General features: G+C 34.8%; 36 protein-coding genes, 3 tRNA genes and 1 other annotated feature (1 of these 40 running past the window's edge). Of the genes, 12 read left to right on the top strand and 27 right to left on the bottom strand.

Annotation, left to right across the window (positions count from 1 at the left end; genetic code table 11):
- Window positions 1-326, bottom strand: the 5' portion of a protein-coding gene (locus tag HMPREF1864_RS07900; RefSeq protein ID WP_062572241.1) for a DUF5317 domain-containing protein. It extends 235 nt beyond the left edge of the window; the window shows 326 of its 561 coding nt (coding positions 1-326); the start codon lies at window positions 324-326; its stop codon lies beyond the left edge, outside the window.
- A gap of 272 nt (window positions 327-598) precedes the next feature.
- On the opposite strand from HMPREF1864_RS07900, the gene HMPREF1864_RS07895 reads away from it, so the two are divergent.
- The gene (locus HMPREF1864_RS07895) at window positions 599-1,171 is read left to right on the top strand and encodes a xanthine phosphoribosyltransferase (RefSeq protein ID WP_062572240.1); all 573 of its coding nucleotides are present in this window, start codon (window positions 599-601) and stop codon (window positions 1,169-1,171) included.
- A gap of 203 nt (window positions 1,172-1,374) precedes the next feature.
- Here the strand turns inward: HMPREF1864_RS07895 and HMPREF1864_RS07890 are convergent, their stop codons facing one another.
- Genes HMPREF1864_RS07890 through HMPREF1864_RS07870 form a run of 5 tightly spaced genes read right to left on the bottom strand, consistent with a single transcriptional unit; the run spans window position 1,375 to window position 7,159 of the window.
- Entirely contained in the window at window positions 1,375-2,496 is a 1,122-nt protein-coding gene (locus tag HMPREF1864_RS07890) for a toxic anion resistance protein (RefSeq protein ID WP_062572239.1), read from the bottom strand.
- Window positions 2,497-2,499: 3 nt separating this feature from the next.
- Complete coding sequence (locus HMPREF1864_RS07885; RefSeq protein WP_062572238.1) at window positions 2,500-3,618, bottom strand: 5-bromo-4-chloroindolyl phosphate hydrolysis family protein; 1,119 nt, start codon at window positions 3,616-3,618, stop codon at window positions 2,500-2,502.
- Between the two features lie 27 nt (window positions 3,619-3,645).
- On the bottom strand, window positions 3,646-4,479 hold the full coding sequence (locus HMPREF1864_RS07880; RefSeq protein ID WP_062572237.1) for a DegV family protein: 834 nt from the start codon (window positions 4,477-4,479) through the stop codon (window positions 3,646-3,648).
- 9 nt (window positions 4,480-4,488) lie between these two features.
- Entirely contained in the window at window positions 4,489-5,832 is a 1,344-nt protein-coding gene (gene glmM, locus HMPREF1864_RS07875) for a phosphoglucosamine mutase (RefSeq protein ID WP_062572236.1), read from the bottom strand.
- A 4-nt stretch (window positions 5,833-5,836) separates the two neighbouring features.
- The gene (locus HMPREF1864_RS07870; protein WP_062572235.1) at window positions 5,837-7,159 is read right to left on the bottom strand and encodes a CCA tRNA nucleotidyltransferase; all 1,323 of its coding nucleotides are present in this window, start codon (window positions 7,157-7,159) and stop codon (window positions 5,837-5,839) included.
- A 99-nt stretch (window positions 7,160-7,258) separates the two neighbouring features.
- Between HMPREF1864_RS07870 and HMPREF1864_RS07865 the strand changes: the two genes are divergently transcribed.
- The gene (locus tag HMPREF1864_RS07865) at window positions 7,259-7,747 is read left to right on the top strand and encodes a hypothetical protein (RefSeq protein WP_062572234.1); all 489 of its coding nucleotides are present in this window, start codon (window positions 7,259-7,261) and stop codon (window positions 7,745-7,747) included.
- A gap of 14 nt (window positions 7,748-7,761) precedes the next feature.
- Window positions 7,762-8,712 carry a copper amine oxidase N-terminal domain-containing protein gene (locus HMPREF1864_RS07860; RefSeq protein WP_062572233.1) on the top strand — a complete coding sequence of 317 codons (951 nt, stop codon included), beginning with the start codon at window positions 7,762-7,764 and terminating at the stop codon, window positions 8,710-8,712.
- 87 nt (window positions 8,713-8,799) lie between these two features.
- Here the strand turns inward: HMPREF1864_RS07860 and HMPREF1864_RS07855 are convergent, their stop codons facing one another.
- The 7 genes from HMPREF1864_RS07855 to HMPREF1864_RS07825 form a co-directional block, all read right to left on the bottom strand.
- On the bottom strand, window positions 8,800-13,077 hold the full coding sequence (locus HMPREF1864_RS07855; protein WP_062572232.1) for a 2-hydroxyacyl-CoA dehydratase: 4,278 nt from the start codon (window positions 13,075-13,077) through the stop codon (window positions 8,800-8,802).
- 330 nt (window positions 13,078-13,407) lie between these two features.
- Window positions 13,408-16,239, bottom strand: coding sequence for a stalk domain-containing protein (locus HMPREF1864_RS08670; protein WP_062572231.1), 2,832 nt, complete (start codon window positions 16,237-16,239; stop codon window positions 13,408-13,410).
- A gap of 539 nt (window positions 16,240-16,778) precedes the next feature.
- Window positions 16,779-17,633, bottom strand: coding sequence for a copper amine oxidase N-terminal domain-containing protein (locus HMPREF1864_RS07845; RefSeq protein WP_062572230.1), 855 nt, complete (start codon window positions 17,631-17,633; stop codon window positions 16,779-16,781).
- 112 nt (window positions 17,634-17,745) lie between these two features.
- A complete protein-coding gene (locus HMPREF1864_RS08460) occupies window positions 17,746-20,121 on the bottom strand; it encodes an S-layer homology domain-containing protein (RefSeq protein WP_082718934.1) in 2,376 nt (791 codons plus the stop codon).
- 57 nt (window positions 20,122-20,178) lie between these two features.
- Window positions 20,179-24,030: a hypothetical protein gene (locus HMPREF1864_RS07835; protein WP_062572229.1), complete on the bottom strand. Its 3,852-nt coding sequence runs from the start codon at window positions 24,028-24,030 to the stop codon at window positions 20,179-20,181.
- A 48-nt stretch (window positions 24,031-24,078) separates the two neighbouring features.
- On the bottom strand, window positions 24,079-28,311 hold the full coding sequence (locus HMPREF1864_RS07830) for a hypothetical protein (protein WP_062572228.1): 4,233 nt from the start codon (window positions 28,309-28,311) through the stop codon (window positions 24,079-24,081).
- A gap of 11 nt (window positions 28,312-28,322) precedes the next feature.
- The gene (locus HMPREF1864_RS07825) at window positions 28,323-32,441 is read right to left on the bottom strand and encodes a hypothetical protein (protein WP_062572227.1); all 4,119 of its coding nucleotides are present in this window, start codon (window positions 32,439-32,441) and stop codon (window positions 28,323-28,325) included.
- Between the two features lie 390 nt (window positions 32,442-32,831).
- On the opposite strand from HMPREF1864_RS07825, the gene HMPREF1864_RS07820 reads away from it, so the two are divergent.
- Window positions 32,832-34,289 (top strand): hypothetical protein, encoded by a 1,458-nt coding sequence (locus HMPREF1864_RS07820; protein ID WP_062572226.1) that lies wholly within the window; start codon window positions 32,832-32,834, stop codon window positions 34,287-34,289.
- 513 nt (window positions 34,290-34,802) lie between these two features.
- Here the strand turns inward: HMPREF1864_RS07820 and HMPREF1864_RS07815 are convergent.
- Window positions 34,803-34,973: a DUF362 domain-containing protein gene (locus HMPREF1864_RS07815; protein WP_062572225.1), complete on the bottom strand. Its 171-nt coding sequence runs from the start codon at window positions 34,971-34,973 to the stop codon at window positions 34,803-34,805.
- Between the two features lie 272 nt (window positions 34,974-35,245).
- Window positions 35,246-37,303, bottom strand: a complete 2,058-nt coding sequence (locus HMPREF1864_RS07810; RefSeq protein WP_062572224.1) for a heavy metal translocating P-type ATPase — start codon at window positions 37,301-37,303, stop codon at window positions 35,246-35,248.
- A gap of 265 nt (window positions 37,304-37,568) precedes the next feature.
- Here HMPREF1864_RS07810 and HMPREF1864_RS07805 point away from each other — a divergent pair.
- From HMPREF1864_RS07805 to HMPREF1864_RS07795, 3 genes are all read left to right on the top strand, one after another.
- Window positions 37,569-37,660: transfer RNA gene (locus tag HMPREF1864_RS07805), tRNA-Ser, on the top strand.
- 7 nt (window positions 37,661-37,667) lie between these two features.
- Window positions 37,668-37,744: transfer RNA gene (locus HMPREF1864_RS07800), tRNA-Ile, on the top strand.
- 7 nt (window positions 37,745-37,751) lie between these two features.
- Window positions 37,752-37,827: transfer RNA gene (locus HMPREF1864_RS07795), tRNA-Phe, on the top strand.
- A 213-nt stretch (window positions 37,828-38,040) separates the two neighbouring features.
- Here HMPREF1864_RS07795 and HMPREF1864_RS07790 read toward each other — a convergent pair.
- Window positions 38,041-38,565 carry a cysteine hydrolase family protein gene (locus tag HMPREF1864_RS07790; RefSeq protein ID WP_062572223.1) on the bottom strand — a complete coding sequence of 175 codons (525 nt, stop codon included), beginning with the start codon at window positions 38,563-38,565 and terminating at the stop codon, window positions 38,041-38,043.
- A gap of 78 nt (window positions 38,566-38,643) precedes the next feature.
- On the opposite strand from HMPREF1864_RS07790, the gene sfsA reads away from it, so the two are divergent.
- Genes sfsA through HMPREF1864_RS07775 form a run of 3 tightly spaced genes read left to right on the top strand, consistent with a single transcriptional unit; the run spans window position 38,644 to window position 40,060 of the window.
- Complete coding sequence (sfsA, locus tag HMPREF1864_RS07785; RefSeq protein WP_062572222.1) at window positions 38,644-39,342, top strand: DNA/RNA nuclease SfsA; 699 nt, start codon at window positions 38,644-38,646, stop codon at window positions 39,340-39,342.
- Window positions 39,333-39,836, top strand: coding sequence for a GNAT family N-acetyltransferase (locus HMPREF1864_RS07780; protein WP_062572221.1), 504 nt, complete (start codon window positions 39,333-39,335; stop codon window positions 39,834-39,836). Before sfsA ends, HMPREF1864_RS07780 begins: the two co-directional genes overlap by 10 nt.
- An 8-nt stretch (window positions 39,837-39,844) precedes the next feature.
- Entirely contained in the window at window positions 39,845-40,060 is a 216-nt protein-coding gene (locus tag HMPREF1864_RS07775) for a DUF6440 family protein (RefSeq protein ID WP_062572220.1), read from the top strand.
- A 53-nt stretch (window positions 40,061-40,113) separates the two neighbouring features.
- Here HMPREF1864_RS07775 and mgtE read toward each other — a convergent pair whose 3' ends face one another.
- Together mgtE and HMPREF1864_RS07765 are read right to left on the bottom strand one after the other, a co-directional pair.
- Window positions 40,114-41,475, bottom strand: a complete 1,362-nt coding sequence (gene mgtE, locus HMPREF1864_RS07770; RefSeq protein ID WP_231723521.1) for a magnesium transporter — start codon at window positions 41,473-41,475, stop codon at window positions 40,114-40,116.
- Window positions 41,459-43,318 carry an ATP-dependent helicase gene (locus tag HMPREF1864_RS07765; protein WP_062572219.1) on the bottom strand — a complete coding sequence of 620 codons (1,860 nt, stop codon included), beginning with the start codon at window positions 43,316-43,318 and terminating at the stop codon, window positions 41,459-41,461. Before HMPREF1864_RS07765 ends, mgtE begins: the two co-directional genes overlap by 17 nt.
- Window positions 43,319-43,427: 109 nt before the next feature.
- Here HMPREF1864_RS07765 and HMPREF1864_RS07760 point away from each other — a divergent pair, with 109 nt between their 5' ends.
- Window positions 43,428-44,222 (top strand): nitroreductase family protein, encoded by a 795-nt coding sequence (locus tag HMPREF1864_RS07760; protein WP_062572218.1) that lies wholly within the window; start codon window positions 43,428-43,430, stop codon window positions 44,220-44,222.
- A 21-nt stretch (window positions 44,223-44,243) separates the two neighbouring features.
- Here the strand turns inward: HMPREF1864_RS07760 and HMPREF1864_RS07755 are convergent, their stop codons facing one another.
- The 9 genes from HMPREF1864_RS07755 to HMPREF1864_RS07715 all read right to left on the bottom strand — a co-directional run bounded on the left by HMPREF1864_RS07755 (window position 44,244) and on the right by HMPREF1864_RS07715 (window position 57,363).
- A complete protein-coding gene (locus tag HMPREF1864_RS07755; RefSeq protein ID WP_062572217.1) occupies window positions 44,244-45,176 on the bottom strand; it encodes a helix-turn-helix domain-containing protein in 933 nt (310 codons plus the stop codon).
- On the bottom strand, window positions 45,166-46,572 hold the full coding sequence (locus tag HMPREF1864_RS07750; RefSeq protein WP_062572216.1) for an ATP-binding cassette domain-containing protein: 1,407 nt from the start codon (window positions 46,570-46,572) through the stop codon (window positions 45,166-45,168). Before HMPREF1864_RS07750 ends, HMPREF1864_RS07755 begins: the two co-directional genes overlap by 11 nt.
- Entirely contained in the window at window positions 46,566-47,261 is a 696-nt protein-coding gene (locus HMPREF1864_RS07745) for an energy-coupling factor transporter transmembrane component T family protein (protein WP_062572215.1), read from the bottom strand. Before HMPREF1864_RS07745 ends, HMPREF1864_RS07750 begins: the two co-directional genes overlap by 7 nt.
- On the bottom strand, window positions 47,261-47,842 hold the full coding sequence (locus HMPREF1864_RS07740) for an MptD family putative ECF transporter S component (RefSeq protein WP_062572214.1): 582 nt from the start codon (window positions 47,840-47,842) through the stop codon (window positions 47,261-47,263). The genes HMPREF1864_RS07745 and HMPREF1864_RS07740 overlap by 1 nt, the downstream gene beginning before the upstream one ends.
- Before the next feature lie 11 nt (window positions 47,843-47,853).
- Window positions 47,854-49,575 (bottom strand): ABC transporter ATP-binding protein, encoded by a 1,722-nt coding sequence (locus HMPREF1864_RS07735; RefSeq protein WP_062572213.1) that lies wholly within the window; start codon window positions 49,573-49,575, stop codon window positions 47,854-47,856.
- Complete coding sequence (locus HMPREF1864_RS07730; protein ID WP_062572212.1) at window positions 49,575-51,320, bottom strand: ABC transporter ATP-binding protein; 1,746 nt, start codon at window positions 51,318-51,320, stop codon at window positions 49,575-49,577. Before HMPREF1864_RS07730 ends, HMPREF1864_RS07735 begins: the two co-directional genes overlap by 1 nt.
- A gap of 261 nt (window positions 51,321-51,581) precedes the next feature.
- On the bottom strand, window positions 51,582-52,925 hold the full coding sequence (gene brnQ, locus HMPREF1864_RS07725; protein ID WP_062572211.1) for a branched-chain amino acid transport system II carrier protein: 1,344 nt from the start codon (window positions 52,923-52,925) through the stop codon (window positions 51,582-51,584).
- Between the two features lie 56 nt (window positions 52,926-52,981).
- Window positions 52,982-53,214 (bottom strand) — a binding site (T-box leader).
- 189 nt (window positions 53,215-53,403) lie between these two features.
- Window positions 53,404-56,424: a type I restriction endonuclease subunit R gene (locus HMPREF1864_RS07720; protein ID WP_062572210.1), complete on the bottom strand. Its 3,021-nt coding sequence runs from the start codon at window positions 56,422-56,424 to the stop codon at window positions 53,404-53,406.
- Between the two features lie 12 nt (window positions 56,425-56,436).
- Window positions 56,437-57,363, bottom strand: coding sequence for a restriction endonuclease subunit S (locus tag HMPREF1864_RS07715; RefSeq protein WP_082718933.1), 927 nt, complete (start codon window positions 57,361-57,363; stop codon window positions 56,437-56,439).
- 121 nt (window positions 57,364-57,484) lie between these two features.
- Here HMPREF1864_RS07715 and HMPREF1864_RS07710 point away from each other — a divergent pair.
- Window positions 57,485-57,671: helix-turn-helix domain-containing protein (locus HMPREF1864_RS07710; RefSeq protein ID WP_156435967.1), on the top strand; the 187-nt coding region annotated here is incomplete at its 3' end.

Raw genomic sequence — 57,671 nt, 5'->3', positions numbered from 1 at the left:
GGCATCTTTCCATTTGCCATTACTGGTAGGGCGTTTAAAAAAGTTCCAAGTCCACAAATCAAAAGTCCCTTGTTCTCATAATTCGAAAAAAATGAAAGACTAATGAGCAAGAGAGATAGGATGTGAAAGACTTTAAAGTTTTTTACATAGAATTCAGTAAGACTTCCAAAATCTCTTCCCGTTATAAAGTTTATTAAAATCATTAAAACTATTCCATAAATGGCAAGGTAAACTCTTTTGAATTTAAAATTTATTAAATTATTAAAGTCCTTGTCCCTAATAAAAACCATACTTACTAGGGCAATAATCAATGCTTCCAAAATCATTTTATCACCTTGTTTTATGATATCACAAATAATTTATAATGACATATATTAGAAAAATTTTCTCTACTTAAATAATAAAATTTTTTAACCTCTGTGTTTTAATATTTTTTGTAGAAAATATTAATTTTATATAAGTTCTAAATTGCAACAATATCTTAGCTACTTAGTAAAGGTCTATCAAAAATCTTAAAATTTTTAATTTATTTTTATAAAAGCTTGCCCTCAACTTGCTAACTTCTTCCTTTTGCCTTAAAATATTCTAGAGGTGTAAAATGAAATTATTAGAAGAAAGAATTATAAATGATGGAAGAATTTTAGATGGAAATATTGTTAAGGTAGATTCATTTTTAAACCACCAACTTGATATAAAGTTCTTGGACAAGCTTGCTGAAGAGATGGCAAATTATTTCAAGGACAAAAAAATAAACAAGATACTTACTATTGAAGCAAGTGGGATTGCCCTAGCAACTGTTGCTTCAAAACACTTTGACGATGCCATGGTGGTCTTTTGCAAGAAGCAAAAAACTTTAAACATTGGCAAGGATGTTTACGAGTCAAAGGTTGAGTCCTACACTACAAAGAAAAATTATACTATTACTGTTTCCAAGAGATTTTTATCTCCTGAGGACAACTTACTTATTATTGACGACTTCCTAGCAGAAGGAAATGCCCTAAAGGGTTTGATCGACGTTTCAAAGCAAGCAGGTGCTAAAGTCTCTGGAGTTTCTGTTGCCATTGAAAAGGGCTTCCAAGATGGCGGCAAGATTATTAGGGACATGGGTTACGACCTTCTCTCTCTTGCAATTATTGATTCCATTGACGATGGAAAGATTACTTTTAGATAAGTTGTTATTAGTTAACTCATAAGCTCCCTATGTTAAAAAACATTGGGAGCTTTTTTATTTTTCCTAAGAGGTATTCGTTAATTTTTATCTCATTCCCAATAATTTTTTCTTAACTCCTAACAACCTATGAGCCTTCACAAAAAATTTTAAAATAAAAAAACCGAGATTTCTCTCGGCTCTTATCATCCTATTAACTTTTAAATTTATTTGTTTGCAATTTCGACTAAAGATGATTTCAAATTTTCTTCTATTCTTCTAAGCTCTTGTGAAGCTTCTTCACGTCTCTTGTGACCTTCAATTTGAATTTCACGCACTTCGTTTAAGGCTGAGATAAGTTGATCATTTGTGTACCTAATTGTTTCCATGTCAACTATTCCCCTCTCAGATAATTTTGCAGTTTCAACAGTAGTTTGTTTTAAAGTTTCTGCGTTTTTCTTCAAGAGCTTGTTAGTTAGATCAGTCACTTCTTTAGTCGCCTTAGCTGCTTCCTTAGAATGATTTGCTCCAAGGGCAATAACCATTTGGGACTTCCAAAGAGGGATTGTGTTCACAATTGTAGATTGAATTTTCTCAACCATAACTGTGTTAGAAGATTGGACCATCCTAATTTGTGGTGCCATTTGAATTGAAACCATCCTAGTAAGGTCTAGGTCGTGAAGTTTCTTCTCAAACCTCGAAATCATATTTACATAATCATTGGCACGCTGTGCATCCACTGGTAGGTTAGTCTCTTCTGCCCTTTCCTTTAATCTTGGCAATTCAATATTTTTTGCCTCTTCAAGTTTTTTGTTCCCAGCAAGTATGTACATGCTGAGTTCCTTGTAATAGGACTCATTTAAGTCATACATTTGGTCCAACATAGCAATATCTTTCATAAGAGTAACTTGATGGTCCTCAAGAGTCTTTATAATGTTGTTTACATTTTTTTCTGCTGAGTCGTACTTAGTCTTAATTGAAGTCATCTTGTTGGCTTGCTTTTTGAAAAATCCAAGTAATTTATTGTCTTCTTCATCAAGGTCAAAAGACTTAAGTTCATTTACAACTCCAGATAAGAGGTCGCCAACTTCTCCAAGGTCCTTAGTCTTAACAGACTCTAGAGTCTTCTCAGAAAAATTTGAAATCTTCCTTTGGGCACCAACTCCATATTGAAGGACAATGTTTGAATTTGTTATGTCGATTTCTTTTGCAAAATCATTTACTTGTTTTTCTTCTTCTGGGCTTAGTTTAATTTCCTTATCAGCTTCAACTTCTTTCAAGCTGTTTTTTTCTTCTTCTTGAATTACATCAAAGTCATCTGATAGTGATAATTTTATTTCTCTATCCACTTTTTACCTCCCAATTTTAAATTCATCCTTATCTAAGAGTCCTTCTTGCTTTAGCATGGATTTTAATACGCTCATGTCTGATGATAAATCCATAATTTTTTCTTGGTAAATATTGTCAAGAATTTTCATAAAGGCATCTATTACAATGTCCATTGTGTCTTCAATATCCTTTAGAGATCCTTTAACAGATTCTGTTGGCTTCTCCTTCATCTCTAAGTAAGAGTTGGAAAGCTTAAGAGTTGTTGGCAGATAATAATTTATAGCCTTGTTTAAGTCTCCAGCTGTGCTTGGATTTTCTTTTAAGAGTTCAAAAATCTTTCCTACTATTTTCAAAAGCTCTCTGATTTTTTCATCCATTGGAGATGAAATCTTTCCTTCAATTTGTGTAAGTTCAGTCACATAGGACCTTGCCCTTAGGATAAGTTCTTCTGCCATCTCACTATTTTCTTGATTTTCAAGTTCCTCCATCTTTTCATGAGGATCTCTTAGGGCTTCTTCCTTATAAAGTTTATAGGTCTTTGAATCTAAGATAAACAATTTTCCCTCTTCAACAATCCTTGCCTGCCTATAATAATCTCTTTCAATCATATTTAGGAGATCATTGATAGTAAAATCAAGAGGCTTAGCAGTTATTGCTGCAAGGTCTGCTGTTGGTATAACAGTGTTGTTTCCAATTTCACGATTGTATTTTCTAAATCTAATAATTTGGTCCTTAGTCTTTTTTATTCTGTAGTTTGCATAAAAAGAAATAATAAGGGCAGGAATTACCCAAAAAATTAAGGCTGGCAAATCTTCTCTTATTGATCCATAAGTATCAAACATATCCATGAGAAAACCAAACAAAGCAAAAAGATGACCCACAATTGAAACTTTTGCGACAAATCCCCATGTCTTTACCCTGTTTACAGTCTTTGGATTTTGATTTATTATTCTGTCATCATTTTGAATACTATAAGGTAATTTTCTCTTATTTTTATTCACAAAGCTACTTATAGATCTTTTTGTCACATCAATAGCTGTGTCTATTCCTTCGCCAATTATTTCTCCAATTTCCTTAAAATCTTCTTGTCTAAAGGCGTCGTTTATCTTGTCTTGAAAATTTTTTTCCCTATCTTTTCTCATTCTTCACCTCAAAAAGCCAGCTTCTGTTTAAAAAGCTATGACGATTCCTCCAATGTCAGCATATCCAGAGGATAGTCCATTAGTATGTCTAAGGTGGACCTTTGCACCCTCATAAAGTTCTTCAATTCTTTCCTTTAGCTTTTTAGCCCTGTCCTCATCTTCCACATAAGAAATTGTAATAAGATCTGGCTTTTCTCTCTTGCACTTGCTTTCTATTGCCTTAACCATTTTATCAAGAGATTTTTTCATTCCACGATTGACTTCATAGAGTTCAATTTCTCCATCATCGGAAATCATAATTGGTCTAATATTTAGGACATTGGCAATAAGGCCTGTTGTCTTTTTTATTCTTCCATTCTTGATTAGGTTCTTCATAGATTCTAGGACAAACATAGTTGTCTCTAAGTCTGTTTCCCTTTCAATTTCTTCTACAACTTCATCAAAGTCCTTTTCCTTTACAAGGTCAAGTAACTTTAAGGCAATTCTAGTTGTACCTGCTGATGCTGCCTTGGAGTCTATAACGTGAATATTTATTCCCTCAAACTTTTCTCTTGCTTCTGCTTCTGCTACCTTTGCAGAGTTGTAAGAACCAGAAAGTTTTGATCCAATTGTCAAAATATAAATATCCTTGTCCTTATTTTCCTCAATTATTTTAAAATAATCATAAGGAGATGGACAGGCTGTGTGAATTGGATTTTCAGTTTTTTTCATGACTTCTAAGAATTCATCTAAGTTTAAATTTTCATCGTCTGTGTAATCTTTTCCATCAATAGAGATCTTAAAGGGAACATACTCTATCCCCAAATCCCTTACTTCATCTTTTCTTAAGTCACAACTTGTGTCTGATATAATCTTGTACATTGCTTGCTCCTAATTCAATTTATCTTCAATAAGCTTTACTAATTTGTCAGCATCACTTGAAAGTTTATCTTGGTCTTCTCCCTCAATCATTACACGAACAAGGGCCTCTGTACCTGATGGTCTTATTACAACCCTACCAGATCCATTATAGTTTTCTTCAACTTCTCTTATGGCATCCATAATTTCTGGGAAGTCTTGATATTTATTTTTCAAATCATCACGGACTCTTGCGTTTTTAAGAACTTGTGGATAATTCTTCATTAGTTTATTTAATTCAGATAATTTTTTCCCAGTCTTCTTCATAATTTCTAAGAGGTGGATACCTGTTGCAAGCCCATCTCCCGTTGTATTGTAGTCAAGGAAGATTACGTGACCAGATTGTTCTGCTCCAATTACATAATCATCGGAAAGCATCTTTTCTAGGATGTACCTGTCCCCAACCTTAGTCTCAACAAAGTCCACGTCAATTTTTTCAAGATACTTCTTTAGACCCATATTAGACATTATTGTTCCCACTGCTGCATTGTTTTTTAGTCTGCCATTCTTCTTTAAGTAAGTTGCAACAATGGCAAGTATGTGGTCGCCATCTACAATATTGCCTTCTTCATCAACAGCAATAATTCTGTCAGCATCTCCATCAAAGGACATACCAATGTCGGCTCCCTCTTTTTTTACAAGCTCTTGAATTAGATCAGGATTTGTTGAACCACAAGAGTCGTTTATATTCATTCCATTAGGTTCATTGTTGATAATTTTAACCTTGGCACCATAGGACTTTAGGACTTCTTCGGCTATGTGAGATTGGGCACCGTTGCCTGCATCTACTGCAACTTCAAAGTCTGAGAAATCAAGATCAACTAAATTCTTTAAGTAGTCCACGTATTTTTGAGTAAATTCAGGGGACCTATTTAGCCTTCCAATTTCTTCTCCTGTTACGTCCTTGTATATTTTTGTAGTTGAAAGAATTTTTTCTTCTATTTCATCTTCTACTTCATCATCTAACTTTAGTCCCTCTGATGAGAAAAATTTAATTCCATTGTGTTCATAAGGGTTGTGAGATGCAGAAATAGATACTCCACATAGGTAGTCGCCAGTCCTTGTTAAGTAAGCAACACCTGGAGTTGGTATCACTCCTGCCAAGTCCACATCAAGTCCTATACTCATAAAACCTGCCACAAGAGAAGACTCAACTAGGTCTCCTGAAAGTCTTGTGTCTCTTCCAACTAGGACCTTGCCCTTCTTGCCCTTGGCAAGTACATAGGCTGCTGCCCTTCCAATATCATAGCAAAGCTTTGGAGTTAGTTTCTTGTTAGCAATTCCACGAACTCCATCTGTTCCAAATAATCTTGTCATTTCATCACCTGTAATTTTTATCTATATAATCTATTAAGTAAGTTTTCTTATTTTTTTCGGGATCATCTAAGACCATTTCTTCAAGGTCCCTTAAAATCCTTCCAATAATTTTGCCCTGAGAGAAACCCATGGCCTTAATATCATTTCCATTAATTTCCAAAAACCTTTCAGTTTTCATTTCTTTTTCGTCTAATAAGACTTTTACCCCTTTTTTTCTATTTATAATAAAGGAAGCGTCCCTATCTGCCCTTGTGCACATACAATCTGCAATTAATAAGTCATAAAGGTCTAGGACCTTATCTCTTCCCACTCTTTTTATTTGTCTTCTTAGGGCCTTGTCCGTCATCTCTGCATGGACCTTCATATGGTCTAAGATTAAAATTTTTACCTTCTCAATTGTTTTGTTGGGAAGTCTATATCTTTTTAAAATTTCCTCAACCTTTTCTGCACCAAGGACTTCGTGTCCATAAAAGTGTCCCCTGCCATCTTCTCCAATTGATAGGGTGTCAACCTTTGAAATGTCATGGAAAAGTGCCGCAAGCCTTAGACTTAGGTCTGGCTTCACATTATCCATCACGCAAATAAGATGGTCAAAGAGGGTCTTGTCATGATAGGGAGAAAATTGAACAAAGCCAACTGTCCTCTTTAGCTCTGGGAAAATCACATCAAGTATCCCAGTCTCCTCCATCAATAATAAATAATGAGATGGGTTTTCTCCTGTAATCATCTTGGAAAACTCATCAAAAATTCTCTCTGGAGCGATTTTCTTTAAGAGTCCTGCATTTAAGGATAGGGCATCAAAAAGTTCTTCCTCAATAAAAAATCCAAACCTTCCAGCAAATCTAATTGCCCTCATCATCCTAAGAGCATCTTCTCTTATCCTTTCATTTGGATCACCCACAGCCCTAATGATTTTATTTTTTATATCATCTTGACCATGAAAGGGGTCGTAAAGATTTCCATCTCCATCCATTGCCATGGCGTTAAGGGTAAAGTCCCTTCTCTTTAAGTCCTCTGTGAGATTCTTAGAGAAAGTAACCTTCTCTGGCTTCCTGTTGTTTATATAAGCTCCGTCAATCCTAAAAGTTGTAACTTCATAGAGAGTATTGTTTAATAAAATGCCAACTGTTCCAAAGTCTTCTCCAACTAAGACAGTCTTATAGTCTTGAAAGACTTTTTTAATTTCCTCTGGCCTTGCAGAAGTTGTTATGTCGTAATCATGTGGCTCAATACCCATTAGCTTGTCTCTCACAGACCCACCAACTATGTAGGCCTCAAAGCCACTTTCTCTTAGTTTGTTTAAAATAAATAGGACATCCTTTGGCATTCAATCACCCTTTTAATTATAACATTCTTGTTCTTAATTTAAAATTATATAATTAAGCCATTGTCTTGTGATATAATGAACTAAAATTGGAGGTAGAATATGAAAAAAATTTTTATTATTTCAATGTCATTACTCCTAAGTCTTAGTCTTGCTGCCTGTGGCAAAAAAGATCAAGCTAAGGCTGGAGCTAGTGATGCAAAAGTTGCATCAGATGTTACTAACAAAGAAACTGATGAAGAGCAAGTTGCAACTTCAAACTTTGACAAAGAAGCTGTTAACGAACTCATCAAAAACTCTGATTATATTTCAAGAATTAGAATTTCAACATCTACTGCTGAGGGAATGTCAACAGCCTTCTTAAAGGATTACAAGGGCGACCTTTCTCAAATACAAGTAGATATTCCAAAGAACTTAAGTCCTAACAAAGAATATTTAGTTTTTTACAAGGATGACGAAAAGGGAGAAGTTTCTCCAACTGATAGAGATGGAGCCTTCATTGAGTTGCAAGGAGACAAGGACTCAAACTTAATTTATATTGAAAAGCAATTTGATCCAAACTCTCACACTTCATCAATTAAGAGTAAATAAGGAGGAAGATAAAAATGAAAAAATTTAAGTCTGTATTGTTTTCACTTGTTCTCATGATTTTTGTGACTTCAAATGTTTTTGCAGGAAGAAGTCCTCTTATTGAGTACAATGGAAAAATTATAAAATCCGATGTGGCACCCTACATCAAAAATGAAAGGACTATGGTTCCCATAAGATTTATTTCAGAAACTCTTGGCTACAAGGTTACTTGGGATAAGGACAAGAGAGAAGTTGGCATTAGTGGCAAGGACACAGAAATAAGTCTTAAGATTGATTCCACTAAGGCTAAGGTTAATGGCAAGGAATTAAAGCTTGATGCTCCTGCATCAATTAAGAAGGATCGTACTTTCGTTCCCCTAAGATTTGTTGCTGAAAATCTAAAGGCTGAAGTTAAGTGGGACAACAAAAACTTCAAGGTTATTATTAATGACAATAAGGGACAAGCATCTTCTATTATTGACCTTACAACAGAAGAAGATAAGTATGTAAAAGAACTTACTTCTCTTCAAGGAGATTTGAGTAAGTCTATGAAGGATTTAAAGTCATCCTTCTTTGAAAATGCTGCAAAGCTAAGTGATGCTGACCTAACTAATGCTTACGAAAGAGCAGATAGAGAAATCAGGGCAACACTAGATAAGCTTAAGGCCCTTGATGTGCCAGAAAAATTTAAAGCTTCTCACCAATACACTTTAAAGGCAAGTGAAAAGGCCCTAGAAATTCTTCCAGGTCTAAAAAATTCTATCCTATCCAAGGACCAGAAAGCTGCAAAGGCTTTTATAATGGAATTAAATGACTTCCAAGTTAAACTACAAGAAGCTACAGATTCCTTTAAGGCTGCTCTTAAGGGAGAGGACTACAAGGTACAAAAAGACATAGAAGTTTACAAGGACCAAAAGGAAAAACAAAATTCAACTACTAACTTGTTACAAGACAAGACTTTCAAAAATATTATTAAAAATCTTTAATTTATAATTTTTAAATTTAACAATTAAATTTCCGCATATGAAAAACCCCTCAAGTTAATTTGAGGGGTTTTGTCTATGTCAAACTTTTTAATTTTTCAAACTTGCCTTTTTCTTTAGGTAGCCTCTGTTGTATTTGTCTTCGCCTTCTTCCATATTCTTCTTGGCTTGTGAAAGCATAAGCTTGATCCTGTTAAATTGATTTACTTCAGAAGCTGATGCGTCGTAGTCAATTGGAATTATATTTGCCTTTTCATAGGAAGACCTTATAGCCTTTATGACACCCTTACCTGTGATGTGGTTTGGAAGACATCCAAAGGGTTGAACACAAATAATATTTTCAACACCTGACTCAATTAACTCAACCATTTCACCAGTTAAGAGCCAACCTTCTCCATATTGGTTACCAAGGTCAACATACTTTTCTGCGTACTTGATTATATCTTCAATTTTTTCTGGAGAAGTAAATCTTGTACCCTTAAGAGCTTCTCTCACAAATTTTCTGTAGGATTCAATGTAAGAAATTCCCATTTCGCAAATAAAGGCAGATAATTTTGATTTTGAAAGTTCGTCAGCCTTTGCCCTTGCATTTTTAAAGGAGTACATCATAAAGTCAGTCAAGTCTGGAATGACAACTTCTGCCCCTTCCCTTTCAAGTAGGTCTGCAAGGTGATTGTTAGCAGCTGGATGGTACTTAACTAAGATCTCCCCAACTATTCCAACCTTCGGTTTTTTATCTTTTGTAATTTCAAGTCTGTCAAACTCACTCACCATTTGATTTACATTTTTCTTAAAAGTTGTCTTGTTGTAAATCAAATTTTCTGAACTTGTAAGATCAACCCACCTGTCACGTAAGATATTTGTTGAACCCTTTATGACTTCATAAGGCCTTGTAGCTTGAGTAAGTCTCATTATTAAGTCAGCGTAAAGCAAGCCCTGAATTAATTTTCGACCTATCCTAACCATTTGTCTCTTGTCAAATTGGAAGCCAGGATGTTCTTCTATCCCTTGAAAGGAGAGCCCTATTACAGGAACGTGACCGTAGCCTGCATCCTTAAGGGCCTTCCTAATAAAGCCAACATAATTTGATGCCCTGCAGGCTCCACCAGTTTGACTCATCAAGAGTGCCAACCTATCTGTGTCATATTGACCAGACTTAACAGCATCAATAAATTGTCCCACTACGAAAATTGATGGATAACAAGCGTCGTTGTTTACATATTTCAAACCTTCATTGACAACCTTGTGACCTGTGTCGTGAAGAACTTCTATGTTTATTCCCTCTTGTCTTAGGATTGGTTCAAAGATGCTAAAGTGAAGAGGCGCCATTTGTGGCATCAAAATAGTGTAGTCCTTTTTCATTTCCTTTGTAAAGATAACTGGTTTATCATCTAGTAGACCTTCAAGCTCTGCATCAATTTTTTCAAATTCTCTCTTTTCAGCTGCTTCTATAAGGGACCTAATCCTAATTTTTACTGCACCAAGATTTGAAACTTCATCAATCTTTAGGGCTGTGTAAATTTTATTGTAGGACTCCAAAATCTCTTGGACTTGGTCAGTTGTTACTGCGTCAATACCACAACCAAAGGAGTTAAGTTGTACAAGCTCCAAGTTTTCGTGCTCTCCAACAAATTTTGCCGCCCTGTATAGTCTTGAATGGTAGTTCCATTGGTCAAGAACCCTAAGTCTAGAATCAATTTCTACATTCCTTGCAATACCATCTTCAGAAATAACTGCAAGACCAAGACTTGTAATGAGTTCAGGTATGCCGTGATTTATTTCTGGGTCTATGTGATAAGGTCTACCTGAAAGAACAATGGCTCTTTGATTTTTAGAATTCACTTCTTCCAAGATCCTGTTGCCTTCATTTAAGACATCAAGCCTATACCTATCTTGTTCTTCATATCCAGCTCTTACTGCTTTCTTAACTTCATTCTTAGGTATAAAGTCAAAGACTTCTGCCAATCTCTTTCCCAATTTTTTTCTATCGTCAAAGGAGATAAAAGGATTCATAAATTTCACTTTGCCATCAACTATGTCATCCACATTATTTTTTATAACTTCAGAATATCCTGCAACTACAGGACAGTTTAATGTGTTGTCTGCATTTTTAAATTGTCTTTCTTCATAAAAGACTGCTGGATAAAATATAAATTTTATTCCCTTTTCTATTAAATCCTCTATGTGTCCGTGAGAAATTTTTGCAGGATAGCAAGCAGTCTCACTTGTTATTGTTTCGATTCCCTTTTCGTAAATCTCTCTTGATGACTTAGAAGATAAGACTACTGAATAGCCAAGCTCTGTAAAGAAGCTATGCCAGAAGGGATAATTTTCATAAATATTTAAAACTCTAGGGATTCCGACAATGCCCCTTGGTGCCTCTTCTTCTGGAAGAGACTTGTAGTCAAAGACTCTCTTGTACTTGTAGGCGAACATATTTGGAAGTTGGTCTTCCTTGCTCCTAACCTGACCTGCTCCCTTTTCGCACCTATTTCCTGTGATATATCTCTTTCCATTAGGAAATATATTTACAGAGAGGGCACATTGGTTAGTACATTGTCTACAATTGGTTGAGATTGATTTATATTTAAAGGCATCCAAGTCTTCTTTGGAAATTATATTTGATTTGCCTGTGGATTTTTCCTTTGCAATAAGAGCCATGCCAAGAGCTCCCATAAGACCAGCTATCTCTGGTCTTGTAACTTCAACTCCAGTTAAGTTTTCAAAGGCTCTAAGCACTGCATCAGATAAGAAGGTACCACCTTGAACGACTATGTGTTGACCTAGGTCTTTAGGGTCCCTAACCTTGATAACCTTTTGGATAGCATTTCTTATTACTGAGTAAGCAAGTCCAGCAGAAATATCTGGGACAGATGCCCCTTCCTTTTGAGCTTGTTTAACATTGGAATTCATAAAAACTGTACAACGTGAGCCAAGGTCAACTGGCTCCCTAGACCTTGTAGCTTCATTGGCAAATTCTTCTGCAGTCATATTTACTGAGTGGGCGAAAGTTTCCAAGAAGGAACCACATCCTGCTGAGCAAGCCTCATTCAAGAGGATGGACTCAATTACTCCATCCCTTATCTTCATAGACTTCATATCTTGTCCACCAATGTCTAAGATGAAATCAACATCCGGATCAAAATACTTTGCCGCAGTGAAGTGGGCTATGGTTTCAACTTCTCCAAGGTCTAGGTTTAGGGCAGCCTTTAAAAATTCTTCCCCATAACCAGTTGTGCCACAACCAGCAAAATAAGCCTTGCCATTTTTTTCCTTATAAATTACTTTTAAGTTTTCTATAGCTATGTCAAGTGGGTTCCCCTTGTTGGAACCATAGAAAGTGTAGAGGATTTCATTTTTGTCAGAAATTGCTACTAGCTTCGAAGTTGTTGAACCTGAATCTATTCCAAGATAAATTGGTCCCTCATAAGTTTTTAGGTCAACTTTTTTAAGGGATTTTGTCTTGTGTCTTTCCCTAAAGTCCTTAACTTCTTCATCACTTGTAAAGAGGGCTGGCATGACGTCACTTTCCTTCACAAGAATTTCTGCACTTGTGTTCACCTTATTGTAAAGTTCCACAAAAGACATGGCTTTGGAATCAAAACTTGAAAGGGCAGCACCCAAAGCAACAAAAATTTGTGAATTTTCTGGAGCGATAATTTCATCTTCCTTTAAGTCCAAAGTTTCTACAAATCTTTCCTTTAACATAGGAAGGAAGTGGAGTGGTCCACCCAAGAAGGCAACATTACCCCTTATTGGTCTACCACAAGCTAAGTTAGAAATTGTTTGGTTTACAACAGATTGGAAAACTGAAATAGCTATGTCAGCCTTGCTTGCCCCTTGGTTAATTAGAGCTTGAACGTCAGTCTTGGCAAAAACTCCACATCTTGACGCAATAGGATATAACTTTTCATAGTCCTTTGCCATTTCATTTAAACCAGAAGCATCAGTTTGAAGAAGTGATGCCATTTGGTCTATGAAGGCACCTGTACCACCAGCACAAATGGAGTTCATCCTTTGTTCAACAGATCCCCTTAGGTAAGTAATTTTTGAATCTTCACCACCAAGTTCAATTGCCACATCAGTCTTTGGAATAAAACAAGAAATTGCTTCCCTACCTGCCACAACTTCTTGGACAAAATCAATCCCCAAAAATTCGTGAACAGAAAGTCCTCCTGATCCTGTTACATTAACAGTTACTGTATCATACTTAAACTGTGGATAGACTTCATTGATTACATCCTTCACAGTTTTTCTTACATCAGAAAAATGTCTTCTATAAGTCTTATATAAAATATTTAATTTTTCATCGAGTATTACAAGTTTTACAGTAGTTGAACCAACATCTAATCCCATGTGAATTAGCATAGCCACTTTCCCCTTTCAAAATAAAAGCCACTAAGTTTTATGTATAAATTAATCTTATTTAAGATTGATATACATTCTGAGATACATAATTATTGCACTTTCTAATTGCAAATACAACAAATATTTTAAAAAAAGTTTGCTTTTTATTATTAAGAAGTTTGACATTTCTTAATAATTACTTTCTTTCATTATAAACTACTTTAGTGATTTTTATAATGGCAAAAAGATATTTTTGCAATAAAAAAACTGACCTCCTTAAGTTGGTTTTTAAGTCCAACTTTTGGGGTCAGTTCATTGCTCGGTCTTTCTTTATATAATAGAATCTAATAATTATCTTCTAATCATAATTGTGCCTGGATTTTCACTATTCCATTCGATATCATGATCTACTCCATCTTGAGTATTGCCATTAGTAAGTCCGAAAACATTAGCTACGTTAACAACAGAAACTAAGATTCTGCCATTAATGTTAAGGGGCTTAGAGTCCATCTTTATAGTCTTTCCGTTTGAAAGAACAATTTCATCACCATCAATTTGGATTTTAGCAGTTAAACCATTATTAGTAAATATAGCAGTTCTTGTCTTATTGTCCCATTTAACATCGACACCAATAGCTTCTGCCACAAATCTTAATGGAATCATAGTTCTTCCATTCCTAATAACAGGTTTTACATCCATTTTGTGAGTTATTGTCTCATTATTTCTTACTTCCTCAAAAATTAACTTGTCTATGTGGAAGATATACCTAACTGTATCAGATTTCTTTTCCTTAGCTATACTAGGCTTAGCTACACTAACATAAACTGGAGAAGTTCTAGTGTTGTGGTCCCTAATCTTGATTTCAGGAATGTTTGCTTCTGGAACCGGTTTAACTTCAGGCTTAGGTTGAGGTGCTGGTTCCTCCTTCTTTGTAAAAGTCCAAGTTAAAGTATAAGTCAAAGTTTTATTTGTGTCATCTTTAACTCCTTCAGACCATTCACTTGCTTTCCAAGTACCTATTTCCTTTCCACTAGGATCTTTTTCAACAAGAGCTTTTTGTACAGCTTCTGCACTTAGATTTAAAGCTTGTGGTGCTACTACATCAGTTTCGTAAACTTCTTCAGTATCATCAGGTTTTAAATCTGCAAGAACTTTAGGAAGATTTTTATCAGCAGGCTTTGTATTAAATACATATTTAACCTTAACCTTATCTGTTTCTTTCCAAGTCCAAATACCTTTAAACACGTTATTTGCTTCAGTAGCCGTTACAGTTAACTCTTCTGGATCCCATTCTTTGAAAGTCCATTTACCTTGTTTGTCGCCAATTTTTTCTGAAACTGCTGTAAACTTATCCTTAGCCTTATCTGGTTTAATTATATTTCCTACATATTTACCAACTGTTTGTAAACCAGACTTTTGCTTGTTTACACCTTCAGGTAATGTATGGGTAGATTTAACAACCTTATTATCACCTACGATAGATGGGTCAATCTTAAATTCATATGAAATTTTTGCAGTTGGAGTTTCTGTTAAAACCCACTTACCAACAAATTTGTTTTCATTGTTATCTGCAGAAACTTTCGGAATACCTGTTACCTTGTTTCCATTTCTATACCAACCTTCAAACTTCCAAGTACCTTGAAGGTCGCCTGTATTAATTACCTTATCATCAAATGATTCTAAAGTAATCTCATCTCCTTCATACTTAGTCTCTGATTGTGGAACTTTAGGTTCAAATCTACCTTTTAGTAAACTAGCTCCTAATTCATCATTAGGCTTTCTGCTATTATAGAACTTAAAAGAGTACTCAACAGTTTTTTGAGCCTTTTTAGTAGCCTTTGCTATAAATTTTTTGTCTGTTCCTATACTAGTATAATCATCTTTTACAATTTCATTTGTTCCATTGTACCATTTGTTATCCTTGTAACCATTTTGAAGAGTAGTTACAGGAATTTCATTAGAATCTAAACTTGTTCCTGGTTTTACATAGTATGTTTCATAAAGAACTGGAGTAGTATTACCTTCTTTATCTCCAATCTTAACACCTTCGCCTAATTTGAACTCAACTGCAAACTTACCATCAGGTAGCTTATCAGGATTAATTTGATTTGATTCACCAGCTTTAACAACATTCTTCTCATTTGCTACATACAAAGTTTGATTAGGGACAGTTATTCTTGACTTGTCGCCAAATTTTACTTCAATACTGCCTGTAGCTCCATTAGGAAGATTTTGCCTTGAAGAATTTCTTTTTTCTTTAAGATCTGTGTCATCTTTTACAAGGTCAGTAAATGTTGTAGCGATTTCATCTAAAAGATTTTGAAGTTCTGTGTTTGCTTCTTTAAGCTTAACACCGTCTTTCCAAGTAATTTGATCGCCAACCCAAACCCTAATATCAACTGCCTCTAACTTATCTTTAAGTTGGTCAGCCATAGTTTGTTTGAAGTTAACTTCCATTACAACATTTTCATTTTTAAAGTTTTCCTCTGTAACTGCTGTTCCTAACGCAACATCTGCTGGTGTGTCTGTCTTTGTCTTATTTGGTGTGAATTTCCACTCTTTATTAGCATCAATCTTATTAGCATTTTCATCCTTAGACTCAGCAGTCAAATCTGATGCAATTAATACATCTTGTAAAGTCTTCCCTCCAACAGGATTTACATAGTAAACAAATGAAGTCTCTGTTTTAGCAGTGTCACCTTTTCTGAATAGACCCTTTGCACCGTCAACCTTAATAGTAACAGACTTGTAAGTCGCTTTAACATCCTCAGTTGCCTTTGGATTGTCATTACCATAATCATCCTTAGCTGGGATAATGTCAAGAAGTTTTTCGTAAGGTACTTCCACTGGGCGTCCACCATTTTCCACATACTTTCTATCAGCTACAACGATATTTCCTTTTCTTACATATCCGATAAATTTAGGCTGAGGAATCAAGTTTGCATCAACATCGTCGCCAACCTTACCTTTAGCCTCACTTGGATACTCTTGACCAACAATATGGTATTTCTCCTTAATAGCGTTACCCATTTCATCTACATATTGAATAGGAACTTTACCTTCATTATTAGAAGTCGTATCTCCATCTTGCCCTGCGAAAACATTTAATGGCATTACTCCTACTATCATTATTATTGCTAGGAAAAAAGCCAAGCATCTTTGACTCATTTGTTTTTTATCCATTTTTATCTCCTTTCTAATTTTATTGGATATTAAAATTTTTATCCCTCCTAAATTTTGTCCATAAGTCTTTACTTCAATATAGTTTATTGCATACTTATGGATTATTGCTATTTATGAAAATATTATAACAAATCTTTAAAATTTTGCCAATGCTTTCTTTATTTTTAGCCACATTAAAGTAATACCACTTATTTTTATCCAAGCTTAATACTCTATTTATGTTATATTTTATCATAAACTTTATGCTTTATATTTTCATCTTTTTCTTTTTTATTTATAATTTAGTCCCTTTTGATTTCTTATTTCTTTCAATATTATTACTCCCTTTTAGTTTTCTTTTTATCTTAGTTTGTAATTTTTATTTTGTAAATGTTTCTCTATTCCCTACTATCATTATATGTTTTTATAATTTCTTTGACCGGAAAAATTTTTACATAAAAATATCTGTTAGAGATTTAATCCCCAACAGATATTATAGAGGTCTTTTATTAAAGAATACTTAATTTAAAATTTTCTACAAAAGACTTATCTTGTTAAAATTACTTAGTACTTTTTAAATTATTTTCAATAACCTTACCATCACGAATAAGCACTAGAGTCTTGTTGACATTATCTGGATCAGTAATTCTAAGGCCATAATTAACACCCTTATCATCTTTAATCTGTAAGCTATAATCTTTAATTACACTAATCTCTTCATCAAATGCATTTTTAAAATCCTTTTCTAAAGAATCATTATCTCTTAAATACCTATAAAAATTTGCAGCCATATCCTTAGGAGTGAGATTGAAAGTAGCATTTTTTTTGTCAAAAGTAATAGCACCACGATCACTTACATTCTCTTGCAAGACTTTAAGATAAGATTCTGGATTTCTTTCTTTAACAGAAATTTTATTATCTAAAATAACCTTCTTTTCCTTACTATCATTTTTATTCTTCTTTTCTATTGAAATAGCTTCAGGAATATCACCTACAAAAACAGTAGAAGTATTATCATCCCAATTAACTTTTTCGCCAAATAATTCTGCCACAGCTCTTAGTGGAACAAAAGTCCTATCCTTAATAATTTTAGCCGGTGCATCAATAGCAACTTCATCTTTCTTTTTTCCATCATTAAGACTAATAAGCTTAGAGTCGATTTTTAAAATAAGATTTTTATCATCCTTAGAAATTTTCACTTCACGATTATCATTATCCCATAAAACAACATAACCTAAACTTTCACTGATAACACGAATAGGTACTAGAGTTCTATTATTTTCAATAACAGGCATAACGTCACTCTTGACCTCATCACCCCTTACTAAAATCTTAATATCTCTTTCAGCAAATACTTGGCAAGTAAACAATAATCCAGCCAAAATAAAAACAAATAAAAACTTCCTTAACTTCATAAAAACTCCTTTTCATAGAATAAAAGGACTTGGCATAGATCAACAGTAATCCTACCATGTCCTTAAAAATATTTAATCTTCCTAAAATTTTAAAACAAAATTATGCTAAGATTTATTCCAAAATCTCAACCCATGTTTCATCTAAAGTATGACTTGGACGCTCATAACGGTGAGTATGTCCAGCTTCAACAATTTCATAATAAGCCCAATGGCTTTCATCAATATCAGGGAATACTTTGACCTTATCCTTAACTTTAATTAGACCTGCTTGAGTAACCTTCCTCCTTGCAAAATTATTTAAAAGAGTTGCAGCTTCAGCACGAGTCAAATTATTATCAGGTTTAAAAGTTCCATCAGGATATCCTTTGATTCGACCATTACCATATTCTTGGTTTATGGCATCCTCAAAAACATGACCCCTGATATCTCTATAAGGTGCCTTAGCATCATTCATAGAATCCATCTTAGACAAAGCATAAGCAAACTCTCCACGAGTAATAGGTTCATTTGGACGTAACTTATTACCATCAGCAATTAAAAGTTTCTTCTTCATGGCAGCATTTAAAGCACCATTATACCAAGCAGATGGAGTATCTACAAAGTCAAGTTTTGATTTGTTTGATAAATCCTCCCCAACTAAGCGAAGTAACATAGCAACTGCCTCTGCACGAGTTAGTTTACCTTCAGGACGAATAGTCTTGTCCTCATAACCATAAATATAAATATAATGGATGCCCTTTTCTATCTCCTCTTGTCTGTGAACATAAACAGGAATAGATTCAACTGGCTCGTGAAACTTTATTCCAGGCAAACCATCATTTGGCGAGTCAGGTATAGGTTGAGGTTGTGGTGGTACAGGTGGTGTCGGTGGATTTGGAGCAACTTTCTCTTTGAAAGATGCATTAAATGTTTCTCCTTGACTTACCTTGCCTGTACTTGGTATAGCCTTATCCCATTTATCTAGTTCATACTTATCTTTTGGATCACCTTGGGTTTGAGGGAATGTAATTCCCGTTTCTGACCAAGGAGTTTCTTTTAGAACCTTATAGGCAACTTTCTTCACCAATTTTTCTGGAATTGTCCTCGGCATAATTAATTTACCATTAGCTCCAGCTTCAAACATTACAGTTACATACTGGTCTTTGTCGGTATCAGGAATTTGTGGTTCCCCTCCAGGTTGGTCTGGATCAAATGGCCCATAGGTTACTTGCTTCCATTTCGCTTCTAAACTAGTATTCCCACTAATTGGTGTAGAAAAATTAAATTTTGATTCTTCTCCTGCTTTAAACCAGCCCTGAAAAATGAAATTTTCCTTTTTAGGGGCACTAGGCTCTTTTGCAGTCTTATTCTTTTCAATGACTTGTGCAGGAGGTGTTGGATTCCCGCCCTTTGCATCAAAAGTTACAGTAAAAGAATTTTCTGGTAGCAGTTGGATGGTCCAACCATCTACAAAGTTTCCGGATGTAGAAACCTTAAAAGTTCTACTTGTGCCATCCTTCAAAACACAAGAAATTGTATTTTCATTTGTTTGACCCTCTAGTTTAATAGTTCCTAAATAAACTTCATCTAAATTAGGTAAATAGATTCTTGGATTTAAAAGTCTTTGATTTCCGCTATCAGATCTTATGATGGTTTCTCCACCTGCTTTCGGAAGATAATATCGAACAGGTTTTTGAGTTCCATTCTTAGTTCTTCCAGTAAAGAGCCCAATTGGATTTTCTTTTAACTCGATTCCATCAGGTAGTTCAAGCTTTATCTTGGAAGCAGCTACTTGATAAATATCATAATCAAATACAAGTTGCTTATTTCCTTCTTTATAAGACCCATTAGAATAGAACTCTTTTAAATTGAACTTAAACTTTTCGCTCTGAAAATCATGAGCATAATGGTAGAACCTTATTTCATTATTTACAACGTAATAGGCCTCTGTCTCCCCTAAAGAAACTTCTCCTGCTTGATTTATTGTCGTAGTTATAGGAGCTCCTACACTAACTTCATTTCCATTTTCATCATATTTTAATTTCTGAATAACTATCTTTGGAGAATTTTCGTGGAATATATCCATATTCTTATGGCCACTTTGGTCAATGAAATTTTTAAGATTTACCTTTACAATTAATTCATGCTTAATCTTCAAAATATCGGGATCAATATTTTGATTTACATGATTCATTCTTAAATTGGCTGCTCTTAAATTCTCAATTTCCAGTCCACCATTTTTATTGGCAGATTTAACCAAAGATTGAAAAGAATTTTTCCCATGTTCCTTATATAGGTTTTTCATGGCTTCAAAATCGAAAAGACTTTCAAACTCCTTATCATCTTTATTTAGAAGATTATAGACATCTTGAATGTCTTTTTCATTCCACTGAGGTTCAACTACAAGTCTCTGTTGATTCGTTTTAGTTCCATAAGCAAAAATATTTATTGGAAGAAGTGTTAATACAAACAGTAAAGACAAAACAAATGAAAGTATTCTATTTTTCATCTTTTACCTCCTTTAAATTTAGGATAAAGCCCAAATACTTGGGCTTATCCTCATTGCTTATGATTGTGATCCTTCTGCTGCTGCTTGTGGTTGGTTTGTAGGAGGAGTAACATTTTCCCCTGTCACTGGTCTTACTGTCATAATCGCTGGTGTGTTGAATTTACTGATATCATTATTTGATACATCTTTTATAACGATAGCATAAATACGTTCATTGGCAACCAATCCATTTTCATCTGAAATACTTAAACTTCCCATTCCTGATGAAATTGTAACTTCTCCTAAACTTATTTCATTTCCACCATTGACTTTATATAACTTAACAGTTGCACCTTCTTCAGCAAATACAAGTATTTCTTTTTCGCCAGCATATCCTTGTTCAATAGTTACTTTTTTGATTTTGCTCTTATCGAAGCTATTGTTTTTATCTACATCACCAGTTGATGTCTTCTTCTCAGAAATATTTGCAAGATTATCCTTGGCAGTTAAAGTGTATTCATCATCAGTAGTTATAGGCATATCTATTGAAAATGCTCCATCTGTACCAATTTCAACAAATGTATCAGTTTGATTTGGACCTTTTCCTTTAATCTTAACCCAATAAACTCCTGCCGGTGTATCTGTTACCTTTCCAGTTATTGTTGCTATATGAGGTGTCTTCTTTACAATCTTCAAGTCAGCAAATGTAGGTCCTGCCAAATCAAGAGTTATAGAATCTGATGTCTTTTCATTCATTCCCGGTTTTGTTACCTTAACCTTTACAATGTCTTTATCCACTACAGTGTTTGGAATTTCTACATAGTTATCGCCTTTTTGTGGATTTGTGACAGTAGCTACTTCTGTACCATCTTCTTTTACAATTTTATAAGTTGCTCCTGTTGTTGGATCATTTGAAAAGTTAACTTTTAGTACCTTTTGAGCAGTATTATCATCATCTTTTTTATCAGCAGGAAGAGCTGGACTTACTGTTTGAGTAATGCTTGGTACCACTAAGGCTGTTTCAGACTCGTAGTAAGCTTTGACAGTGATTACGCTCTTACTTGTACCTTGAATTTCAGTTGCTCCATCAAGTTTTTTTGTCTCTTCACCTTTTCTCCACTCTTTAAATTTTTGATCTATTGGTGGAGTGATACCATCATCAGTAGTATTATCTGTGGCTACGAAGTTAGTAGCAGAAAATCTTGCTAGATCTGCATAAGTTTTTTTAGAAGATTCTGAACCTGCAACTCCTGCTACGCCTACTCTTACCTTGTATGAATTTTTAACATTTCCTTTTAAGATACCTCCGTTGCCATCAAAAACAACTCTTAGATATCCTTCTTCATCTTTATTGTCATCTTCTTTGATATCTTTATCAAATTTAGCGATATAAGTTAATTTAGTTTCTCCTGCTTGTACAAGCTTTTCCAATTTCTTATTTTCATCAGTCGGAAGAGTCGGATTCCAATTTACGAATCCATAACCAGTTTCTGGTTCAAATTCACTTGGAATAACAAGTTTTGCTTCTCCTTTTGTTGTATCAGGAGTATATTCTTTGGCTTCTTTCCAAGTCATATTCTTTAAGATGGCATAGAACTTATTTCCACCCTTAATCTTACCATTTGCTCCTGCTTTAAAAGCTACAACTATATAGTCTGGATCTGGTATATTTGTGTCTGGAATTGTAGGTCCTTTAGGATCTTCAGGTTCAGTTCCTGGTGTCGGTGGTGTAGGTGGCTTTGGTGTAATGTCTATAATGCTCTTTTTCTTATCATATTGAGCTGTTACAGTCAATTCTTTCTTATCTTCACTTGTTGCATTTGTACTATTAATAACAAGTGTGTCTGCCTTGTCCCAAGCGTTTGGATCTTTCTTTTGGCTATATCCTACATTTGGTGTAATTTTTGGTTTTGTGTAATCGCCAACTTTTTTATTTGCCTTTTCTAAGACATCGATAATTAGGTCGGCTTTATTGTCAGTAGCAATTGTACCATTTTCACCAGCAGAGAATTTTAGACGAATATATCCATCTGGAATTGGTTCAGTTGTTTCTTTGCCTCTCTTGATTTCATTTTGTTCGAATTTTGCGATGAAAGTCTTATCTGTAAGTTCACTAATTTTTTTAGTTCCTTCAGGTAATGAAATTTCAGTGCTACCATCTTTTGTCCACTTTGTGAAGGTGTAGTTGTCAGCTCCTGTTAATTTTAAAGTTGTGCTGTCAATAGATGGTACGTCCATCTTAGGATCTGCTGATTTTGCATCAGCCCAAGTTGATGTTTTTAAAACAGCATAAACTTTACGAGTAATATTTTTGCCTGCATTTAAGAATCCGTGTTCATCAGATTTGAAAGTGATTAGTTCATAATCATCATCAGGTATTTCTCTCTTATTATTATCACCTTCAGGTTGACTTGGATCAAAATCAGGGTTTGGTTTCTTTGGCAATTCTGGTGTAACATTTGGATCATCTGGTGTTTTGTCTACAACCTTATCCTTTCCTGTAAATTCAGCTTGATAAGTTGCAGTTTCCACTGTTGTAGTATCTTCAGGTAAGCCAGCTTTTTTATCTAATGCACCATTTACTTCTTTATACCAAGCAACAAACTTATTATCAGTATTAGGTACTGGTACAGGTACTGTAAGTTTAGGTTCAGCTTCTTTTGCTTCGCCCCAAGTTAAGCCTTTTTGTACAAAGAATCTTGTCTTCATACCAGTTTTTAATGTACCATTTGCTCCAGCTTTGAAGTTTACTTCATAATGTGTTGAAGGACATGGTGTAGGTGTTTCACCTTGACCTGGTTCATCTGGAATTATAACTTTGTCTTGCTTAATAAATTTAACAAGTCCACCCTTAACGCAGTCATAAGATGTTTCAACCTTAAATGCTATATCTTTATCTTGTTTATCTTTTAAAGTTACATAGCCATCCTCGTTCCAACTGAAATTTTCTGCTCTTCTTAGATGATATCTATTTTTACTAATAATAGACAAATCATTTAAAGCTATTAATTTTTGATCTCCAAAGTCTTTTCTTAGGACTGTTTGTTTCTTAGAAAAATCAATAAAGTAATTGGCTCCACCTTGAATTCTGCCAAAATAAGCTATTAACTTTTGGCCATCTTTAAGTTCTGACTTAATATCTTTTCCATTCTTATCAACAACTTCATTTTTCATAGTAGAATTTGCAATTTGAATTAAGTGTAACTCTATATGAATATAATCTTTATTATAAGCAGGGTCTGCATTGCCCTTTCGAACTCTTAATTGAATATTATATTCTACCGCATCATCCGCAACAATTTCGTAGTCAAATGCCTTGCCGTAGTCATCATAGATTCTGACATTTTCTGCCTTTTCTCCAACTATTCTTCTTCCTTCTGTAACATCCTCAGATCCTGCAGCATATTTAAAGGTTACAATTCCTTTTGCATTCCCTGTTTTAGCATCTGTTGCAGTAAGACCATCTTGAAGAATCTCATCGGATTCAAAAACATTTTTAATGTTTCCCCTAGAGTCTATTTGATTAATCTTGATTTTAAATCCATCCTTTAATCCAATATCATTAAGATTAATTCCTCCTGCCTCAGTTCCTGCTTTACTATTTTTAGTCAATATTTGTAATCTTAGAGGAAACAAAAACTCTGTTTTTGGGTTAAATCCCAATTGAGGATCTGGTTCTACACTTCTAAATGAAACGCCATTTGAGAAAAGTCTAGCATATCTCTTAACTCGTATTGGATTTTTTGCACGATAACTTTGTTCTCTTCTTGTTTGAGTACTTTCGTATTCTGAAAGCCCAAAATCTTTAGCATTAAAGGTCAACTTTTGACCTACAACATTTCCTTCTGACTTTGCTAATACTGGTTGGGCTATGATTGTGCTCATTAGCATGAATAGCAAAAGAAGGCTTGAAATAATCTTTCTTTTCATACTTTCTCCTTTTTTAATTTTACATAAAGTCATAAGAATTTATATAACTTATTTAACAGTTATTACTGTAGCTGTAGCCTGACTTTGATAACCATATTTACTTGCTTTAACATAAATTGTCTGTCCTTTTACAAGTGAACTTTCAAGCTTTACTACTGTCATAGAATCAAAAGTGGCAATTGCACTTCCAATTAACGTTTCAGTTTCACCATTCTTAGTAAATACTTTTACTTCAGCTCCCGGAACTGTGAAAACTAAAATCTCTGTTTCACCAGCAAAAGGTTGCTCAACGTGGGCACTTATCTGAGGTTGCTCTGCAAGATTTCTCATATCAGTCTCATCAGTCTTGTTTCCAAACTTATCCTCAGCTATAAGAACAATATTTTCTCCTCTTGCATGTTTACGGATTGTCGCAATAAATGTTCCATTATCACCTATATCAACTGTTCTAATAATTGTATTGTCTGAAGTTTTTAAAGTGATTTTTCCTGGCAAGTTTTCATCTTGTATTAAACCTGAAATTTTTTGTGCTTGTCCTGGCATATTTTCAGAAACAATATTTTTTATTTCAGGTGCCTTTTTGTCTAAAATCAGCTTATTACTTACGCTTTCTCCGTAAGCCGCATCAGTTCCTTCGTAGTAGGCTTTTACTTCAACGGAATCACCATGGTAAACTTTTCGTTCTACTCCTGATGTGTTGTAGGTACTTGGTAAGGTTACAGTAAATTTACCTTCTTTATCATAAGGAATTGGATCCATGTCCACTTTATTTCCTAAAATATAAAGAGCAAGTTTTGTTCCTTGTGGTTGGCCTGTGATTGTTCCTGTGATTGTTGTTTCACCACTATCTGTATTATGTCCTTGTTCTATTACAGGTTTTGGCAATTGTGCCTGACTTGTAGATTTTGCATTTGCTACAAGGACTGTGACTTCTTTTCCCTTTTCTCCAAGGACTTTAACTTTTGGAAGGTCTTTAAGAAGAGTATCCTTGCTTACTTCTTCATCCTTTAAAGTCGGTTTTGGATCTTGTTTGAAGTCATTGTTAAGCAAGTCTTCCTCTGTCATATAAGTTGCAATTCCTGATGCAGGTTTTGTGATCTCATATGCATTCATAGCCTTCCAAGTTACCGGTGCTGTAAAGCCTGCTTTTAGTTTTAGACTTGGCAACAAGGCATCTTTAACTTTTTCACCGTCTGCACTAAGGATTGGGAATTGATTTTCAAGTAATTTGAAATCATCTTTTGCCTTATAGATATAAAGACTGTTGTCTTTTATCTTTTCTATTCCGTCACCCGGCACAAAGGCTAGATATCCATGGTCTTTTGGTAGTGGCAAGAATCCTATGTCGCTTGGTTGCTTGTCCTTATTAGGGTCAATTGCAAGGTCCGGATAAACATAAAGGTCAAAGTTTTTGTTAAGACTTGTGTTTTCGTCAAGTTTAATCTTTACTTGACTTGTTATCATCTTCATTGCCTTTGGTTCTTGCAAGCTTGTATCTAATGTTTTTGGAATTTCAAAAGTAATTTTATCTTTTACTTTATCCCAAGTTTCTTTTATTTTTACTTTATTCGGATCACTTTCTACATTGTCATTTAGTCCGACTTGTGCCTTGAAGTCTTCTTGACTTGGTTTTTCTCCTTCCCAAACTGCAAGGGCTTTTACTTGCAAGTATGGAAGTAGGGTCAATAGGTCATTACCACCAAGGTTTTTGATAGCCTCATCTATTGCTTTTTTAGCTTTATCCAATGCTTCTTGTCTTTCCTTAGTTGGCGTTGTAACTTTTGGACTTCCATCGTCGTTAATCAACTCTTTGGCCTTGTCGATAGCTTTCTTTAAGTCATCTTTCTTTTTCTTATCCAAGGTGTTGTCTTGTCCAAGATTCTTATCAAGTTCCTTACCAAGATCATAGCTTTCCTTTAGTGGTCCAGTGTTTAGTTGAACCCACTTAGTCCACCAGTGACCCTCTGTCTTATAGCCAGGATGCATTACTTGAACTCGGATTTTTTCTCCTGCAACAAGTTGTCTATTGGTTTCAACTATATAGTTCCCAGTGGAGTCCAGAGTTGCTTTTCCTAACAATTCTTTTTGTGTTTCTCCGTCCAATAGTGCGATAGCAACACTACCACCCTTGTATTCTGGTTTTTCTTTTCTCAAAGTGACTTTTTCTTGAGTGTCGCCTGCCTTAAAGACTGTGCTGTTGTCATAATCTGCATGATAAGCTTCCACTTTAACTTTTTGGTTTTTAAGTTCTAAAGTTGATCCATCTTTAAAGGTTACTTTTATGTTGCCAACTTTATCTCCCGCCGTATCGGCGTTTCTATTAGATATGTCTTCTACCTTTTCTATTGGAATATCGCCATTAATTTCTTCTGGGAAGGTTTCATTAGCTTTTGGTTGGCGTTTTTCAACTGCACCCTTCCAAAGATCTTGAATCTCCTTAATTACATTATCCTTAACTGCCTGATCTGAAATATTCTTAATGTCATCATCTTCAGGATTTAATATACGACGTTGAAGGACATTTATATCTTTAACTTGTAGATAATTTTTCCATTTGTCCGCCATCTTTTGATCCTTATATGATGCATATAAGTTGACGTCGTGGCTATCTGCTATTAACTTTTCTGAAGTGTAGACGCCGTTTTTAACTTCTCCTAATATATTGGCATCCGATACCTTTTCATCTGTATGCCATGCCTTGAAGGTCATAAATGGACTATCTGCCTTTGGATAGTATCCGTCTGTTGCCTTCATGATTTGGTCTATAGTAGCAAAGTCAATAGGGGTTTCTTTTCTAATCCAAAAGTTTACTTGGTTGCCCTTTGTTTCATCTTTTCCATCTTTTTTTCTATAGATTTTACCGTCACCACGTTCTTTTGTGCTTGCCTTACTTGTTCCATGTAGGGTAAGAGTTACGTAGTTGTCGCCAGGATTGTCAGCTACATCATCTTTTGGAATGATAACCTTAGTAGGTTCATAGTTGGCCTTTAAGGTTGTTGTTTCAACATATTCACCTGTTTTTCCTGAGAATATATTTTCTAAGCCTTTACCCGTCCAAGGATGCTCTTCATTTTGAATTTCGCCTTTATCTCCTTGGGCTGTTATAGCCCTTAGCTTTTGAAGCAATTCCCCGTCGTTCCATTTTGTTTCATTTCGCACATCAAGATAGGAGCACGCTTGTCCCTTAAAGTTTCCATTTTGGATTTTACCACTTACTGTTTGATTGCCAATAGTTGTACCATTAGCATCTAGGGTAATACGTTGATATCCATCGGGAACTTTACCAGCTTGATCTGCCGGCACTTCCATAATTTTCGGCATAAGCTCTAGTTCGATCTTTCCGCCGACGCCTTCCTCGTAGCTTGACTTAATGCTTTTAACGCGTTTGCCGTGTCTAAAGTTTCTCGTCCAAACCCTGTCACCGACAAGATTGGTTCCGTAATTATCTAAGACAGCTACTTGCGGTATTTCTTTTGTAAAGGCATAGCTATCGAATACATAGATGCCATTTTGGTCGCCGATGTCCCAAAGGTTGTAGTCGCCCGCTTCTTTTGGTAAATCGAAGGCATCGATGTCATCGTTAGTAGCCTTATCACTTGTCAAGAATTTTACCTTTAACTCTTCCGGCACCATGTCACTAATATCACCCTGATCGGATGCACTAAATTCTGTTCCATAAGGGGTCTTATAGCTTACATTTAGCATTGGCTTGTTGTATTCCATAATCTTTGTTTCCATAGTGTAAACACCATGAAGTTCACCCTTATCCGAAACACTATGGTGGGCTTTTTCTTGTATCCAACCGGTGGACTCTTCGTAGGTTGCTGGAATATCTTTTCTCTCGCTAAAGTTGTTGTCTGTATGGAAACCGTAAAACTCTCCATTAAGAGGTGGAATATCAAAAGACCAAGTTAATGTCGGAATGTTCTTTGGTCTTGTTCCATCTTCATAACCTGTAGAAAAATGTGAGCCTTCGTTGGGATCGGCTTGGTAGGAAGAATCATCCTTAAAATAGGTAATCCATTGTTTATAGACACCAATTTGTCCGTAGCCCATATTTCTAAAGTAGGTGTTCCATGGGAATGCTTTGCCTTTTAAACCCTGAGCGCTGACTTTACTTTGTACGCCAATAGGAATGGCATCATTTTCATCTCCTGCATCTCTTGTTTGGTAGCTTTGGGAAGACTTGTTTTGAGTGTCCTCTTCTGCCCAAACAGATGCGGATGGAAGTAACATTAAACCTGCTAGGAGGATTGAACATATTCTATTTGAAATTTTCATATCATACCTCCTTAACGTACCTTAACCCTATATGGGTAAGTTGTTTTACCATTTAATGAGCCACTAACATCAATAATATCACCAGGTTTTAGACGATCATCCTTACCGCCTCCTGTAAACCTAAATCTACCTGTATTACCGACTTCACTTAGGGTGAATTGTGTACCACCTCTAATAACTTTTACAGTAACACTTGCGCCTTGGCTGTCATTTCTTCTATTAACATAGATATATTTTGAGTAACGTTTAGGTTCTACAACTCCGAGTGTAATGAAGTTTGGAACATTGATTTTCGTCTTTATGGTTTTGCTATTGCCAAAGTAATCGATATAGGTAACGGAAATATCTTGTCCTAAAGGTGCAATGCTTGTGCCTATAAATTCTCTTGTTCCATCATTGTTCACTTTTACGCTATTGAGTTGGAACTCTCTAGTCTTACCAGGATAGCTTATCTTAATTGTATGGCTCGGTTTTACATCTTCACTCATAATTGCCTTGATACTTGCCCTTAAAGAACCTGGGCTTGTAATGGCTTCTGCCCTATCTAATTTTGCCTTTGTATCAAGTTTTAAGGTTTCTTCAGAGTAAACTGCCTTTTTCTTCTTTTCTATACTTACAATATAAAAAGTATTGTCATCCAAAGCTTCTGATTCCGGTTTTGGAATCTTGAAATGGATGGTACTGTTGGAAGGCAAGGCTTCTCGTAGGTAATAAGTGTAGTAGTTTACACCATTGACCGTTACCTTGTAGTTGTGTCCGTTTTTGCTATCCGCCGCAATTTGTTTGTCTACTTCTGCACTGATAGCTTTGGCTTTGTCCTGTACAAAGGAATCGGCAATTCCTAGGGCATATGACGGATTTTCTTTTGCTCCGGGAACGGCACTGATGACTTTATCATACTCTGTCTTATTCACTAGGGCGTAAACTGTTCCTTGTTTTGCTTCATAAAGAGTTGGAGAAGGAAGTGTCGCTGCAATTACAGTATATTCTTTATTATCTTTAGTTTCATTGTGTTCTTGTCTTAAATGAACAAGCCTATTAGAATCACGCAAAGGTTCAAAGGTAACTGGTGTAAATCTGGATTCTTTTTGACCCTTCTTGTTAGATACCCTCATTTTATCAGTCTTTTGTTTACCATCACTGCTTTCGGTACAGAAGAATTTATTAACATCCGGATTTTTAAAAGCCAATCGAACAGCAGTATGGTTTTTATCTGTAAATTCCGCCTTGAACAAATCTGGAGATGCAGTTGTTCCATGGACTGTCCATGTTCCACTTGCCTTGTCTAAAGTCAATTCATATTCATAGGTTTCACTATCTTTAGGAGTATAATAAATGTGAATCTTATCTACATTTTGTGCCCCAGGAGATTTATTTTCACTGTAGCTAATGATAGCTTCAGTATCGCTATGGGTTATGGTATCTACGTTTGGATTTGGAACATCAACAGGAATATTTGCAACTTTAATTTCGTACCCATTGTAGTCATTAGTACCTTCTTGTTCTTTGCTTTGAATTGTTTTTCTAGTAGTTGCTGCTGTAAAGGCATCAACTTGTCCCTTAGTTTTTTCACTAGGTATGGTTACTGTTTGCAATTTTGCAACTTGTCTACCATCACTCCATGGATCTGCTGGAGCATCTGGATTGATTCCGGCTCCTGATGCGTGGTGGAAGATTTGTACTCCCAATGTCGCCCAGTCATTTGTAAAATTGATGTAATCATTCATATATTCATCAGGCACTTCTACAAGTGAATAGGATATACGTACACCAAATTCGTCATAGCCTCTAACTTTCCATTGTGGTTCATTATTTCCTTTATATTCTTTTAGGACTGTTTGCTTGTAAGCATTCCAAGATGTTTCATCTACACCATAGTCTCTTGGTCTTAGAGGGTGGTAGTTTGCATCTACGTGAACTGTTGGGTCATTAAAATTAGTTACATGAGTTCTGTATAGAAGACCCATATAAACTTTTGGTTTATCCCCATTGTAATCCTCGTACTTCTTCTTAGTCCAATCGTATTTTTTGAATTCTTTTTTCGCTGTTACAGTGATATATGGCTTGTAGTTGGCATATAGATCAATTACACCTTGGTTGTCCCTTGCAATCTGTTGCAAGTCCCCTTCAAGAACCAAGTTGAAGCCGTTAGGTAGATATGGTGGATTTACATACTTACCACCTTTTTTTGTCAAATTCTTACCGTCTTGTAGTTGCTTCAAGGTGTAAACCATATACTTGCCTTCTGCCTTGGCTGAGATTTGGTTGGCATTGTCTACTAAGTGATCTCCAAAGGATACCTTTAAGCCTTTTTGGATTGTCCAACCAACGAAGGATTCATTTTCTCTTTTAAAGTCAGGTCCAAGATTTCCCGGTGTACTTGAATTGTAATAAGGTTGATCAATTTTAACTGATGCCTTTCTATTTTGGAACATATCCTTGGTAACTGGGATTTCTTTTATTCTTTCATCTTTACCATCTTTTCCATTATGAAGGACTATCTTTAAGATAGGCTTATAAACAGCGTAAAGAGTCTTAGCTTCAAGTTCTTTCTTGTCGCTTTGATAAAATACATTCTTTTGTGGATCAAAGGCATCTTTTTTGCTTTCTTCACCATCTCTAGACCAAGCCCAGTGGGAGAAAACCATGTTTTCTAGCTCAGCCGTTTCCCCTACACCAGGGTAAACATTGTTGGGATAGCCAAGTTCCGGATCCATCCCTGTTTTTTTCGCCTTGTCGATTTTTTTATTCTTGTGGATATAGTAAAAGCTTTCAGGTTTTTCATCTTTTTTTACAAGTTTTCCACCTTGGAAACTGTTATAGTCAAAAGTTACTTTTGCATAATCCTTCTTAACGTCTTCGCCATTGTAGGCTAAGAATTCCTTAGGCTCCCCTTCCGAACCCTTGATCAAATCTCTTTTTAGCTTCAAATGGTCTGTAATATCCATCTTCACCGGTTGATTAAAGTTAAGGTCTGTTCCAGAAGCACCCCTCATGGTATAGCTTAAATTCATCTTGGCTACAACTTTTTTCGCCTGTTGATCAATTTCGTAGCTTACGGATCCATTTTGGATTGCATTTAGTACCTTATCTTGGGTTGCTTTACTTAAAGTTCCCACAGACCTCATTGCTGCTTCTGTTTTCTTTTTGGAATCTTCCTTTAATAGTTTTTCTATAGCTGCTTTTTCTGTATCTGTTAATTGCAACTTATTGTCTACATAAATATCCTTGGTCATGTCCATACGGGCAATGGCTCCCACACCCATGGACCCTGACACTCTAAAATGTCGTTGGTAAGAATACAGATTGTTACCGTAGTCGCGAGTACCGGCAATCAAAACAACCTTGGAAAGGTCTGTTCCCTTGCCGTGACTGGTAGTGAACTTCCAAGTGCTCGACGCATCGGCTTGGCTTGACCAGTCGTTGAGACAGTAGCGGAAGGTTCCGTACTTGCCGTCTCCAACGCCTTCTAAAACATTGTATCGACGCCAAAAATTCAAGGTGTCGAAAAGATCTGTTCCTTGGAAGGCACTTTCCAAGTACTTATAGTTCATATTAAAGTAGTTGGTATTGTTTCTATATTGATATTTACCGTCATCTTCAGAACGCCAGCGGTTTTTGTCCGGGTTGTTGAATCTCTGAACACCGTTGGTTCCTTCTTGGTCGATTCCTACATTAAGTACATCTTTAGATGCAACATTCCAGTCTCCGCCTTTCCCGTAGTCATAGCGCCATTTTGTTCGATTTATTTTCACATCTTTGGCGCTATCATCTGCCATATGTGGCAAAAAAACGACGTGCTTTATCCCGCCGCCGTTACCGCTGGTTAAGGCACTATGCCATATACCACCTTTTGGCATAAAATCAACTTCCCAGTCGATCTTCCCCGTGTCGGGATGTTCTGTTCTTTTGATATTGACATAATCATCATAAGAGTATTGGAAGTTATCATCTCTAGTGACTGTTTCCATGGCATCATCTCGGATGTCTATCGTATTTTGTCTTTTTTTATTTTGCCCAAAACCTTGGTGCCATCCGTTCCCAAAGGAAACGTTTGGTACAATTGATATGGCAATTATTAAGACAAATATGCCGATCAAATTCCCTAAATGCTTAGGGCTTTTTTTCATAATCAATTCCTCCTTTTGCTCACTTATCTTCTTGCAGTTATTTTCTATAGTTCAGAATATTATTTTATACTCAATCCCCCCTAAAAAGAATCTACCTGAACTTTTCTAAGTTATTATACTCTTTCCGTGTATGTTCTTCTATGACCCTTTTTAGGATTTTATGGAATTCACAACCCAACTTTTCAAGTTTTTTTTGCTTGTTATGATAAAAGCTTGTATTTATGCCTTTTCTTCTACCCCCCCCTAGGTTTTTTTCTACTTTTGTATTTAATCTTTCAATTATCTTTAACTTATTCCTGCTTTAATAAGGCTTTTTATTTACTTTTCTTTTTCACTCCTTTATACTAAATATAGATATCCATATATTTTATTCTGAAAGGAAATCTTAGTATGTATTACGAGACTCTCTTAAAATTATTAATTAAAGTAACTCATTTAAAATCAAAGGATCTTTCTCAAGAGTTGCATTACGACTCTTCTTACTTTAGTAAGTGGCTAAATGGACACTACTTGCCCAGCTTAACTCAGGTCGAAACCACAAACTCTTATTTGTCTAACCGCTTTGCAAATGTTATTTACCGTAACAATCTTCAAGAAGATGTGCGTGATTTTTTACCAGGTAATCTTGATTTGGCTTCAAAGGTAATTTTGAAAAAAAGCATCTATAATGCTTTAAATTCTTCCTATTTTAAAAGTTTTTATAAACGTGATGAAAATTTAACATTAGTTGATGACAATCCTTTTCAAACTATTATCGGTTTAGATGCAATTAAACAATTTTTGTTTTTTCTCTATTCAAAACCCTTAGGTCCTGAAAAAGTACACTTATTTTATCATATTAATCATTCTTTCCTTAAGAGCATCTTTGACAGTTATCAGAACCTGATTCTATTTTCAAACGAAACACCTGTGGTTGTTCATTTTATCTTAGAAAATCCCGGTTCTTTTTTTCAGTTTGATGATTTTTATGATATTTATTATATTTTTACAGAAATGATTTATTACGATCTTTTTATTTATAATCGTACAGTTTCCGCTGGTCAACCAGAGTTTATTTATGTGCGTAATCATTTTGTCCTTTTTTTCAATATGGATGAAAATGGCTTGCCAATTATTTGTAATTATGTCACTGATCCCGATGTTCTCGAACAAACGGAAGCTTATATAAAGTCTTTAAATCTTCATCAGCATACGCTGATGAAAACTATTCAAGACCCTTATTTTGAGGTGGATTTTTTCCAAGGAAATAATTACCGTGATCATAATCTTCATATTTTTGATTCTTTTTTCGATGGTTCTTTCTTAAATGAAAGCTTGATTAACAAAATTTTAAAGCGAAATCACATTAAGAACTTTGATAGCGAAGTATTAAAAAATACACTAAAACTAAAAAATGCTACTTATCGCAACGGAAATATTACTATTACTATTAACTCAGTCCCTTTTTTCCGTTCCCTTAGAGACCATAAATTATCATTAGCATCTCACATCTTGGAAATGGATAATGACGATATGAAAAAATGTATTGATATTATGTCCAAAGGATTGGAGTCCATGAGGACCTCTCATTTTTATATGATCGACCCTTATGCAAATGAACCTTTAGATTGGGATTTCCCCCTATCTTTTTACATGACTGACCACAACTTCGTAGCCAAAAAATTGTATTCCTCTTCAAAATGGCGATTTAAATACATTATTTCTAACAACCCTGAGTTTGTTAAATCCTTGAGGGAATCTTTCAATTTAATACGCAATGCAGCCTATGCCAAGGAAGTAACTCCTTTAAGGATTAAAGAGCGACTTCTGTCTACTTACCACACCACAATAACTTTGGAAGATGAGTAGGCTTATGTTAAAAGATAATTTGTGAAAAATTGTCGACTATCGTAACTTGTACTATAGTAGAAATTAAATTTTATATTTTAATATAAAGAGCTTGACAGTATAACAAGGAACTCATCCCTGTGGTGGCGATAAGCCAAATATTAAATAAATATAAGAGATATTTAAGAACTATTTCAAATATTTTAGAGACTCGTTAAATCAATCGAGTCTCTTTTTTATGTAAAGAAGAAAAATAGTATCCACTTTTAACAAACTCGTCAAAAGAAGGAAGTTATTATCCTTATAAAGGCTATCAAAAACTAAATCATTAAAACCAATAATTTCATCTTATTATTTTGCCCTTATATGTAACTCCTAGCTTTAGGTTTTTAGTTCTTTTAAGTCTAGGCCTAAATACGTATAAGTGTTTTTTGCAAAAAATATCTGCTGGAGATTTCCCCAACAGATATTTTAGAGTTATGATTTTGAGCAAACAAAAAAGATAGGCCGAAACCTATCTTTTCTTTAAGTAAATTAGTCTTCTGGATTTGGAGCGCCTACTGGGCAAACAGCTGCACAGCTACCGCAATCGATACATTGAGAGTCATCAATTGTATAGATATCTCCGTCGCTAATACATCCAACTGGACATTCTGCTTGACATGCACCACATGCGATGCAAGAATCGTTAATTACATATGCCATATTAAATTACCTCCATAAAAAATTATACCAAAATTTATGAATTCCCTTATTCATAATCTTATGTCACTATATTAACATAATACTTTTAATTTTTCAATCATTATTATCCTTTTTTTATGATAAAATATCGCTAATTTTGTAAAAAATTATAGGACTTAAGCATTTACAAGGCTTAAGTCCTATTTTAAAATTTTTGAATTATCAATTAAGCTTTTTTTATCAATTCTTGTATTCATTAAAACTAATAAACCATAGCATTTTACTGTGATTTATTATTCTTTAAAAACTCTAAGGGCATTAAGGATACAAATCAAGGCAACTCCAACATCAGCAAAAACTGCTAAAGGCATGGACACATAACCCACAGCCCCAAGTCCTAATACTAAGACCTTTAAGAATAGGGCTATAAAAATATTTTGGTAGGCGATCTTCTTTACTCTCTTAGCAATATCAATTGCTCTTACAATAGAAGAAATATCATTTTTTAGGAGAACAATGTCTGAAGTTTCTATTGCAATATCTGATCCTGAACCCATACTGATGCCAAGATAGGCTGATGCAAGTGAAGGAGCATCATTTGTTCCATCGCCAACGAAGGCAACTTTTTTATCCTTTTCAATTTTCTTGATTTCATTTACCTTGTCTTCTGGAAGAAGAGACCCCTTGTAGCAATCAATTCCGACTTCTCTTGCGATTTCTTCAACAACCCTGTCCTTGTCGCCTGAGAACATATAGGTCTTAACTCCTCTTTGATGAAGTTTATTGACGCTGTCCTTAACTCCATCTTTTATTTGATCTTTAAGTTTTATAACTCCAAGGACTTTTTCCTTGTCGGCAACAAATACATCAACGAAGTTTGATTCCTTGTTCCCTTCAAGGTCTATACCAAAGTCTTCCATTAATTTTTTATTTCCAACAAGGTAGGACTTGCCTTCAAGCTCAAATTCTATTCCCTTACCGCCAAGATTGTTCAAGTGGTCAGGAGTTTTTTTACTCTTAAAGGCTTTTACGATTGCCTTGGCTATTGGGTGAGTTGAATAAGTTTCTCCCACAGAAGCAATTTCTAATATTTCATCTCTTGATGCAGAGATTTCTTCTACTTCTGCAATAATAAATTCGCCCTTAGTTACTGTTCCAGTCTTGTCAAAGGCAACTCCACGGATGTCAGTTAAGGCTTCAATAGAATTTCCTCCCTTAACAAAGATTGACCTTCTTGAAAGAGATCCTATCCCTGCAAAAATTGTCAATGGAACTGAAATAGCAAGGGCACAAGGACAAGAAATAACTAGAAATATTGCTGCCCTGTAAAGTGCTTCCTTAAATGTATGATCTGTTGCAAAGTTAAGAACTAAAAATAAAATTACTGCAAGACCTATTACTATTGGGGTGTAAATTTTTGCAAAACGTGTTATAAATTTTTCAACCTCTGCCTTGTTGACGCTGGCGTTCTTTACCATGTCAATAATTTTTGCAATAGTTCCTTCATTGTAAGTTTTTGTAACTTCAACTTCAAGAGAAGAGTCTAGGTTTACAAAACCAGATATGATTTCGTCCCCTTCTTCAAGAGAAACTGGAGCAAACTCTCCGGAGATATTTGAAGTGTCAAGATTAGATGATCCCTTTAAAATTTTTCCATCTAGGGGAACTTTTTCTCCTGGCCTAATTAGAATAACTTGTCCAATAGCAACTTCACTTGGATCAACTTTTTTAATCTCTCCATCAATCATTAAGTTGGCAAAGTCTGGCTTTAACTTTAAAGCTTCTCTTATGGATTTCTTTGAAGAGTCCACAGCCTTGTCTTGGATAATTTCTCCCACGCTGTAGAAAAGCATAACTGCTACAGCTTCTGCATACTCGCCAGAAATTATGGCAGCAAGAGATGCCACTGTCATAAGAAATTTTTCATCCATAAATTTGCCAGTGACAATTTTTGTTATTGAAGGCTTTATTACATCGTAACCAATAATAAGATATAGAACTAAATAAGAAATAGTTGTAAATTTTTCATTTAATTTTGCAAAATGTAAAATCACAAGTCCTACTAAGACGATAATAGACTTGTATATGGAGAAACTTTCTTCTTCCTCATCTTCTTCTATCTCTTCACCAAGGTCTTCTGTTACGAAGACACCATCTTCTATGGAGTCAACAATCTCTTGGATTTTGTTTCTTAGTTCACTTGTCTCTTCTTCTGATTCAAAGACAAGCTCGTCATTTAGAAAATCGTAGTGAAGATTTTTGAGTTCATCTCTTGACTTAAGTTCCTCTTCTATCTTGCCTGCACAGTTGGCACAAGTAAGTCCTCTTAAGTGAAAAATATATTTATTCATAAATTTCTCCTTTTTATTTTTAATACTTCGATACTTGTTCATATATTCATTATATTTCATCCCTTATGAATGTCAATAGATTTTTTGTCTTTATTTTTTTAAGCTTTTATGAGATAATACTTAAGCAAGAGATGACCCTAAATTGTTTTAAAAATTTTTAAATAGATTTTTAATAAAATTTAAAAACTTTTAAAAAACAGTTGACAAAAGAAACTCATTACTTTAGAATGAGTAGAGTAAGTTGCTAAAGAGTGACCTTCGATTTGGAGAAATACTCAAGTGGCTGAAGAGGCTCCCCTGCTAAGGGAGTAGGTCCCGAATAGGGTCGCGAGGGTTCAAATCCCTCTTTCTCCGCCAATGGTGAGGGCCTTTAGCTCAGTTGGTTAGAGCGCCCGGCTCATAACCGGTAGGTCCCGGGTTCAAGTCCCTGAAGGCCCACCATTAACTTGCCCAGATAGCTCAGTCGGTAGAGCAGAGGACTGAAAATCCTCGTGTCGCTGGTTCGATTCCGGCTCTGGGCACCAGAATAAGTACCAAGTCTTTGGTACTTATTTTTTTGCTTATTTTTGGCCTCTTGAAATTTTATTTTTCAAGAGGCTTTCTTATTTGAAAAGTTTAGTTCTTATTCAACTAATATTTACTTGTAATTAATTGCATTATAAAAGCACACTACTTTATGCTTGTCACATAATAGTTGTGTGCTTTTTAATTTCTAATTTTTAAATTTTTCTTATTTATCAAATTATTTTTACTTGACAGGACTCTAATACATCTAGGGCTGATGCCTTCTTTTCATCTGTAAGTCCTTCTGTAAGATCTTTATAAAGATAAATATTTTTCTCTGGCAAGAAGCCCTTAACTAATAAAATATTAGAAACCACACAGATGTCTGCAACTAATCCAAGAAAATATATGTCCCCTATTCCCTCTTCTTCATCTAACTTTTTTAAATATTCTCCAAGTTCAACTGAAGCAAAGGTATTTTTTTCAAACTTCTTTGCTCCTTCAAAGGACTTTGTCATCTTTAAGTCTACTGGAATATCGTGACCCCAAGTTCCCTTGATGCAGTGCTCTATTGGAAGATTCTTCCCTTCATTTGTTGAAAGATAATCGTCATAGTGAGTGTCTAGGGTGTAAACCACCTTACCCTTAAAGTCCTCAACTTTTTTGGCAACTTCCTTTAAGAGCCTTTCACCATCCTTGGTCTTAAGAGCTCCTGTAATAAAATCATTTTGCATATCAATAACTACTAAAATGTCCATTAGCTCCCTCCTTTTTCTCTATCTTACTCCATATTTTACATAAATTAAAGTTACCTGTATAATATTTTGGGGTGACTTATGAAATACACTAGCGTAATCAAAGCAGAATTTTTATATAGAAAGAACAGATTTATATCCTATTGCAAGAAGGGCTCTAAGACCTTGGAGGTCTACGTGCCAAACACTGGTCGCTGCAAGGAGTTCCTTATTGAAGGGGTAACAGTCTACTTGACCTACAATGATAACCCCAATAGGAGAACTTCCTACACCTTAATCGGAGTAGTGAAGGGCGACAGACTTATTAATATTGACTCACAAGCTCCCAACCAAGTTGTAGAAGAAGCCTTGTTAAAAAATAAAATTGACTTGGGCTTTAAGTATGAGAAAATTAAAAGAGAATACACTCATGGTGATTCACGATTTGACTTTTATCTTGAAGGCGAGGGACAAAAAGCTCTTATGGAAGTAAAAGGCGTTACCCTTGAGAAGGATGGCATCGTAGCCTTCCCTGATGCACCAACTAAGAGAGGACTTAAGCATGTCAAGGGACTAGATAAGTCTAACAAGGACTTTATGACCTTTGTCTTATTTGTAATTCAAATGGAAGATGTTAAATTTTTTACACCAAATTATTTGACTGACCCAGATTTTTCAAGAGGACTTAGGGAAGCAAGTGAAAATGGTGTAAGGGTCCTCGCCTATGATTCGATAGTTACAAGAAATTCAATAGAACTTAACAAGGAAGTTCCCCTTATTTTGGAGGAAAGATGGAATTAAGACTAGCAAGAGAAGATGATAGAGAAACAATTTTACAAATTTATGATGATGGATCAAAAAAGTTAAAAGCTTTGGGACTTGACCAGTGGCAGGGTAAAGATAAACCAAATCTTGATAATTTTGAAGAACTTATAAATAATAAAAATATTTTTGTTTTGGAAGATGTAGGTAAAGTTGTATCAACTGTAATAATTTACGACTACGACATTGATTATGAAAATAATTTAGATGGGACCTGGCAAAGTCCCAAGTCCTATGTTGCCCTTCACAGGATTGGGACACTTGAGAGCCAAGGAAAGAAGGGTTACGGGAGAAAGATTATTGAACTTGCCGAATCTTATGCAAGAGAAAATAATTTTAAGTCTGTGAGGATTGACACCCACAGGGGTAATAAGACAATGCAGGGACTTTTAAAGTCTTTAAATTATGAATACGTTGGGCTTGTTTATCTATCTGGTAAGAATGAAAGACTTGCCTTTGAAAAAGTATTGTGAGGTTAAAAATGTTTAAAGATAAGGATGACAAAAGATTTATAAAAATTTTTAAAGAAAGAGCTTTTACTGAGTCCATGGAAATTCTCTTGGACACAGAGACTGGAGTAAATTATCTCTACGTCGGTGCAGGTTACGGGATGGGAATCACTCCCCTCTTGGGTCCTGATGGAAAAGTTGTTGTTTCTAGTCAAAGAGAAATTGAAAATTATAAGGAAAGAATGTAAAAGAAAAACCACAGTCAGAAAAGATTTAATCTTTAAAGACTGTGGTTTTATTTTTATATTAATTTTGGTAAAAATACTGTTGCTAGACCTAGGAAGATAAAAAATCCACAGGTATCTGTAAAAGTTGTCAAAAATATTGATGATGCAGTGGCTGGATCAATTTTTATTTTGTCAAGCATAAGTGGAATTAAAAATCCCATAGAGCAAGCAATTATCATATTAAAAATCATTGCCAAGAATAAAATTAACCCAAGATAAAAATTGTGATGCCATAATATAAAGACTCCACCAGTTATAATCCCAATTATTGCCCCTTCAGCAATTCCCAAGATGATTTCCTTAAAAATTAATTTGTAGTCTTCCTTTAGGGATAATTCTCCCCTTGCAAGAGATGTTATAATAATTGATAAGGTTTGACAGCCTGCATTACCTCCCATGCCTGTTACAATTGACATTGCAGCTGATAAGACTACAACCTGAGATATAGTGCCTTCAAATACCTTTACTACTGATGACGCTAAAAAGGCAGTCAACAAGTTAACAATAAGCCAAGGTGTTCTTGACTTAAAGGATTCAAAAATACTTGAGTCATATTCTTCATCCGCATTAACACCATGCATCTGCAACATATCTTCGTTGTGCTCTTGGTCAATGACTGCGATGATGTCATCTGATGTGATTACACCAAGGACTGCCATCTTGTTATTTACAACAGGAAGGATGTCTAACTCGTACTTGGAGAAGAGGTTAGCGGCAACTTCTTGGTCATCTGTCCCATATACATAGAAGTCGTCATCTACCATGAGGTCCTTTAAGAGAGTGTCTGCTTGACAAACTAGGAGGTCCCTCATAGTCACTATACCGCTAAGTCTATGCTTGTCATCGGTAACGAAAATCTTGTCAATAATCTCTGTCTTTGGAGAAATTGAAATTATTTTCTTTACTGCCTGGTCTGCCGTCAAGTGCTCCTTTAGGGCTATAAAGTTTGTTGTCATAATTGAGCCTGCAGATTCTTCGTCAAAGGAGAGAATCATCTTTAAGATGTTTCGCTTATCACTTTTTATAAGTGACAAGATTTCCTTTCTCCTAACTGTGGAAAGAAATCCAATAAGGTCTGCCACAATGGAGTTTTCTATAAAGGCAAAAGTTTCGATTAAGTCTTCATTCGTAAAAAAACTCATTATTATTCTTGCTAATTCTTCTTCTGCCGACTCTAAGAGTAGACCCAGATTTTCCTTGTTTAATAGTTTTACAAAAATTTCTATTTCTTCGTCTTCATGGTCTTCAAGCTCTAGCGAGATATCAACAGGATGGTATTCTTCAAAGAGCTCGTTAGCTTTTTTTTCATCTCTTTCTAATATTATATCTTTTATTTCATCTTTTATTATATCTTTTATTTCATCTATTATGTTCACTGTTTCCTCCTGCTAAAGTCTCTAAGTCTGTAATAAAGGAAGAAATTTCATTTTTCTTTCCATTTGTGTAGTGGGAATACATGAGGTAGAGTTCTCTTTTTGCCCTAGTCATAGCTACATAAAAGAGTCTCCTCTCTTCTTCATAAAGGTCTGGGTCTTCTCTTAGACCCTCAATGCTTGCTGTTGAAGGCAAAGTCCCCTCATACAAGTCTACAATAAAAACTCGAGTGAATTCAAGTCCCTTGGCTGAGTGGATAGTGGAGAAGGTAAGCTTGGCATCAGTGTCTTTGGCCTTTAAGAGGTCGTACTCCAATTCTTTGAGCCTACCAATGAAGAGGTCCAAGGACTTAGTTGACTTGGCAATCATCTTTAGGTAGTAGAGGTATTCGTTTAAGGTCGCTTCTGTTTCCATAAACCTCTTGGCATTTTCTCTTAGGTAGTCGCCATAGCCCATTTCCTTGTCAATATAATTTATTGCCTCATAGACGTCTACCCTTGCAATCTTCTTAAAGCCTACTAAGAGTCCATTGATATTCTTGTGGTAATAAGATGGAAGTCCTGGATAATCCTTTAGGATGTTGAAGATATTTTTTCCACTGTGCCTCTTTAGGTATTCAATGTGTCTTTTTGAAATATATCCCTTTAATTTAAAATAAAATTTTTCATAGAGGTCTATGTCTGAAAGGTCCTCAGCAAAGTTTAAAATGTCCAAGATGTCACGAGTTATAAAGTGGGAGAAAAATTTGGTCTTCTTGTCCTTTATATTAAATTCATAATTTTTTCTCTCAAAGTATTCCACAAGGCCAATACTTGATAAGTTGTTTCGGTAGAGGATAGCTATGTCACCCTCTTCTTTTTTCAACTCTTCTTCTATTAAGGCGTACTGGTCTTTGGGTTCCTTGACCTTAATAATATTTACAGGCTTGTCAAAGGGGTTGTCTGTTACAAGAGTTTTTTCAAACCTCTTCTCATTTTGCCCAATAAAAATATTTGCAATATTTACAATGTTCTTTGTGGAACGAAAATTGTCTTCCATATAAAAGGTCTTTATGTCCTTGTAGTCATCCTTTAATTTAAAAAGTTCTTCGGTGTTGGCACCCCTAAAGCCATAGATGGACTGGTCGTCATCGGCAACGACAAATAAATTATTGTTTGGCTTGGCGATGAGTTTCAAAACCATAAACTGACTCCTTGAAGTGTCTTGACCTTCATCAAGTTGGATGAACTTAAACCTGTCCCTGTACTTCTTCATTATTGCAGGGTCATTCTTTAAGACATCGTAGGAGAGGTTTATCATATCATCAAAATCTATAAGGCCCCTGTCAGTCTTAAACTTCTCATAGGTTTCAAAAAACTTGACAAAATTATCTGTGTCACACCTCTTGGACTTGGCAAAAGACTGTGGCGACAACATCATATTCTTGCAATATCCAACTTCTGAAATAGCAGTTTCAATTCGCTCTTCTGTGGGATAAGAATTATTCACCGACCTGTAAATATCTCTAAGGATCTCGTACTTCTTTTTCATATTGGAGTCAATTAAGCTAAGAGACTTGCCAGACTTCTTGGAATAGTCCCTTACAATTGAATAGCAAAAGGCATGGATGGTGGAGAAGTGAACAGTCCTGTCGCCATCCATTTCTACAAAACGATTCTTTATGTCCACAGCCTGAGCCTTGGAAAAAGTAATTGTGAGGATACTCTTGGGATCCACTCCCCTCTCTATTAATTTTTTGGTCCTGTGTAAGATCATAGTAGTCTTACCTGCACCAGGAACTGCCAACACAAGGGCAGGACCCTCAAAGTGGTCTACAGCTTTTAATTGACTTGGTGTTAAATTCACTTTATCCCTCCTCCTATAGTTTAAACTATAGGGTGATTATTTTAAATCTATTTTTGAGCCTTAGCTTGTGATATAATCTAAGTATATAAGAGTTTTAGGGGGGATTACTATGTTAATGACAAACTTTTTACAAAAGAGAAAATCAGTTAGAAATTTTAAAAAGGACACAGTGCCAAGGGATTCTTTGGAAAATATAAAATTACTTATGGATGACCTAGACCGAGAAGAAGAAGAAATTAATTTTTCACTTTACGAAAATGGAAAAATCGTAGCAGAAGGTCTTAGGGGCAAGGCAGGATACGCAGGAGTTATGATTGAAGCTCCTCACTACATTGCACTAGATATTAAAAATGACAAACCACTTAACATATTAAAGGGTGGTTACTGCCTTGAAAAGTTAAACACAAAAATCGTTGACCTTGATCTAGATACTTGTTGGATAACAGTAGACGATGTTGACCACGATACTAAGAAGGCAATCTTTGGTGAAAAGGGAACAGGCATCGACTATCTTATAGCAATTGGCTACGGTCAAAAGAAAAAATTTTTTGATCCAAAAGTTACAAGCTCAAGACTTACTGTGGAAGAAATTGTCTTTGCTGATACTCTAGGAAATCCAATTTCCATTGAAACTCTAGAAAACTACGGAGTCTTTGATGTCTTCTCATCTGTTAGATTTGCACCAAGCCACAAGAACTTCCAACCTTGGAGATTCGTACTAAAGGGTTCAGTTGTTGAAGCTTACATGGTAAAATCTGATGAAGACTCAAGATCATTAATAGACATGGGCGTTATCCTTTTCTATATGGAAGAAATGCTTAAGACAATTGGCATCGAAAAGAAATGGACAATAGACCTAAAGGACGCAGGTAAATATTATTACATCGCTTTCTTTACTTTATAAATTTAAACATTAAAAAGAAGCTCATTCACTTAGAGCTTCTTTTTTTCTGTATTCACTTGGACTTAGACCTGTAAATTTTTTGAAGGACCTTGTAAAATTCGATGGACTTGTTAGACCAAGTTCCATAGAAATTTCTGTTATGTTTTTATTTGTATTAGTCAAAATTTCCTCTGCCTTAATCATCCTCAAATTATTGAGGTACTTAATAGGAGTGTACTGAAATTTTCTGGTGAATTTTTTGTTTAGGTTTGACTTAGAGATTTTAAATTTCTTTGTAAGCAAATCTAAAGTGATATCCTTGTCTAAATTCTCTTTAATAAACTTTTCAATTAAAATAATTTTTTCGTTTCTTTCTTCCTTTTGATAAGATTTTCTTATTTCAGAAGTTTTTTCTCGCGTGATATCGTAAATTAAATCAAGAGCCTTTATAGAAATCCCTAAGACGTCTTCACTTTTTAGGACTTGAATAAGTTCATTTGCCCTTTGAATTAGTTTTTCATTCCTATAGACAAAACCCACATCCTTTATGGAATTTATTTTTTTCAAAAATTTCCCTAAGATTTTCCCCTGAAAGGAATCCTTCTCTATCTGATTTTCAAAAATAATAAAATTAAAGGCTTGAACCCTGTCCTTGGTTGTATAAGATTCCCTTGCATAGGGAAGGGCCTTGCCAATAAAAATTTCTCTCGTTATTAAAATCTTTGTATCATTGATATAGGTAAAGTAATTGCCCTCATAGCTATAAGAAATCCTATAACCCTTCATCCCCTTACTATTAGAAGCCTGCACTTGGTACCTTTCCCTTAAGTCAATATACATTAGCATAAGTCCAGGGAAGAGTTTATAATTTTTAATTTTATTTTTAGGATGGCTTATTCCTTGATACTCTATAAAATCATCATTATCATCTACGACCTCAAAGTCCCAGGAAGCTAAATACTTATTATTTTTCATTTACAAACTCCAAAATATTTTCATCTGCACTCTTAATAAATTCATAATCGTGTGTGATTATAATAATTGTTTTGTTTTGCTTTTTCATTTCCTTTAAGAAGCCAATTAATTTTTTCATATTCTTTAGGCACAAGCCAGAAGTTGGTTCATCTAACAAAACTATTTCCTTCTTGCTAGCAAGGGCTAGTCCAAGGGCAAGCCTCTGCTTCTCTCCTCCAGATAGGGCTTGAGGGTGGCTACCCTTTTTATCCCAAAGTCCCAAATCACGCAAGATTTTTTCCTTTAAGAGATCATCATCTGATACTATGGAAATTTCTGAGTAAACTGAATCTGTAAATAATTGATAGTTCACATCTTGCATAACAAGAGAAATTTTTTCATAGGGTCTCTTTATCTTCTCAGACCCATAATATAAATCTCCCCTCTGTCCCTTATTAAGTCCACAAACATTTCTTATAAAGGAGGTCTTGCCTATTCCGTTGGCTCCAATTATAAAATAAATTCCCCTGTCAAAAGATAGGTTAAAATCAAAAACTACCTTATCACTCCCCCTATACTTGCAAAAAAAGTTTCGACACTCCATTATCTTGTCATGGTCAAAATTCTTATCAAAAAAAGATTTTTTTATGTATTTATCCTTATTCAAATCTTCCTTTTTTATTTCCCTTAGGGTCCTTAGCTTATGATTTTTTATAAATTCATCATTTACCTCTTCTCTATCGTATGAATTTATTTTTTTATCCTCTATGACAAAGAGCTTATCCATTATGTCCCTTAGGTAATAAAGCCTATGCTCTGCAATAATTATAATTTTTTTCTTTTCCTTTAATATCTCAATAATATTTTTTAATCTCTCAATTGAATTATTGTCGAGAGAGGCAGAAGGTTCATCAAAAATATAAATTTCATTATCCATTAGGGCAACAGACGTAATTGCAACAAGTTGTTTTTCTCCACCTGATAATTTGAATAAATCCCTGTCAAGTAATTTGTCTGTCCCAAAAATCCTTGTATAGTAATCTATTTTACTTAGTATCTCCTCTCTTTTTACATTTCTATTTTCAAGAGCAAAGGCCATCTCATCACTTGAATTGATGCAGTAAAATTGATTTTTAGGATTTTGAAAAACTGTGGAAATATATTGACTCCTATCGCTTATGCCCTGGTCAAATAAATTTTTTCCCTTAAATAAAAGCTGACCCGAAATTCTGGCATTATTTATCTCTGGAATTATACCATTAATTAGCTTTATGAAAGTTGACTTACCTGAACCTGACTGGCCACTTATTACATTTACACTACCCACTTCAAAGGACAGATTAATATTTTCAAATATTGTATTTTCTTTGCCCTCATAATTTTCATAGGCTAAGGATAAATTTTTAAACTCTAACATATTTTCACCCTGATGAATAAAACAATTATAAAAATTCCAAAGGCTATTAAGACATAATCCTGCAACTTTAAGCTTGCATCAGAAATAGATGACCTATCGCCCTCAACTCTCATTCCCCTTGTCATAGCTGATATGGCAACATCATCAGCAGTCTGTGATGTGATCATTAAAAGTGGGACAAACTTATATTCCATAATCTTACCAGGCTCTTTGAAAAAGTTTTTCATACTTAGGCCATGCATATACATGGCCTCATTTATTTTAATGTAATCTTCCTTTATTGAATAAAAAAATCTAAACATTACAGAAACTGGAATAATCAAAAAATTTGGCAATCTTATTTTCTGTAAAGAGTAAACAAGGTCACTCATTTTTGTTGTAACTATAGCATAGTAACCCATCATAACCCCAGGCAAGATTCTTATAATTATCCCTGCATAAAGATTTAAAATCATTGTAAAAAAGTTTTGCGAAAGATTAAGCAAGAGACCTTGTGCTAGGACTGCAACAGAAGTATATAAAAGTCCCTTAATTAAAAGGGACCACTTTCTATCAAATAATGCAAGTAAATAGGGAAAGATTGCTATTAGAATCCCAAGATAATAATATCTCCTTCCAAGAGAACCTTCAATGGCAGCAATCCCTATTACATTTGTTAAAAATATTTTTGTCCTAAAGTCGATTTTCATTAAACCATTCCTGCTTTTTTGAAGTGCTTGTTTAGGATTTTAATTCCAATAGTGCAACCTAAATATCCACCTAACATACCTACTAGAACTACAGGTATAAAGGACCAAGTTGGCATAACAGATAATAGTTTTTCTGCATATTCTGCTCCATAATCTCTATCTATTAAAGATTGAACAAAGGCATCTCTAGCAAAATAAATTGGTATTAAATTTGCAGCTCCAAAAAGCATAAAGACCATGTAGGTTAGTCTTGCAGTCTTTACTGACTTATAACCACCATTTTTTAATATCATCTCACAGATTAAGGACAAGACAATTATGGCAGGAAGAACTATTGCCCCATGACCAGACATTGAAAATACAAGTCCAAAAACTATACCCATTATTAAGACCATACCAAACTTGTCTATCTTTGTTGAATAAAGCATAAAAACTGGTCCTGAAAGTAAACCACAAGCAAAGGGAACTAGTGGCATAAGAACAGGTATAAAACCTATCATACCTCCACACCAAGTTGCCATGACAGTTAAAAGTGAAAATACACCGGCATTTACTAAATCCCGAATTCCAAATTTTTTCATTTTATCTCCTCCTAATATACAAATTCTTCTGACTTCTTTGAGGACTCAATCATCTTCTTGTAAGTCTTGCTTCTTTCTAGTAGTTCTTCATGTCTTCCAAAGTCTTCAATTTTTCCGTCCTTCATAACAATTATTTGATCTACATTTTCTATTGACTTCATCCTGTGGGAGATTATGATGACAGTTTTGTTTTTTGTTAATTTGTTCAAAGACTCTTGGATGTACTTTTCATTTTCCACGTCAAGTGATGCAGCAATTTCATCTAAAAGAATTATTTCTGCATCCTTTAAGAAGGCCCTCGCTATGGAAATTCTTTGTCTTTCTCCTCCAGATAAGTTTGAACCATTTTCGCCAATTTCTGTTTCATATCCCCTTGGCAATTTCTTTACAAAGTCATCGCAGTTTGCAAGTCTTGCTGCTTCAAGGACTTCTTCATCACTGGCACTGGACCTGCCCAGCCTAATATTTTCCATCACTGATCCATTAAAGAGGGTTACATCTTGAAAGACCATAGAAATGTGTTTGAACAAGTCTTGTGTGGCAATATTTTTTATCTCCTTGTCATCAATTGTGATTTCTCCAGAGTCATAATCATATAGCCTTGCCACTAATTTTATTAGGGTAGACTTACCGCAACCAGATGGACCAACAAGGGCAGTAGTCTTTCCCTGCAGAGCCTTAAAGGAAATATTATCTATAACTTTTTTGTCATCTAGATAAGAGAAGGAAAGCTTCCTTCCATCAATGTCAAAGGACTTCAAGTCTGCTCTATTTCCCCTTTGAATTTTTTCATTCCTTAGGGCCTTTATCTTTTCAACTGGCGAATTAATATACATTAACTCTCCATAGAATTGGTTGAAGGCAGCAACTCCATCAATTAATCTTGCTGATGCAAATAAGTAGCCTGCAAAATACAAGATATTTATTTCTCCATCTATCAAGCTGTTTAGTCCAACATATATTGCAAGGGCAAGGGATAAGTTTGCCACAACTGTTGCAGAAACAATGGGGATAACTTGTCCCAATTCCGATTTAATATGCTCCTTTTCTAAAGACCTAACAAAGTCAACACCACTTTTTTCCTTTTCTTCAGTCAAATTGTAGGACTTGATCTCTGTTGATAGGTCAATGAGTTCTTGGAACATCTTTGAGGACTTCCTTTGCTCCTTGTAGTAAGACCTTATTCCCTTCTTTTGCATCCTGCTGGAAAGCAAATTCAAGATAGCAGAAATATAAATTGGAATTATAACTGCAAGACCAAGTTTAAAATTCCCAATCAATAGTAAAATCGAAATAATTATTAGATTTATTATGAAGCCATAAAAGCCTGGCACTGCATGAGAAAGTCCATGCTCAATTGCCTCTACATCCTTCATTATTGTTTGAGAAAGATCTGTTAAATCTCTACTTGAATAAAAGCTAAGAGGCAAGTCCTTAATTATTTCAGAAATTTCTATCCTTAGATTTGCAGACTCCTTATAGGTTTCATTGTAAGTTGTAATGTAGTCCCTATTAATTACAAAAATCATAAGAAGGGCAATTATTATATAGGCGATGACCGTAAGCCTTGGACTAAAGTCCCCTAAGTTTAATAAGCCTTGCATTACATACATAAGAAGAAAAATAGGTAGCATATAAGAAAGGGTCTTTAGGCTGGAATATCTTATTGCAACTAGGGCACCCTCTGCCCCCTTGTCTGTAAGTCCATAGCGATTTTTCAAATAATTTTTCATCAGTCAACCCTCCATTCATTTGCCTTCATATACATTTCCACAAACTTCTTATACTTACCATCTTCCTCATAAAGTTTATGGTGACTACCTCTTTCAACTAGCCTTCCATCTTCAATTAAAAGAATTTCATCAACTCCCCTTATGGAAGTGAGCCTGTGGGCAATCATAATTGTAGTCCTGTTTTTTATTAATTCCTTAAAGGCAATTTGTAATTCATACTCGTTTTCAGGGTCAGCAGCTGCTGAAGCTTCGTCCATAATTATTATTTTTGGATCCTTTAAGAAAATCCTAGCAATACTTACCCTTTGCTTTTCTCCACCAGAAAGATTTACACCTTCTGCTCCAATCACTACATCATAAGCATCCTTGAATTTGTCTATGAACTCATCACACCTTGCAAGTTTTAATGCCCTTAAAACTTCTTCATCAGTGGCATCACTTTTCGCAAGCTTGACATTTTCGAAAATAGAAATACCTTGGAAGAGTTGTGGATTTTGAAAAACAATTCCAATATTTTTCATAAGACTTTCCTTGTCATAGGAAGAAACATTTTTACCTCCAATTAAAATTTCTCCTGAGTCAACGGGATACAAGCCAGAAATTAATTTTGCAATAGTCGACTTACCTGAACCCGAACTACCCACCAAGGCATAGACCTTATCTTCTTCAAGACTGAGAGAAAACTTATCTAAAATTTTATTTTTTCCATCATAAGAAAAGTCCACGTTCTTAAACTCAATATTCTTATTTGTGAATTCTCTTTGACTTCCAAATTCTATTTCCTTCGCCTTCATCTCATCAAATAAATTTTCAAGATTATCAACAGCAGAGTTGGCTTGGAAGATATACATGGCTACATACATAATTTTCATTGTGTTAGAAAAGAATATCCCCATGAATAAAGTGAAAAATAAAATTTTTGCAGCCCAAAGGCCAGGATCAGCTCCCCTGTTTACCATAAAGATTCCAAAAAATATTGGCGTAATTATAAAAATATTTAAAAGCCATTGGAAGAGGACGAAGGGAACCCTACAGGACATAGAATACTTGTAGACCATCTCCTTATAAATGAGGATTGAATCGTAAAGTTTTTTAAAACCAATTAGTGGCGCATTAAAAATCTTTACTACAGGCATGGCCCTTACATACTCAACTGCACCTGCATTCATTTCATCAAGCATATCCATATACTTCTTCATAAAGGACTGATCACCCATCATATTTTTTACAAGGACTAAACTTATTAGGACAATGACTACAAAAAATATTCCAAGATATAAATCCAATAGGAAGGTCAAGATAATCATAAGTATGGGAGTCAAAAATGCTGCAGTTTGATCAGGTATTAGGTGGGCAACAATCATGTGAGTTTGCTCAACATTGTTGTCAATTATTTTTCTCACTTCTCCAGAATTATGTAGGTCAAAAAAAGTATTAGATGCCCTAAGAAGATGCCTTATACCTCTTTCACGAAGACGAGTTTCAAGTCTAAAGCCTGCTAAGTGACTCATCCAAAGTCCAATAAAATATAAAAGACCATAAGCGATAAATAAAATTAAAATCTTTATGGCAAGACTTCTTCCCTCTGACAAGACCCCACCAGTAAAAACATTCCTTAGCAAAATCCAAATTAAATAATAGGCATAAAATTCTAAAACAATGCCCACCATTGTAAGTATACTTGCAAGAAAACCGTGAAGCCTTCTCTCAGGTATGTAGGAAAATAATTTTTTGTATAATTTCAAAATAAAACTCCTCTCTTTATTAAATAAAAATTAATTGATAACAATTATCGAGATTATTATAGTATTTCTTTGTTCAATTTTCTTAACAAAAATTCTTTTCTATTCAAAAAAATTTTTAATTATATTCAATTAGATTTTATTTGTCATATTTTTCTTTCATCACAAGCATACAAAAATTTTTTATTAATCCACTTTGCAAGAAAGCAATAAAAAAAGTCCCACATTCATCATGTGAGACTGTTTTAAAAATTCTAAATTGTTTTACATATAATTTTCTGCTTTTAGACTAGCCTTTGATGGTGAGAATAGCCTTGAGTATCCTTCAACTAAGACTACAGCACAAAGACTTGGTAGGACCCAAGACAAACCACTTGATGCCATTGGAAGGCTTGCTTCAAGCTTTGTCAAAAGAGGTAGACTTAGATTAAATGTTGACTTGGCAACAGACACAAGTGGTAGGGCAACTGCAAAGAAGGCTGATGCCTTATAAGAGTATTTAGAGTAACCAACAAAGTCATGAGTAAATCCTAGAAGTATTAAGACTAGGGCAACTGGATATATAACAGTTAGTAGTGGCACTGATAAAGCAAGAAGTTTATTAAGACCGAAGTTTGCCATTACAAAGGAGAAGAAAGTCCAAAGGAAAACCCATCTTCCATAAGACATCTTGTGGTTAAAGAGAGAGCAAAAATATTCAGATCCACTTGATATTAAACCTATGCAAGTTGTTAAACAAGCAAGAGTAAATATTGAAGCCAAAAGAACTAAACCAAAGTTGCCAAATACAAGCTTAACAGCTTCTGTAAGAACAACTGCACCATTTTCTACACCAGCGAAGGCCTTTGAAGTAACCATACCCATTGTTGAAAGCATTAAGTAAACTACAAACAAAACACTACCTGCAAGTAGACCAGCCTTAGCAGTGTAAGAAGTAACAAGCTTCTTATCTTCAATGCCAAATCTTCTTATAGCAAGAGTAACAACAAAACCAAAGTTAAGAGCTGCAACTGCATCCATAGTGTCGTAGCCTGCAAGGAAACCAGCAACTACTGGGGTATCCTTGTAATTTCCAGTAGCCATTGCAGGAGCCTTTGGTAAAGTCATAACTTTTGCAAACATTATAAATATTAAAAGTAAAAGTGTTGGAGTTAGATACTTGCCAACTCTAGCAACTAACTTGTTAGGCTTTAAGCAAACCCACATTGCAACAGCAAAGAATACAAAGGTATAGGCAAGCCTTACAAGAGATAAGTTAAAAGTTTCAGGTACATAAGGTGCTATTGCCATTTCAAAAGGAACAGATCCAGCTCTTGGTATTCCAAGTCCAGGTCCTATAGAAAGGTATATTGCAGTAGTAAAAACTAAGGCGAACTTTTCTCCAACTCTTGAAGATAAATTTTTAAGTCCGTCAGTCTTACCAACAGCTATAGCTCCAAGGACTGGGAAGATAATTGCAGTGATAGAGAAAGCCAAAAGAGAAATAATAGTTTTGTTTCCTGCTTGGTTTCCTAAAAATGGAGGGAAAATTAAATTTCCAGCTCCAAAAAACAATCCAAAGAGCATTATGCTCACTTGAGTAAACTGACTTCTTGATAAATTTTTCATTCTTTCCTCCTAATTTTTAATTTTATAAATAAAAAAGTCCCTTGTCTAAATAATAGACAAAGGACGAATTATCGCGTTACCACCTTAGTTCTTACAAATATGTAAGCTCTCTTAACAAGCATCAATCAATGCCGAGTATAGATAACGCCTACTAAAGCGGCAAATCTTACTGAGGTTCAGACTTGCATAAAGAAAAAGGATTTTCGAATTTATCTCCATTATAGACTTTCACCAAACGCCTACTCTCTGAAAACTTTAATAAACCTACTCGTTTTTTCCAATATTTTTTATAAATAAAATTATGATTTGCTTTACATTATAGGAAATAAAAATCAACTTGTCAAATGCTTTTTTAAAAATTTTCATTTTGTTAGATTTATAAAATTGAACACAAAAAAACTGTCGCTTTCACAGGACAGTTTTAATTTGAATTTGAAATTTATTTTATAAGACTTCAATAAAAACCTGATGCAAAATTTTAAATTCCCACAAAGACCTCGACAATTTTTCTAATCTTATCAAGGACAGATTCTTTTTTCTTTTCTCTTGCACCATGCCTGCGTGAAGTTGGTGGAAGAATTCGGTCTAGTTCATCCCCTGCATAGTCCACGTATCCCTTGCTAATTGATTTTTCAATAAACCTTTTTGAATCATCCTTTAAATTTTCATCTTCTATCAAGTCACTTATCTTTTTACTCTTCTCCTTCTTTGCAAAAGTGTAAAAAGACTCTAAGATGTCATCAGTATTTTTTAATTCAGACAACTTAGTTGAGTTAATAAAGTTCATAATTAATTCTTCCTTAGCTCTTGTGCCAAGACTGGACCTAATTACCCTTCTTACTTCAACTTTAATACTTTCAACATCTTCATGTTCTTTAGACTTTTCCAAAATTAGAGATAGAATATAGTCGAGATTAATTTCATCAGTTTTAAGCAAGTCGATTTGAAATTCTAGGTCAGAAAAATCAATTCCCTCATCAGACTTGCCTTCCCCTCTAGAACTTAAAACACTTTCTCTAATGTCAACATAGACACTTTTCATGTCTTGCATCTGCCTATCAGAAATAATCTTTTCAAAGTTTTCGAACTCATCAAAGTTTTTCAAAATATTTTCAGACTTGAGGAGTTCTCCAAAAAGTTCTGCAAATTCTTTCTTGTCTGCTTTCAAAACAATCTCTGTTGGGTCTGGAAATTTTGAAACCAACTCATTACAAATTTCTATATAACCCTTTTGAACCTTACCAGTTTCCTCATCCTTAAAACCATTGATGTATTCTTCGTAGGACTTTTCCAAGATGACATTTACGCTGTTCTCGTCTCCAAAAGTCTTAATCGCATCCTTCGTTGCCTTCTCCAAGTCCCTAAAGCAAACAATATTTCCAAAAGTTTTTACCTTGTTGAGGATCCTATTAGTTCTTGAAAAAGCTTGAATAAGTCCATGATACCTTAAGTTCTTGTCAACGAAGAGGGTGTTCAAAGTAGGAGCATCGAAGCCAGTTAAAAACATACCAACAACAATAAGCAAGTCAACTTGTTTATCCTTTACCTTTAAAGATAAGTCCTTGTAGTAATTTTGGAATTCATTTCCATTAGTAGAGAAGTTAGTCTTAAAGTAACCATTGTAGTCATCTATTACCTTATCCAAAAACTCCTTTGCAGATGACTCCATGGCAGAAGGATCAAAATTTTCTTCAGAAATTTCTCCAATAGCCCTTTGCTCTTCATTAGCTGCAAAACTATAAATAGTAGCTACCTTCAACCTCTTATCTTCTGGCAGAGACTCCTGTTGCCTTTGAAACTCTTCATAATATAACTTAGCAGCATCAACACTTTGCACAGCAAACATTGCATTAAATCCATTGAGCCTTCTATGCTTCAAGTCATAAAACTCATTGCGGTGGGTCTTGGTATCAAAGACATCAAGAATGTATTTAGTAATCTCACTTATTCTCTCAGGATGAAGAAGCATCTTCTTTTCTAACTTCTCTAACTTCTTTTCATCATCTTCCTTTTCAGCACTTTTGAATTTAGGCTTGATGTTGTTGTAATCAACCTTGAACTTTAGGACCTTTCCATCACGAATGGCATCAGTGATTACATAAGAGTGGAGTTGTGCTCCAAAAATTCCTGCAGTTGTATCACCACCAAGAGAATTTTCAGGGAATATTGGCGTACCAGTAAAACCAAATTGGTAGTATTTCTTAAAGGCCTTCCTTATATTTTTTTGTGCATCACCAAATTGAGATCGGTGACACTCATCATAAATAAGAACACATTGCTTATCGTAAATTTCATGATTAGGATTCTTCTTCACAAACTCATTTAACTTTTGAATAGTGGTTACAACAATCCTGTTGTCATCCTTTTCGATGCACTTCTTAAGCTCCTTAGTATCCTTGCTACCATTGACAGAGTCAGGTTGAAATCTTTGGTACTCCTTCATAGTTTGATAGTCAAGATCCTTCCTATCAACAACAAAGAAGACCTTGTCAATAAAGTCCAAATTAGTAGCAAGCCTTGCCGCCTTAAAAGAAGTTAAAGTCTTACCAGACCCAGTAGTGTGCCAAATAAAACCACCAGCCTCAGGCCTGCCAAACTTTTTCGCCTCATAGCTAGACCTTATCTTCCATAAAATTCTTTCAGTAGCAGCAATTTGATAAGGACGCATGATCAAGAGAGTATTGTTGACGTCAAAGACACAATACTTAGTAAGAACTTCAAGCACAACACGTTTTTCAAAAAAAGTCCTAGTAAAATCCTCTAAGTCACAAATAACTTTATTCTTAGCATCAGCCCACTCACAAGTGAACTCATAATTATTTTTGTTTTGTGCCGTAGTGTTTGCAAAATACCTAGTATAAGTCCCATTAGAAATTACAAAAATTTGAACAAACTTATAGAGAGAATTATCACTATTAAAACTTTCCTTGCTATACCTGTGAATTTGATTAAAGGCCTCATGCAAGTTTACCCCTCTTTTTTTAAGTTCGATGTGGACAAGGGGCAAGCCATTTACCAAAATCGTCACATCATAGCGATTATGACTTTTGCCCTCTCCCTTCACCTGATTGGTAACCTGCAAGAAATTATTGTGAATATTCTTCTTGTCAATAATCTTAATGTTTTTCAAATGACCATCATCAAAAGTGAAATCATAAATATAATCTTCTTGAATCTTCCTAGTCTTTTCAACCATTCCATCACTGGGAGCATCTAAATACTCAACTAAAAATCTTTTCCACTCATCATCAGAAAAGGAAAGACTATTTAACTTCTCAATTTGTAGCCTCAAGTTCCTATACAAGTCCTCACTGGTCCTCGTCTTTATAAACTCATAACCCTGAGAAACTAAATTATCAATCATCTTCCTTTCAAGGTCACCTTCACTTTGATAGGAAGACTCTCTGGCACTTAAATCCCTTTTAAAATTTGCAAGAATAATTCCATTTGTCATCTCAGCAATAGTCGCCGTATTGTAATTTATAATTTTCTCGGACATAATAACTCCTTTCTACTTAGGAAAATTCAAAAGCCTTTCTCTATAATACTCATACTGTTTTTGTCTTAACTCAATCTCTTTAGGTAAGCCTTCCTTAATGTCATTTACCAACCTATCAAACTTGTCTAGGATAGAAACAACTTTTTCTTGTACCTCCATTGGTGGCACTAAAATTTTATATTCCATTATTTTTTTCTTATCCCCTCTTGGCATCTTCGCACCTTTTGAAAAATTAATATTATAATCAAAAAATTTCTCAGAAGATAATACTTGATATAAATATTTTGGTAATATATTATTCTTCCAATCGTCTTTTATTACAAAAATAAGAACATCTCCATTTGCTCCACCAAATCTATCTGAGAGCCAAATTTTTCTTAAATAAGGTCTAATATTCCCTAACAAAACATCATTCTCTCTAAATATATTAACTTTTCCTTCCGGCGGTAAATAAGAAGAATCAACTTTCCCACATTTATCTTTTAACAAATTATCTACACCAACATAATTGCTGTTGTTCAAGTCATTAACATTAATTTTTTCATTAGAATAATTTGTTATATCTTTTAATAAGAAATCACTAACATTATATATAAATCTAATTCCCACAATATCGCACGCTTGCTTTAATGTAGCAAAGTAACTCCTAAGAGTTATTTTGCGGCTTGCGGCGTGCGGCGTGCTACCACTACTATCTTCAAATGTCAATAGTTTTTCACGATAATATTCATATTGTTTTTGCCTTTCTTCAATCTCCTCTGGCAACAAACCCTGAGTATCAGAAAGCAGGTCTTGAAACTTATCCAAAACCTCAACAACTTTGTTTTGAATTTTTTTATTAGGAATTGGCAATTTTATATTTCTAACCATATCACTTGTTAAAGATGGAATTCCCGTTTGTACATAATTAAATCTGTATTGCTGTAAAAAATAATACAAAAACTTTAAATTTAATAGGAAGATTGTAAAATGAAGTTAGCCAAATAAAAGTAAAAAAGTCATGTAAACTTTGTGATATATTAGTAATGACCAAAAAACCAAATTCACAAAGGAGATTTACATGACTTATCTAAATAATAACACAAAGAGAAACATTAAAGGAAGCCATCTTTCAGAAAAAGAAATGATTTTAATAGAGGCGTATAAAGGCGAAGGATATAGCAATAGGCAAATTGCTAAAAAATTAGGTAGATGCCACCAAACAATAAACAATGCAGTTAAAAAAGCTAGCGTTATTCAAAAGAGAC

Origin of the sequence: Peptoniphilus sp. DNF00840 (genome assembly GCF_001553125.1) — a bacterium.
GTDB lineage: Bacteria > Bacillota > Clostridia > Tissierellales > Peptoniphilaceae > Peptoniphilus_A > Peptoniphilus_A vaginalis.
Note: the sequence above shows the minus strand (reverse complement) of the source record. Positions and strands in the feature narration are given on the sequence as shown.

Coding starts and splice junctions, on each gene's coding strand:
- HMPREF1864_RS07780 (WP_062572221.1), top strand. CDS start 39,333: ATGGAATTAAGACTAGCAAGAGAAGATGATAGAGAAACAATTTTACAA.
- HMPREF1864_RS07845 (WP_062572230.1), bottom strand. CDS start 17,633: ATGAAGTTAAGGAAGTTTTTATTTGTTTTTATTTTGGCTGGATTATTG.
- HMPREF1864_RS07810 (WP_062572224.1), bottom strand. CDS start 37,303: ATGAATAAATATATTTTTCACTTAAGAGGACTTACTTGTGCCAACTGT.
- HMPREF1864_RS07760 (WP_062572218.1), top strand. CDS start 43,428: ATGTTAATGACAAACTTTTTACAAAAGAGAAAATCAGTTAGAAATTTT.
- HMPREF1864_RS07720 (WP_062572210.1), bottom strand. CDS start 56,424: ATGTCCGAGAAAATTATAAATTACAATACGGCGACTATTGCTGAGATG.
- HMPREF1864_RS07880 (WP_062572237.1), bottom strand. CDS start 4,479: ATGTACAAGATTATATCAGACACAAGTTGTGACTTAAGAAAAGATGAA.
- HMPREF1864_RS07790 (WP_062572223.1), bottom strand. CDS start 38,565: ATGGACATTTTAGTAGTTATTGATATGCAAAATGATTTTATTACAGGA.
- HMPREF1864_RS08670 (WP_062572231.1), bottom strand. CDS start 16,239: ATGGATAAAAAACAAATGAGTCAAAGATGCTTGGCTTTTTTCCTAGCA.
- HMPREF1864_RS07825 (WP_062572227.1), bottom strand. CDS start 32,441: ATGAAAAAAAGCCCTAAGCATTTAGGGAATTTGATCGGCATATTTGTC.
- HMPREF1864_RS07755 (WP_062572217.1), bottom strand. CDS start 45,176: ATGAAAAATAATAAGTATTTAGCTTCCTGGGACTTTGAGGTCGTAGAT.
- HMPREF1864_RS07820 (WP_062572226.1), top strand. CDS start 32,832: ATGTATTACGAGACTCTCTTAAAATTATTAATTAAAGTAACTCATTTA.
- HMPREF1864_RS07835 (WP_062572229.1), bottom strand. CDS start 24,030: ATGAAAAGAAAGATTATTTCAAGCCTTCTTTTGCTATTCATGCTAATG.
- HMPREF1864_RS07885 (WP_062572238.1), bottom strand. CDS start 3,618: ATGAGAAAAGATAGGGAAAAAAATTTTCAAGACAAGATAAACGACGCC.
- HMPREF1864_RS07865 (WP_062572234.1), top strand. CDS start 7,259: ATGAAAAAAATTTTTATTATTTCAATGTCATTACTCCTAAGTCTTAGT.
- glmM (WP_062572236.1), bottom strand. CDS start 5,832: ATGACAAGATTATTTGGAACAGATGGAGTTCGTGGAATTGCTAACAAG.
- HMPREF1864_RS07750 (WP_062572216.1), bottom strand. CDS start 46,572: ATGTTAGAGTTTAAAAATTTATCCTTAGCCTATGAAAATTATGAGGGC.
- HMPREF1864_RS07735 (WP_062572213.1), bottom strand. CDS start 49,575: ATGAAAAATTATTTGAAAAATCGCTATGGACTTACAGACAAGGGGGCA.
- HMPREF1864_RS07815 (WP_062572225.1), bottom strand. CDS start 34,973: ATGGCATATGTAATTAACGATTCTTGCATCGCATGTGGTGCATGTCAA.
- HMPREF1864_RS07745 (WP_062572215.1), bottom strand. CDS start 47,261: ATGAAAATCGACTTTAGGACAAAAATATTTTTAACAAATGTAATAGGG.
- sfsA (WP_062572222.1), top strand. CDS start 38,644: ATGAAATACACTAGCGTAATCAAAGCAGAATTTTTATATAGAAAGAAC.
- HMPREF1864_RS07830 (WP_062572228.1), bottom strand. CDS start 28,311: ATGAAAATTTCAAATAGAATATGTTCAATCCTCCTAGCAGGTTTAATG.
- HMPREF1864_RS07860 (WP_062572233.1), top strand. CDS start 7,762: ATGAAAAAATTTAAGTCTGTATTGTTTTCACTTGTTCTCATGATTTTT.
- HMPREF1864_RS07870 (WP_062572235.1), bottom strand. CDS start 7,159: ATGCCAAAGGATGTCCTATTTATTTTAAACAAACTAAGAGAAAGTGGC.
- HMPREF1864_RS07855 (WP_062572232.1), bottom strand. CDS start 13,077: ATGCTAATTCACATGGGATTAGATGTTGGTTCAACTACTGTAAAACTT.
- brnQ (WP_062572211.1), bottom strand. CDS start 52,925: ATGAAAAATTTATCAAGAAGTCAGTTTACTCAAGTGAGCATAATGCTC.
- HMPREF1864_RS08460 (WP_082718934.1), bottom strand. CDS start 20,121: ATGAAAAATAGAATACTTTCATTTGTTTTGTCTTTACTGTTTGTATTA.
- HMPREF1864_RS07895 (WP_062572240.1), top strand. CDS start 599: ATGAAATTATTAGAAGAAAGAATTATAAATGATGGAAGAATTTTAGAT.
- HMPREF1864_RS07775 (WP_062572220.1), top strand. CDS start 39,845: ATGTTTAAAGATAAGGATGACAAAAGATTTATAAAAATTTTTAAAGAA.
- HMPREF1864_RS07740 (WP_062572214.1), bottom strand. CDS start 47,842: ATGAAAAAATTTGGAATTCGGGATTTAGTAAATGCCGGTGTATTTTCA.